This is a genomic window from Pedococcus bigeumensis (genome assembly GCF_039531795.1).
GTDB classification, from domain to species: Bacteria; Actinomycetota; Actinomycetes; order Actinomycetales; family Dermatophilaceae; genus Pedococcus; species Pedococcus bigeumensis.
The window spans coordinates 56,780-114,450 of record NZ_BAAAQS010000003.1 but is presented as its reverse complement, the minus strand read 5'-3'; the positions used below and the strand labels follow the sequence as shown (position 1 = coordinate 114,450).

50 protein-coding genes (2 of these 50 running past the window's edge) are annotated in these 57,671 nt (G+C 70.1%); 29 read left to right on the top strand and 21 right to left on the bottom strand.

Annotation, left to right across the window (positions count from 1 at the left end; translation table 11 throughout):
- Positions 1–343: the 3' end of a guanine deaminase gene (locus ABD262_RS11125; protein ID WP_344135667.1), read on the top strand. Its footprint begins 968 nt before the window's first position; the window shows 343 of its 1,311 coding nt (coding positions 969–1,311); its start codon lies off the left edge, out of view; its stop codon occupies positions 341–343.
- A gap of 136 nt (positions 344–479) precedes the next feature.
- On the opposite strand, the gene aceB is transcribed toward ABD262_RS11125, so the two are convergent.
- Complete coding sequence (gene aceB / locus ABD262_RS11120; RefSeq protein WP_344135664.1) at positions 480–2,123, bottom strand: malate synthase A; 1,644 nt, start codon at positions 2,121–2,123, stop codon at positions 480–482.
- A 114-nt stretch (positions 2,124–2,237) separates the two neighbouring features.
- Here aceB and ABD262_RS11115 point away from each other — a divergent pair, with 114 nt between their 5' ends.
- Both ABD262_RS11115 and ABD262_RS11110 read left to right on the top strand, forming a co-directional pair.
- Entirely contained in the window at positions 2,238–3,056 is an 819-nt protein-coding gene (locus tag ABD262_RS11115) for an IclR family transcriptional regulator (protein WP_344135661.1), read from the top strand.
- Between the two features lie 173 nt (positions 3,057–3,229).
- Positions 3,230–4,033 carry a glycerophosphodiester phosphodiesterase family protein gene (locus ABD262_RS11110; protein ID WP_344135658.1) on the top strand — a complete coding sequence of 268 codons (804 nt, stop codon included), beginning with the start codon at positions 3,230–3,232 and terminating at the stop codon, positions 4,031–4,033.
- A 66-nt stretch (positions 4,034–4,099) separates the two neighbouring features.
- Here ABD262_RS11110 and ABD262_RS11105 read toward each other — a convergent pair whose 3' ends face one another.
- The gene (locus tag ABD262_RS11105; RefSeq protein ID WP_344135655.1) at positions 4,100–4,546 is read right to left on the bottom strand and encodes a ferritin-like domain-containing protein; all 447 of its coding nucleotides are present in this window, start codon (positions 4,544–4,546) and stop codon (positions 4,100–4,102) included.
- Between the two features lie 212 nt (positions 4,547–4,758).
- On the opposite strand from ABD262_RS11105, the gene ABD262_RS11100 reads away from it, so the two are divergent.
- The gene (locus ABD262_RS11100; protein ID WP_344135652.1) at positions 4,759–5,130 is read left to right on the top strand and encodes a VOC family protein; all 372 of its coding nucleotides are present in this window, start codon (positions 4,759–4,761) and stop codon (positions 5,128–5,130) included.
- A gap of 59 nt (positions 5,131–5,189) precedes the next feature.
- A complete protein-coding gene (locus ABD262_RS11095; protein WP_344135649.1) occupies positions 5,190–5,825 on the top strand; it encodes a hypothetical protein in 636 nt (211 codons plus the stop codon).
- Here ABD262_RS11095 and acs read toward each other — a convergent pair.
- On the bottom strand, positions 5,791–7,773 hold the full coding sequence (gene acs / locus ABD262_RS11090) for an acetate--CoA ligase (RefSeq protein WP_425564851.1): 1,983 nt from the start codon (positions 7,771–7,773) through the stop codon (positions 5,791–5,793). The genes ABD262_RS11095 and acs overlap by 35 nt on opposite strands.
- 140 nt (positions 7,774–7,913) lie before the next feature.
- On the opposite strand from acs, the gene ABD262_RS11085 reads away from it, so the two are divergent.
- The gene (locus tag ABD262_RS11085) at positions 7,914–8,849 is read left to right on the top strand and encodes a hypothetical protein (RefSeq protein ID WP_344135643.1); all 936 of its coding nucleotides are present in this window, start codon (positions 7,914–7,916) and stop codon (positions 8,847–8,849) included.
- A gap of 100 nt (positions 8,850–8,949) precedes the next feature.
- Here the strand turns inward: ABD262_RS11085 and ABD262_RS11080 are convergent, their stop codons facing one another.
- The 7 genes from ABD262_RS11080 to ABD262_RS11050 all read right to left on the bottom strand — a co-directional run bounded on the left by ABD262_RS11080 (position 8,950) and on the right by ABD262_RS11050 (position 15,976).
- A complete protein-coding gene (locus ABD262_RS11080; protein WP_344135640.1) occupies positions 8,950–9,510 on the bottom strand; it encodes an AMIN-like domain-containing (lipo)protein in 561 nt (186 codons plus the stop codon).
- Positions 9,511–9,794: 284 nt separating this feature from the next.
- On the bottom strand, positions 9,795–11,429 hold the full coding sequence (locus tag ABD262_RS11075; RefSeq protein ID WP_344135637.1) for a solute symporter family protein: 1,635 nt from the start codon (positions 11,427–11,429) through the stop codon (positions 9,795–9,797).
- Complete coding sequence (locus tag ABD262_RS11070) at positions 11,426–11,758, bottom strand: DUF485 domain-containing protein (protein WP_344135635.1); 333 nt, start codon at positions 11,756–11,758, stop codon at positions 11,426–11,428. The genes ABD262_RS11075 and ABD262_RS11070 overlap by 4 nt, the downstream gene beginning before the upstream one ends.
- Positions 11,759–11,956: 198 nt before the next feature.
- The gene (locus tag ABD262_RS11065) at positions 11,957–13,480 is read right to left on the bottom strand and encodes a sodium/solute symporter (protein ID WP_344135632.1); all 1,524 of its coding nucleotides are present in this window, start codon (positions 13,478–13,480) and stop codon (positions 11,957–11,959) included.
- Positions 13,477–13,893 carry a hypothetical protein gene (locus ABD262_RS11060; protein ID WP_344135630.1) on the bottom strand — a complete coding sequence of 139 codons (417 nt, stop codon included), beginning with the start codon at positions 13,891–13,893 and terminating at the stop codon, positions 13,477–13,479. The genes ABD262_RS11065 and ABD262_RS11060 overlap by 4 nt, the downstream gene beginning before the upstream one ends.
- A gap of 51 nt (positions 13,894–13,944) precedes the next feature.
- Complete coding sequence (locus ABD262_RS11055) at positions 13,945–14,763, bottom strand: LytR/AlgR family response regulator transcription factor (protein WP_344135627.1); 819 nt, start codon at positions 14,761–14,763, stop codon at positions 13,945–13,947.
- A gap of 10 nt (positions 14,764–14,773) precedes the next feature.
- Complete coding sequence (locus ABD262_RS11050; protein WP_344135623.1) at positions 14,774–15,976, bottom strand: sensor histidine kinase; 1,203 nt, start codon at positions 15,974–15,976, stop codon at positions 14,774–14,776.
- A 24-nt stretch (positions 15,977–16,000) separates the two neighbouring features.
- Here ABD262_RS11050 and ABD262_RS11045 point away from each other — a divergent pair, with 24 nt between their 5' ends.
- The 3 genes from ABD262_RS11045 to ABD262_RS11035 all read left to right on the top strand — a co-directional run bounded on the left by ABD262_RS11045 (position 16,001) and on the right by ABD262_RS11035 (position 19,327).
- On the top strand, positions 16,001–16,843 hold the full coding sequence (locus tag ABD262_RS11045; protein ID WP_344135620.1) for a Fic family protein: 843 nt from the start codon (positions 16,001–16,003) through the stop codon (positions 16,841–16,843).
- Positions 16,844–17,657: 814 nt separating this feature from the next.
- Positions 17,658–18,380, top strand: coding sequence for a CpaE-like family protein (locus ABD262_RS11040; RefSeq protein ID WP_344135617.1), 723 nt, complete (start codon positions 17,658–17,660; stop codon positions 18,378–18,380).
- On the top strand, positions 18,377–19,327 hold the full coding sequence (locus tag ABD262_RS11035; protein WP_344135615.1) for an ATPase, T2SS/T4P/T4SS family: 951 nt from the start codon (positions 18,377–18,379) through the stop codon (positions 19,325–19,327). The genes ABD262_RS11040 and ABD262_RS11035 overlap by 4 nt, the downstream gene beginning before the upstream one ends.
- Before the next feature lie 180 nt (positions 19,328–19,507).
- Here the strand turns inward: ABD262_RS11035 and ABD262_RS11030 are convergent, their stop codons facing one another.
- Positions 19,508–19,678: a hypothetical protein gene (locus tag ABD262_RS11030; protein ID WP_344135612.1), complete on the bottom strand. Its 171-nt coding sequence runs from the start codon at positions 19,676–19,678 to the stop codon at positions 19,508–19,510.
- Between the two features lie 341 nt (positions 19,679–20,019).
- Between ABD262_RS11030 and ABD262_RS11025 the strand changes: the two genes are divergently transcribed.
- From ABD262_RS11025 to ABD262_RS10990, 8 genes are all read left to right on the top strand, one after another.
- Positions 20,020–21,144 (top strand): alkaline phosphatase family protein, encoded by a 1,125-nt coding sequence (locus tag ABD262_RS11025; RefSeq protein WP_344135609.1) that lies wholly within the window; start codon positions 20,020–20,022, stop codon positions 21,142–21,144.
- Positions 21,145–21,161: 17 nt separating this feature from the next.
- On the top strand, positions 21,162–22,304 hold the full coding sequence (locus ABD262_RS11020) for an alkaline phosphatase family protein (RefSeq protein WP_344135606.1): 1,143 nt from the start codon (positions 21,162–21,164) through the stop codon (positions 22,302–22,304).
- A gap of 506 nt (positions 22,305–22,810) precedes the next feature.
- A complete protein-coding gene (locus ABD262_RS11015; protein ID WP_344135604.1) occupies positions 22,811–25,699 on the top strand; it encodes an ATP-binding protein in 2,889 nt (962 codons plus the stop codon).
- Positions 25,700–25,866: 167 nt separating this feature from the next.
- A complete protein-coding gene (locus ABD262_RS11010) occupies positions 25,867–26,559 on the top strand; it encodes an alpha/beta fold hydrolase (protein ID WP_344135601.1) in 693 nt (230 codons plus the stop codon).
- Between the two features lie 12 nt (positions 26,560–26,571).
- Positions 26,572–27,417 carry an alpha/beta fold hydrolase gene (locus ABD262_RS11005; protein WP_344135598.1) on the top strand — a complete coding sequence of 282 codons (846 nt, stop codon included), beginning with the start codon at positions 26,572–26,574 and terminating at the stop codon, positions 27,415–27,417.
- 191 nt (positions 27,418–27,608) lie between these two features.
- Positions 27,609–28,205, top strand: a complete 597-nt coding sequence (locus ABD262_RS11000; RefSeq protein ID WP_344135595.1) for a molybdopterin-dependent oxidoreductase — start codon at positions 27,609–27,611, stop codon at positions 28,203–28,205.
- Positions 28,175–28,924, top strand: coding sequence for a ferredoxin reductase (locus ABD262_RS10995; RefSeq protein WP_344135592.1), 750 nt, complete (start codon positions 28,175–28,177; stop codon positions 28,922–28,924). The genes ABD262_RS11000 and ABD262_RS10995 overlap by 31 nt, the downstream gene beginning before the upstream one ends.
- Before the next feature lies 1 nt (position 28,925).
- Positions 28,926–29,198 carry a DUF6510 family protein gene (locus tag ABD262_RS10990; RefSeq protein WP_344135589.1) on the top strand — a complete coding sequence of 91 codons (273 nt, stop codon included), beginning with the start codon at positions 28,926–28,928 and terminating at the stop codon, positions 29,196–29,198.
- Between the two features lie 179 nt (positions 29,199–29,377).
- Here ABD262_RS10990 and ABD262_RS10985 read toward each other — a convergent pair whose 3' ends face one another.
- From ABD262_RS10985 to ABD262_RS10960, 6 genes are all read right to left on the bottom strand, one after another.
- Complete coding sequence (locus ABD262_RS10985) at positions 29,378–30,259, bottom strand: nucleotidyl transferase AbiEii/AbiGii toxin family protein (RefSeq protein ID WP_344135587.1); 882 nt, start codon at positions 30,257–30,259, stop codon at positions 29,378–29,380.
- A complete protein-coding gene (locus ABD262_RS10980) occupies positions 30,256–30,795 on the bottom strand; it encodes a type IV toxin-antitoxin system AbiEi family antitoxin domain-containing protein (RefSeq protein ID WP_344135584.1) in 540 nt (179 codons plus the stop codon). The genes ABD262_RS10985 and ABD262_RS10980 overlap by 4 nt, the downstream gene beginning before the upstream one ends.
- 134 nt (positions 30,796–30,929) lie before the next feature.
- Positions 30,930–31,967 (bottom strand): hypothetical protein, encoded by a 1,038-nt coding sequence (locus tag ABD262_RS10975; protein WP_344135581.1) that lies wholly within the window; start codon positions 31,965–31,967, stop codon positions 30,930–30,932.
- Entirely contained in the window at positions 31,964–32,803 is an 840-nt protein-coding gene (locus ABD262_RS10970) for an AAA family ATPase (RefSeq protein WP_344135578.1), read from the bottom strand. Before ABD262_RS10970 ends, ABD262_RS10975 begins: the two co-directional genes overlap by 4 nt.
- Positions 32,793–34,640: a hypothetical protein gene (locus tag ABD262_RS10965; RefSeq protein WP_344135575.1), complete on the bottom strand. Its 1,848-nt coding sequence runs from the start codon at positions 34,638–34,640 to the stop codon at positions 32,793–32,795. The genes ABD262_RS10970 and ABD262_RS10965 overlap by 11 nt, the downstream gene beginning before the upstream one ends.
- Complete coding sequence (locus tag ABD262_RS10960; protein WP_344135572.1) at positions 34,637–35,719, bottom strand: hypothetical protein; 1,083 nt, start codon at positions 35,717–35,719, stop codon at positions 34,637–34,639. Before ABD262_RS10960 ends, ABD262_RS10965 begins: the two co-directional genes overlap by 4 nt.
- A gap of 143 nt (positions 35,720–35,862) precedes the next feature.
- Here ABD262_RS10960 and ABD262_RS10955 point away from each other — a divergent pair, with 143 nt between their 5' ends.
- The 7 genes from ABD262_RS10955 (at position 35,863) to ABD262_RS10930 (ending at position 40,593) form a co-directional block, all read left to right on the top strand.
- Positions 35,863–36,258, top strand: coding sequence for a helix-turn-helix transcriptional regulator (locus ABD262_RS10955; RefSeq protein WP_344135569.1), 396 nt, complete (start codon positions 35,863–35,865; stop codon positions 36,256–36,258).
- Positions 36,259–36,394: 136 nt separating this feature from the next.
- Positions 36,395–37,054: a MucR family transcriptional regulator gene (locus ABD262_RS19630; protein WP_425564849.1), complete on the top strand. Its 660-nt coding sequence runs from the start codon at positions 36,395–36,397 to the stop codon at positions 37,052–37,054.
- A gap of 98 nt (positions 37,055–37,152) precedes the next feature.
- On the top strand, positions 37,153–37,977 hold the full coding sequence (locus ABD262_RS10950) for a TIGR04255 family protein (protein WP_344135567.1): 825 nt from the start codon (positions 37,153–37,155) through the stop codon (positions 37,975–37,977).
- Entirely contained in the window at positions 37,974–38,699 is a 726-nt protein-coding gene (locus tag ABD262_RS10945; protein WP_344135565.1) for a hypothetical protein, read from the top strand. Before ABD262_RS10950 ends, ABD262_RS10945 begins: the two co-directional genes overlap by 4 nt.
- Positions 38,653–39,453: a Fic family protein gene (locus ABD262_RS10940; RefSeq protein ID WP_344135562.1), complete on the top strand. Its 801-nt coding sequence runs from the start codon at positions 38,653–38,655 to the stop codon at positions 39,451–39,453. The genes ABD262_RS10945 and ABD262_RS10940 overlap by 47 nt, the downstream gene beginning before the upstream one ends.
- Before the next feature lie 266 nt (positions 39,454–39,719).
- On the top strand, positions 39,720–39,938 hold the full coding sequence (locus ABD262_RS10935; RefSeq protein WP_344135559.1) for a hypothetical protein: 219 nt from the start codon (positions 39,720–39,722) through the stop codon (positions 39,936–39,938).
- A 169-nt stretch (positions 39,939–40,107) separates the two neighbouring features.
- A complete protein-coding gene (locus ABD262_RS10930; protein ID WP_344135557.1) occupies positions 40,108–40,593 on the top strand; it encodes a hypothetical protein in 486 nt (161 codons plus the stop codon).
- 99 nt (positions 40,594–40,692) lie between these two features.
- Here the strand turns inward: ABD262_RS10930 and ABD262_RS10925 are convergent, their stop codons facing one another.
- The 4 genes from ABD262_RS10925 to ABD262_RS10910 all read right to left on the bottom strand — a co-directional run bounded on the left by ABD262_RS10925 (position 40,693) and on the right by ABD262_RS10910 (position 48,442).
- On the bottom strand, positions 40,693–43,881 hold the full coding sequence (locus ABD262_RS10925; RefSeq protein WP_344135554.1) for a DEAD/DEAH box helicase: 3,189 nt from the start codon (positions 43,879–43,881) through the stop codon (positions 40,693–40,695).
- A gap of 43 nt (positions 43,882–43,924) precedes the next feature.
- Positions 43,925–45,367, bottom strand: a complete 1,443-nt coding sequence (locus ABD262_RS10920; protein ID WP_344135551.1) for an ATP-binding protein — start codon at positions 45,365–45,367, stop codon at positions 43,925–43,927.
- Entirely contained in the window at positions 45,364–47,490 is a 2,127-nt protein-coding gene (locus tag ABD262_RS10915; protein ID WP_344135548.1) for a tellurite resistance TerB family protein, read from the bottom strand. The genes ABD262_RS10920 and ABD262_RS10915 overlap by 4 nt, the downstream gene beginning before the upstream one ends.
- A 427-nt stretch (positions 47,491–47,917) precedes the next feature.
- A complete protein-coding gene (locus ABD262_RS10910; protein ID WP_344135545.1) occupies positions 47,918–48,442 on the bottom strand; it encodes a hypothetical protein in 525 nt (174 codons plus the stop codon).
- 500 nt (positions 48,443–48,942) lie between these two features.
- On the opposite strand from ABD262_RS10910, the gene ABD262_RS10905 reads away from it, so the two are divergent.
- From ABD262_RS10905 to ABD262_RS10885, 5 genes are all read left to right on the top strand, one after another.
- Positions 48,943–50,535 (top strand): DUF3375 domain-containing protein, encoded by a 1,593-nt coding sequence (locus ABD262_RS10905; protein ID WP_344135542.1) that lies wholly within the window; start codon positions 48,943–48,945, stop codon positions 50,533–50,535.
- Entirely contained in the window at positions 50,532–51,290 is a 759-nt protein-coding gene (locus ABD262_RS10900; RefSeq protein WP_344135539.1) for a DUF4194 domain-containing protein, read from the top strand. The genes ABD262_RS10905 and ABD262_RS10900 overlap by 4 nt, the downstream gene beginning before the upstream one ends.
- A gap of 3 nt (positions 51,291–51,293) precedes the next feature.
- The gene (locus ABD262_RS10895; RefSeq protein WP_344135536.1) at positions 51,294–54,806 is read left to right on the top strand and encodes an ATP-binding protein; all 3,513 of its coding nucleotides are present in this window, start codon (positions 51,294–51,296) and stop codon (positions 54,804–54,806) included.
- Positions 54,803–55,960 (top strand): Wadjet anti-phage system protein JetD domain-containing protein, encoded by a 1,158-nt coding sequence (locus tag ABD262_RS10890; protein ID WP_344135533.1) that lies wholly within the window; start codon positions 54,803–54,805, stop codon positions 55,958–55,960. The genes ABD262_RS10895 and ABD262_RS10890 overlap by 4 nt, the downstream gene beginning before the upstream one ends.
- 405 nt (positions 55,961–56,365) lie before the next feature.
- Positions 56,366–57,671, top strand: the 5' portion of a protein-coding gene (locus ABD262_RS10885; RefSeq protein WP_344135530.1) for a CYTH and CHAD domain-containing protein. It continues 224 nt past the right edge of the window; the window shows 1,306 of its 1,530 coding nt (coding positions 1–1,306); its start codon is at positions 56,366–56,368; the stop codon falls past the right edge of the window.

The following is a 57,671-nucleotide window of genomic DNA, read 5'->3' as shown; positions in this document are numbered from 1 at the left end:
GCTCAAGGAGGGGCTGCAGGCCTACTTCATGCAGCGCCTACTCGGCGACGCGGGGCTGCCCCTGACCTCGGCGCACCTGCTCTGGCTGTGCACCTCGGCCGGTGCCCGGTCGCTCGGGCTCGGTCACGAGGTCGGCGACCTGTCGGTGGGCAAGCAGTTCGACGCGATCTGGCTGCTGCCGGAGGCCGGCGACCCGCTCGCCGTCGGGCTCGGCAACGCCAAGTCGGCCGACGACGCGCTGTCGAAGGTCTTCGCGCTGGGCACGACCTCCGACATCGGCGGGGTCTGGGTCGGCGGTGACCAGATCGCCGCCGGCCGCTGGCGGATGCCCCGCCGCACCTGACGCCCGCCCCAGCCCCATTTCCAGCAACCTTTGCTAGCAAAGGCTGCTGGTTGGCGGACACCGTGCAACCTGTCCACCAACGAGGAACCCTTGCTAGCAAAGGTTCCTCGTGGGGCTCGCCGGGGGGGGCGGAGGGTCAGGCGCGTTCGGCCTTCAGGACCTCGGCGTAGGCCGGGAGGGTCAGGAAGTCGGGGAAGTCGGGGTCGAGCGCGCACTCGACGAACAACCTCCGCGCGGTCTCCAACGCCCCCCGCGCGGTCTCGTCGTCGCCCACGGCCTCGGCCAGGGCGGCATACTCGCTCTCCACCACCTCGTCGACGAGCTCGCGGGTGACGGTCTCGCCGGACGCGAGGGTCGCGCCGGAGTTGAGCCACTGCCAGATCTGGCTGCGCGAGATCTCGGCCGTCGCGGCATCCTCCATGAGGTTGTGGATCGCGACCGCGCCGTTGCCGAGCAGCCACGCCTGGAGGTACTGGATGCCGACGGAGACGTTGCCGCGCAGGCCGTCCAGCGTGCGGTCGCCCGGGGTGGAGGCAGCGTCGAGCAGGTCGGCGGCGGCCACCGACACGTCGTCGCGCTGCTTGCCGAGCTGGTTGGGGGAGTCGCCGAGGACGCCGGTGAAGACCTCCTTGCACAGCTCGACCATGCCGGGGTGGGCCACCCACGACCCGTCGAACCCGGCCCCGACCTCGCGCTCCTTGTCGGCCCGCACCTTGGCGAAGGCCGCCTCGTTGACGGCGGGGTCCTTGCTCGGGATGAACGCCGCCATGCCACCGATCGCGAACGCCCCGCGCCGGTGGCAGGTCTTCACCAGCAGGTCGCTGTAGGCCTTCATCATCGGCGCGTTCATCGTCACGGCGTTGCGGTCTGGGAGGGTGAACGACGGCCCGGAGTCCCTGAAGTACTTGATGATCGAGAACAGGTAGTCCCACCGGCCGGCGTTGAGCCCGGCGGCGTGGTCGCGCAGCTCGTAGAGGATCTCGTCCATCTCGAAGGCCGCCGGGATGGTCTCGATGAGCACCGTCGCGCGGATCGAGCCGTGGGGGATGCCGAGCGACTCCTGGGCGAAGGTGAAGACGTCGTTCCAGAGTCGTGCCTCGAGGTGTGACTCCATCTTGGGCAGGTAGAAGTACGGACCGCTCCCTCGCTCGAGGAGCTCGGCGGCGTTGTGGAAGAAGTAGAGACCGAAGTCGACGAGCGCGCCGACCAGGGGACGCCCGTCGAGGGTGAGGTGCTCCTCGTCGAAGTGCCAGCCACGGGGCCGCGGCACGATGACGGGGATGCCGTCCGGGTCCTTGAGCTCGTAGTGCTTGCCCTGCGGGGTGGTGAGCTCGATGGTGCGGCGGACCGCGTCGTAGAGACTGACCTGCCCGCCGATCACGTTGTCCCAGTGGGGGGTGTTGGCGTCCTCCAGGTCGGCGAGCCACACCTTGGCGCCGGAGTTGAGCGCGTTGATCGCCATCTTGCGCTCGGTCGGACCGGTGATCTCGACCCGTCGATCGGCGAAGTCGGCCGGGGCTGGCGCCACCGTCCAGTCGCCTGCCCGCACCTCGCGGGTCTCGTCGAGGAAGTCGAGCCGGCCCGTCCGGGACACCTCGGCGCGACGGGACCGGCGGGCCTCCAGCAGCTCGTCACGCCGGGTGCCGAACCGCGCCTGCAGCTCCCCGAGGAAGGCCAGCGCGTCGGGGCTCAGGATCTCCGCGCTCCGCTCGACCTCGTGGGGGGCGTCGACGACGACGGCGGACACAGGGTGCACGGTGGGCGTGGTGGGCTCGGACATGCGCATCCTCGGGAGAAGTAGGTGGTGTCGCGTGCCGAGGTGGCGGCTCGCCGACTAGGATTGTTCCATGATACGAAATCTTCTTCTCATTCGGGAAGGACTGGGGAGAGATATATGAGCACCGAACCGACCACCGACGACGCGGTGGCGACCCCCGCCCGTGCGACAAAGCCGGCCGGCGGCGGAGTCCAGTCGCTGGAGCGCGCCTTCGCCATCCTCGAGACCATGGCCGACGCCGGTGGCGTGATCAGCCTCTCGCAGCTCGCCAACGACGCCCAGCTGCCCCTGCCGACGATCCACCGGCTGGTGCGGACGCTGGTCGACCTCGGCTACGTCCGCCAGGAGGCCTCCCGGCAGTACTCCCTCGGCCCGCGCCTCATCAGGCTCGGCGAGACGACCTCGCGAATGGTCAGCCGGTGGGCGCGCCCCCACATGGAGCGCCTGGCCCACGAGCTCGGCGAGTCGGTCAACCTCGCGATGCTCGACGGCGACCAGGTGGTCTACATCGGCCAGGTGATGGCCAGCCGCAACTCGATGCGCATGTTCACCGAGGTCGGGCGACGGGTGCTGCCCCACTCCACCGGTGTGGGCAAGGCGATCATGGCCGGCATGGATCCCGATGCCGTGCAGGCGATTCTCACGCGCACCGGGATGCCGGCCCGCACCGAGCACACCATCACCGACCCCGAGGCGTTCGCGGCCGAGCTGGACCGCACCCGCGCGCGCGGCTACGCGCTCGACGAGGGGGAGCAGGAGGTCGGCGTCCGGTGCGTCGCCGTCGCCATCCCGGGCTCGCCCCAACCGTTGGCTCTGTCGGTGTCTGGTCCGCTGCCCCGCATGACCGACTCGTTCATCGAGGGCGCGACCGGGCCGATGCACGCAGTGGCAGAAGCGATCTCGGCCGAGATGCGGGGCGCGACCGCCGAAGGCTGAGGCCCGGCCACGCCCCCTTGAGGCAGCCCGCCGGCCCCGGTCCGAGACCTCCCGGTGCGCTGGGGATGACGGCGTGCCGGCATCGGGCGAACGGTTGCCTTCTGTGGGGTGAACAGTGGTTCCCGAGCCCGTTTCGGGGGCCGCTGACCGCGCGGTTTCGGCACGCTGGGGTCATGGCCTACGGCTCCGAGCTCGGACCCATCGCCCTCGCCCACCGCGGAGGTGCTGCCCTCGCGCCCGAGAACACCATGGCCGCCTTCGGGATGGCCACCGCACTCGGCATCCGCTACCTCGAGACCGACGTCCGCATCACCGCCGACGGTGAGCTCGCCTGTTTCCACGACGCGACCCTCGGCCGGGTGACGGACGGGCGCGGCCCGGTCGCGCGGCATACCCTCGCGCAGCTGCGGCGGCTGCGCGTCCTGGAGCGCGAACCCATCCCGACGCTGACCGAGGCGCTCGAAGCCTTCCCGGACGCCAGGTTCACGGTCGACCTCAAGGAGCGCTCGGCCATCGGTGCGCTCACGAAGGTGTTGCAGCACAAGGATTTCCGCGAGCGGGTGTGCATTGCTGGTGCGTGGGACGGGTGCCTCGACGTCGTGCGCGCACAGGTGCCGGGCGTGCGGACCGCCCTGGGCTGGCGGGCCCTGGCTGCGGTGGTGACGTGTGCCCGCGCCGGTATGCCGCCCGCTCGTCGGTTCGCGACAGCCGAGTTCCTGCACGTGCCGGACCGGCTGGGGCGGGTCCAGGTGTTCGTCGAACGGCTGGTGACGGGGGCGCACGGGATCGGGGTCAAGGTCGTGGTCTGGACGGTGAACGACCGGCCCTCGATGGTGCGGCTGCTCGACGCCGGGGTGGACGGCATCATCACCGACCGCCCGGACCTGCTGCGCGAGGTGCTCCTGGCGCGGGGCGAGTGGACCGCGATGCCGGTCCCATCCGGCGCGTCCGTCGCCCGGGGGTCGCTGGCCTCCTGAGCGGCAACGCACGAGCGCCCGTCCCAGGTGCGGGACGAGCGCTCGCGGTGCGGAGAGAGGCGTGGCTCAGGTCAGGTGCTGCAGGGCCTTGACCTCGTCGCGCGCGGTCACGATCGCCGCGTGCTGCTGCTGGATCGTCGCGCGGAAGCCGTCGCTGAGGTCGTCCTCCGCGAGCGCCTTCTCGTACTCCGACACCGCGTGGTCCTCGCCGGTGACAGCGGCCCCGAGGACACCAGAGGCGTCGTCTCCGGTCAGCGTGTCCTTGAGCGAGATCCACCCGCGGTGCACCGCCGCGGCGACCGAGCCGCTCTCGTCGACGTCGTCGCCGTAGGCGAAGCCCATGGCCACGATGTCGCGGGCGAAGCCGGCGCGCTGCTCGGAGAGGCGCTCCAAGGTGGCGGCGGCGTCGGGGCTGTTGCTGTCGCGCAGCTTCTCGGCGGCGGAGGCGAAGCCGTTCTGCCCGTCCTTGAGGGTCTCCACGAGGTCCTTGGCGACCTTCTCGTCAGCAGACATGGGTTGGTGCTCCTTCTGTCGGTGGTGGGCGTGCACTGATCGCCTACCCGCGCCACGCCTTCCCAAACCCCACGCCTCTCAAACCCCACGCCTTCTCAAACCCCACGCGCTCCCAAGACCCACGCACTCCCAAGACCCATGGTCGCTTGTGTGCCGGGGCGCCGGGCCGATCAGGTAGCCGATCGTCCGGAACGGCCGCTAGCGTGCGGCGCATGGCCATCGCACGCTTCCCCAGCATCGTCCTCGACTGTCCCGATCCCGCGGCGCTCGCCACCTTCTACGGCGCGATGCTCGACTGGACCGTCGACACCGCCAACGCCGACGAGTCGGACGGCTGGATCGACGTGAAGTCCGACTACGGCCAGTGCCTCTCGTTCCAGGGGGTCGCGGACTACAAGGCGCCCGTCTGGCCCGGCCAGGACGTGCCCCAGCAGATGCACCTCGACGTCGTCGTCGACGACCTCGACGCCGCGGAGGCCGAGGTGACCGCGCTCGGCGCGACCAGGCACGAGCACCAGCCGGGGACGACGTTCCGGGTGATGCTCGACCCGGCCGGTCACCCGTTCTGCCTCTGCACGAGCTGACGCTCCCGGGGGACCTTCGACCCTGACCGGCGCGACGGCGTCCGTCACAGGCTGGCCCCATGTCGGGGCCTGGTGTCGAGCTGTACTGGCTGCCGCTGGGCTCGGGGCAGGGTGGCGGGTGCGTGCGCACCAGCGGGTCCCTCTACGAGACCGTGTCGGCGTGGCGCGACCGCAGGGCCCGGCTGGACCTGTTCCACACCGGCCTGGTCGTGCGAGTCGACGGGTCGGCCCACGCCATCGAGATGACGCCCGTGTGGGCCTCCACCGATCCCGGTCGCGGAGTGGTCGGTGAGGGCCCGGTCGGGGTGCCGGCGCTGGGCCGGTGGCGACTCTTCCGCTACGAGGTCCGGTGTTGGCGGGACGGAAGGATCCCCGACGCGGCAGCTGCGGTGGACAGCCCGCGGCTGGTGAGCGCCGACGAGCTCACGGCCAGGAAGGTCCTCGCGGTGGTGGCAGACTTCCCGAGGGTGACGTGGGGCCGCGACGAGCTGCGGGCGGGCGAGATGTGGAACTCCAACTCGCTGGTCTCGTGGCTGCTGGTCCGCAGCGGCCATGACGTGTCGGGCGCTGCGTTTCGGCCGCCGAGGGGAGGTCGGGCCCCCGGCTGGACCGCTGGGGTCGCGGTGGCGGCCCGACCGCCGGCCGGGCCGCCACCGGGGGTCAGTCCTCCTTGCCGGCGCCCATGCCCTCCTTGATGAGGTTCATGACCGAGGAGTCGGCCAGCGTCGTGACGTCACCGACCTCGCGGTTCTCGGCGACGTCACGCAGCAGGCGGCGCATGATCTTGCCGGAGCGGGTCTTGGGGAGCTCGGAGACGACCATGATCGAGCGCGGCTTGGCGATGGGGCCGATCTCCTTGGCCACGTGGTTGCGCAGCTCCTGCACCGTGTCGTCGCCGTGGTCCTCGTGGCCGCCACGCAGGATGACGAACGCCACCACTGCCTGTCCGGTGGTCTCGTCGGTCGCTCCGACGACGGCCGCCTCGGCCACCGACGGGTGCGACACGAGGGCCGACTCGATCTCGGCGGTGGACAGCCGGTGCCCCGACACGTTCATGACGTCGTCGACCCGGCCGAGCAGCCAGATGTTGCCCTTCGCGTCGTACTTCGCCCCGTCGCCGGCGAAGTAGTACTTCTCCCCGAACCGGCTCCAGTAGGTCTCGCGGTAGCGGTCCGGGTCTCCCCAGATGCCGCGCAGCATGCCCGGCCACGGCTTGGTCAGCACGAGGTAGCCGACGGCTTCGGCCTCGTGCAGGGGGTTGCCCTCGTCGTCGAGGATCTCGGCGCTGATGCCGGGGATCGGCTTCTGTGCCGACCCGGGCTCGAGGTCGGTGACGCCGGGCAGCGGGCTGATCATGATGCCGCCGGTCTCGGTCTGCCACCACGTGTCGACGATCGGGGCGTGACCGCCGCCGATGTTCTTGCGGTACCAGAGCCAGGCCTCGGGGTTGATCGGCTCGCCGACCGAGCCGAGCAGCCGCAGCGAGGACAGGTCGAACTTGGCGGGGATGTCGTCACCCCACTTCATGAACGTGCGGATCGCGGTCGGTGCCGTGTAGAGGATGGACACCTTGTACTTCTCGACGATCTCCCACCAGCGGCCCTGGTGCGGGGTGTCGGGGGTGCCCTCGTAGATCACCTGGGTGGCGCCGTTCGCGAGCGGCCCGTAGACGATGTAGGAGTGGCCGGTCACCCAGCCGATGTCGGCGGTGCACCAGTAGACGTCCGTCTCGGGGTGCACGTCGTGCACCACCGAGTTCGTGTATGCCGCCTGCGTCAGGTAGCCGCCCGTCGTGTGGAAGATGCCCTTCGGCTTCCCGGTCGTGCCCGAGGTGTAGAGGATGAAGAGCGGGTGCTCGCTGTCGTGGGCGACAGCCTCGTGCTGGTCGCTGGCGGAGTCGACGACGTCGTGCCACCAGACGTCGCGCCCGTCGTGCCACTCGACCGCGTCCTTGGTGCGCTGGACGACGAGGACCTTCTCCACGCTGCTGTCGCCCTCGACGGCCGCGTCCACCGCGGGCTTGAGCGGAGCGGACTTACCGCGCCGGAACTGTCCGTCGGCGGTGATGACGAGTCTGGCCTCGGCGTCGGCGATGCGGGTGCGCAGCGCGTCGGCCGAGAACCCACCGAAGACGACGGAGTGGGGGGCGCCGATGCGTGCACAGGCCAACATCGCGGCCACGGCCTCGGGGATCATCGGGAGGTAGATGGCGACCCGGTCGCCCTTGCGGACGCCCAGGGACTCCAGGGCGTTGGCGGCCTTCGCGACGTCACGCTGCAGATCGGCATACGTGATCGTGCGGGTGTCGCCTCCCTCGCCCTCGAAGTGGATGGCGACGCGGTCGCCGTGGCCGGCCTCGACGTGGCGGTCGACGCAGTTGTAGGCCACGTTGACCTCACCGCCGACGAACCACTTCGCGAACGGCGCCCCGCTCCAGTCGAGCGTCTGCTCGAAGTCCTTGGCCCAGCTCAGCCGTTGGCGCGCCTGGTCGGCCCAGAACCCTTCGAAGTCCGCGGCGGCTGCGTCGTAGAGGTCGGCCTTGCCGTTGGCCTGGGCGGCGGACTCGGGGGTGGGTGCGAGGTCCAGACCCTCGGTGTGGCTCGTCGTCGTGGGCTCGGACACGGTGGTTCCTCCTGGCGGCATCGGCAGGCGACTCTCGCAGGTGCGTTCGAGGTCGCGGTGACGACCCCAGCCAACCTTCATCCGGCCCGCGCATCAAGGGGAGCGGTAGCGATGATCGGTCGACGGACGCTGCGAGCGGCCAACGGCTAGCCTTGGGCGCCGTGAGCACCCCCGCCAGCCCTCCCACCAGCACCCCGACGAACAGCCCCCCGAGCACTCCCACGAGCGCCGCCTCCAGGGCCGGCTCCGGCACCCCGTCGCCCCCCCGGCTGGAGCAGGGACGGGCGCTGGCCCGGAAGGTCTGGCCGGAGGTGGCGCTGTTGCTCGCGGCCCTCCTCTGGTGGCCGGTCGGGTTCGCCGGGGTGACGTCGTGGCTGCACCTGCCGCTCAGCGTCTTCGACGGCGACGTGCTGTTCCTCGGTGCGACCGCTGCGGCAGCCTCGGTCTCCCTGCTCGTCCGCTCGCCCTGGCCCCGGTTCGCGATCGTGGTGGTGTTCAGCGGTCTCGGCTGGCTGCTCGATGCCCCTGCCGCTGACGAGTACCCGTACGAGCGGGCCGTGCTGGCGGGGCTGCTCGCGGCGGCGGCGTTCATCGGCATCGCGCTCGGCGCGCGTGGCTCCAAGGGTCCCGTGGCCGGGGCCACGGTCGTGGTCGTGGTCGCCGGTCTCTCACCGGCGTCCTGGCCGACGCAGGCGGCCGTCGCCGTGGCGCTCGCGCTGCCGTTCGCGGTGGCCACCTGGCAGCGCGTCGCCCCCACCATCCTCTCGGTGGTCCGGCTGGCCCTGACCTGGTTGCTGTTCGCCCTGCTCGCCCGTGCCCTGGAGTACGGCTGGGACGTGCTCCGCCCGGGGACGGGCGGCGGCCTCACGGTGGGGGAGCAGGCCCGTCGGGTCGCCGAGCCGGCGTGGGACTTCGCACGCACCCAGTGGTGGACCTACTCCCAGACGCAGCTGCGCGAGCTCGTGCCCTGGCTCTGGGTCACCGCGGTGGTGGCCGGCGTGCTGGTCGCCGGCCGGGTCGCGACGGCGCGCGTCGCGGCGGCGCGCAAGCGACGGGTGTCGGAGCTCGACGCCGCCCGGGCCGGCCGCCGCGGCTGAACGGTCGGGGCGCCCTGCGCGGGGCGGCCTCCCGGGCCGGCCGCCGCGGCTGAACGGTCGGGGCGCCCTGCGCGGGGCCCGACCGTTCACCCGGCGCCGCTCACCAGTGGTGGGCCACGTCGATGACGAGCCGGCTGGTGGTCCGGTCCTGGATCGTGAAGACCCGGAAGGGCAGTCGCGCCCGGACGCCCAGGCCCATGCTCGTGTAGCCCTCGAAGCTGCTGTCCCACCTGACCTGCCGGAAGGTGCGGTAGCCCGTGACGTCGACGACCTCCACGGGGTTCCGTGGTGTGTAGGTCGGCGCGCCCGTGGCGGGGTCGTAGGCGGGCGCGTCGACCGTGACGGCCAGCTTGGCGCCGCCACGCAGCGCTATCGGCCGACCCGACGCCTGGCTGGTGAACGTCTTGACGTACCTGACGGTGAAGCCGGGTGACCTCCCCTTGAGATCGATGACCAGGCGGTCGAAGCAGGCGTGGCGTCCCGAGCGGACGCCCGTCACGGTGCCTGTCGGGGACAGTGCCCTCGTCTTGGCGAGCGAACCCCAGGTGATGCCGCAGTAGGGAGCGGCCTGCGCGGACGTGGTGGCCGTGGTGGCCGGGACGGCTCCCACGAGTACCGCGACGAGGAGCGATCGGGTGATCGCGGTGCGGGTGATGTTCATGGCGTCCTCCTTCCGGACACCCCACTGACGTGCACCGCGACGCCCGGGTTGACGACGGCGCCCACGCTGACCGTGTCGTCCACAAAGGTCGGATCTCGCCGGAAGGTCTGCGGCACACCGAATTGTCCTTGGCGGCGGCCCGGGACGGCACGATGCCGCGCCCCCCTGCAGGGGACGCGGCACCGTGGGTCTGTTCGCCCCTGCCGGTGGATGGGCCCGGTGGCCGGAGAGGGTGGACCCGGTTGGGTGGGCCCGGTGGTCCGACTGGGTGGGCCCGGTGGCCGCTAGTGTGCGACCGCCTTCTCCGCCCCGTGACCAGTCAGCGAGCGCACCTCCATCTCGGCGTACTTGGCGGCGTTGAACTCCTTGCTCGTCACCGTGCCCAGCCAGCCGAGGACGAAGGCCAGCGGGATCGAGATGATGCCCGGGTTGTCCAGCGGGAACCAGTGGAAGTCGGTGCCCTGCAACATCGACAGCGACTTGCCGGTGACCGGGTCGACCGGCTTGCCGGACACGACCGGGCTGAACACGATCAACGTCAGGGCCGTGATGAGACCGCCGTAGATGGACCACAGCGCACCGCGGGTGTTGAACCGCTTCCAGAACAGCGAGTAGAGGATCGTCGGGAGGTTCGCCGACGCCGCGATGGCGAAGGCGAGGGCGACGAGGAACGCGATGTTCTGCCCGTTGGCGAGGATCCCACCGAGGATGGCGAAGATGCCGATGACGACCGCGGTGATGCGGGCGACCCGGACCTCGTCCTCCGCCGAAGCGGTGCCCTCCTTGATGACCGAGTTGTAGATGTCGTGCGACAGGCTGGCGCTCGCCGTGATGGTCAGGCCGGCCACGACCGCGAGGATCGTCGCGAACGCCACTGCCGAGATGACACCGAGCAACAGCTCACCGCCGAGCTCGTAGGCGAGCAGGGGCGCCGCGGAGTTGGCCTTGCCCGGCGCCGCTGCGATGACCTTCGGCCCGACGAGGGCGGCGGCGCCGTACCCGAGGACGAGGGTGAAGAGGTAGAAGATGCCGATCAGCCAGATGGCCCACTCGACCGACTTCCGGGCCTCCCTCGACGAGGGCACCGTGTAGAACCGCATCAGCACGTGCGGCAGGCCGGCGGTCCCGAGCACCAGGGCCAGTGACAGCGAGATGAAGTCGATCTTCGTGGTGCCGGTCTTGCCGTACTGCAGACCGGGGTCGAGCACCTTCTTGCCACCCGAGGCCTGGACGGCGTCACCGAGCAGCGAGCTGAGGTTGAGCCCGAACTTGCCGAGCACCCAGAGGAACATCACCCCGGCTCCGAGGATCAGCAGGACGGCCTTGATGATCTGCACCCAGGTGGTGCCCTTCATGCCACCGATGAGCACGTAGGCGATCATGATGACGCCGACGACGGCGATGACCACCGACTGGCCCGCCTTGTCGTCGATCCCCAGCAGCAGGGCCACGAGGCCACCGGCCCCGGACATCTGCGCGAGGAGGTAGAAGAAGCAGACCGCCAGGGTCGAGATGGCGGCGGCCATGCGGACCGGCCGTTGCTTCAGCCGGAACGACAGGACGTCGGCCATCGTGTACTTGCCTGCGTTGCGCAGCAGCTCGGCGACGAGGAGCAGGGCCACCAGCCACGCGACGAGGAACCCGATCGAGTAGAGGAAGCCGTCGTAGCCGTTGAGGGCGATGGCGCCGGCGATGCCGAGGAAGCTGGCGGCCGAGAGGTAGTCACCCGCGATGGCGATGCCGTTCTGGCGACCGGTGAAGGCCCGGCCACCGGCGTAGAAGTCGGCTGCGCTGCGGTTGTTCCTGGAGGCGCGGATGACGATCGCGAGGGTGATGAGGACGAAGACGCCGAAGATGCTGATGTTGAGCGCCGGGCTGCCGACCTCGGTCGCAGCGGGGGCGATCGTGGGCAGGCTCATCGGTGGTCCTCCCCGATCGTCGTGGCGAGTGCGGCTGCGCGGGGGTCGAACTCACGGTCGGCCCACCGGACGTAGATGATCGTGATGACGAAGGTCGACACGAACTGGCCGAGCCCGAGCAGCAGGCCGACGTTGATGTTCCCGAACACCTTGGTGCTCATGAAGTCCGAGGCGTAGACGGACAGCAGCACGTACAGGAAGTACCAGGCCAGGAAGAGCCCGGTCATCGGGAAGACGAAGCGGCGGAACCTGGACCTGAGATCCGCGAAGTCCGCGGAGTCTTGGAGTGCGACGTACGGGTCGTGCTCCGTGCGAGCGTCGTTGCTCACGGGACACCTCCAGTGGTGGCGCGGGCTTGTCCCGCGGTCGCCGCCACTGTGCTCCTGCAGCCCCCTGAGCAGCAGGTATGCCGCGTGGTCACGCGCCGTGCGGAAGGGTGCGGTCGCCGGGTGGACCGGCCCGTTGCGCCGAACGGTCGTCCTGGCGCGCCCAGCGGCTGCCCCGCACCGGCGGGCGAGGGGGTCCAGTCAGCCGCGGTCGAGGGCGAGGTCCTCGGGGGTGTGCAGCCGGACCATGGTGCGGGCGGTGTGCCTGGGGATCCGCCCCGGCGTCGCGAGCGACACGACCACCGCGGTGGCGAACGCGAGGGGGATCGTCCACGCGGCCGGCTGACCCAGCAGGGCCCCGGGCCACCCCGGGATCGGCCCGGAGAAGATGGTCAGGCCCACGGCAGCCGCCGCGAGGCTGCCGCCGACCACGAGGCCGGCGGCAGCCCCGACGGTGCTCAGCCCACGCCACCACGACCCCAGCACGAGGAGGGGGCAGAAGGTCGAGGCGGCGACGGCGAACGCCAGACTCACCATCGTCGCGAGCCCGACGGGCTCGATGACCCTCGACGCGGCATACGGCACGATGACGGACAGCACCGTCGCGAGCCGGAAGCCCTGCGCGACGGTGAAGTCGTCGCCGGTCATCCGGCCCAGCCTGCGACGGAGCAGGTCCTGGTCGATGACCCCCGCCACCGACATGGTCAGGCCGGAGGCCGTCGACAGGAAGGCGGCGAAGGCGCCACCGGCGAGCACGGCCGACAGCGTCTCTCCGAGCCGGTCGGGCACCATGGCGCCCGGCAGCCTGAGCACGAGCGTGTCGGCCGCGCCGCTGGCCAGGTCGGGCAGGTAGACGCGACCCAGCACGCCGTACAGCGGCGGGAAGAGGTAGAACGCGCCGAGGAGGGCGACGACGGTGACGGTCGTCCGCCGCGCGGCCTTGCCGTCGGGGTTGGTGTAGAAGCGGACCAGCACGTGGGGCAGGCCCATGGTCCCGAGGCCGAGGGCCAGCAGGAGGCTGTAGGTGGCGTAGACCGGATGCCCTTGTCCGGCAAGCCCGTTCAGTGGCTCGACCCACTTCGACTCCTGGGCGGCGGCCGGCCCGGGGGCGCCGTCGCCGACCCAGGCGCCGAGCAGGACGAAGGCTGGGACGGCGATGGCGGTGAGCTTGACCCAGTACTGCACGGCCTGCACCAGGGTGATCGAGCGCATCCCACCGGCAGCGACGTTCGCGACGACCACCACCGCGACGATGAGGCCACCCACCCAGGTCGGGGCCCCGGTGACGGTGCCGAGCGCCAGGCCAGCACCCTGGAGCTGGGGGAGGAGGTAGAGCCAGCCGATGCCGACCACGAGCACCGAGCAGAGCCGCCGGATGACGTTGCTCTCGAGCCTCGCCTCCGCGAAGTCGGGCAAGGTGTAGGCGCCGGAGCGCCGGAGCGGAGCGGCGACCAGGACGAGCAGGACGACGTAGCCGACGGTGTAGCCCACCGGGAACCACAGCATGTCGAGGCCGTTGGTGTAGACGAGTCCGGCGATGCCGAGAAAGCTTGCGGCCGAGAGGTACTCGCCGCCGATGGCGCTGGCGTTGCGGTAGGGGGTGACGGTGCGCCCGGCGACGTAGAAGTCGCTGGTCGTCCGTGACAGCCGGAGCCCGAAGGCCCCGATCGCGAGGGTCACCGTGCAGACCAGGACGATGGCGACGACACCGTAGGCCGGGTTCACCGTCGGCGCACCGCGTCGGAGAAGTCGGCCTCGATGCGCTCGGAGGCCCGGACGTACACGCGCGCCACGAGGATGGCGACCGGGTAGACGACGACGGCGAGCACGATCCACGGGAGGGGGAAGCGCCCGATCTCCATCGTCCGGGTGGCCGGCACGAGGAGGAAGAGCAGTGGCAGCCCGCCCAGGCCCACCGCTCCGAACGCGAGCACGCGCAGGGCGAGCCGCAGCTGGGCGGACATCAGCCCCGACATGTAGACCTCGCCAAGCGTGCTCTGCTCGTCGATGTCACGGGTGAGCGGGCGCAGGTCGCGTCGGGTGGCGGCGTCGCGTCGGGTGCTGGTGACCCGGACCCGCGCCGGCGCCGACGGCGTCGGTCCGTGCGGCTCCACGGGTCGGCCGGTGCCCGAGCTCACGGTGACAGCCTCACGGTGACAACCTCACGGTGACACCGCACGACGACGGGCTCACGACGAGGAACGCAGGGTCGCGCGCAGCAGGCGGTCGCGCAGCTCACGGGTGTGGCGCCGGCTCACCTGGAGCTCGGCGTCGTCGAGCACGACGCTGCACCGACCGTGCTCCATGCGCACCTCCTTGACGTGCGGCAGCGATACCAGTGTGCTCCGGTGGATCCGCACGAACCCCGCTGCAGCCCAACGCTCCTCGAGTGCACTCAGGGGGATTCGGACCAAGTGGCTGCCGCTGGACGTGTGCAGGCGGGCGTAGTCGCCCTGGGCCTGCGCGTAGCGCACCTGGCTGCGCGTGATGAACCTCGTGACGCCGGCCAGCTCGACGGGGATCGTCTCGTCCTCCGGCTCGCTCGTCCCCTGCGTCGCGGCGCCGCCGCCCGGTTCCACGGCAGCCACGACCCGGCGCACCGCCTCGGAGAGACGGTCCTTGCGCACCGGCTTCATCACGTAGTCGGTGGCATCCACGGCGAACGCGTCGACGGCGTGCTGGTCGTGCGCGGTCACGAACACGACCTGGGGCCGCTCCACGAACCGGGCGATCACCCGCGCCAGCTCCATGCCGTCGAGGCCGGGCATCGAGATGTCGGAGAAGACGACGTCGATGTCGCCGGCGTCGAGCGACCGCAACGCATCCGCTCCGCTCGAGGCGGTCACGACCTCCGCGATCCGGTCGTCCTGGCGCAGGAGCCAGCTGAGCTCCTCGAGCGCCGGTGCCTCGTCGTCCACGACGAGGGCACGCAGGGTCGCACCCGTGGAGCCGCCCGTGGCTTCCTGCGGGCGGCGTTGCTCCAGGTCGCCGGAGTGGGCGCCAGCCATGGTGGAGAGACTACGTCGTCGCGTGGACGCCGGGGGCGTACTTGGGGACCCGGAAGGTGACCTTGGTGCCCGCCCCGGGGGCGGTCTCGACGACGAGGCCGAAGTCGTCGCCGTAGACCTGTCGGAGCCGGGCGTCGACGTTGCCGAGACCGACGTTGTCGCCGTCGGCATGGCCGTCGAGGACGGTGCGGATCGCGACGGGGTCGGAGCCGACCCCGTCGTCCTCGACCGTGATGACAGCCTCGGCGCCCTCGTCGCTGGCGGTGATGCTCACGTGGCCACCGCCCTCCTTGGTCGCCAGGCCGTGTCGCACGGCGTTCTCGACCAGGGGCTGGATGGCCAGGTAGGGGACCGTGACCGGCAGGACCTCGGGCGCGATGAGCAGGGAGATCCGCAGCCGGTCGCCGAACCGCGCCTGCTCGAGCACGAGGTAGCGCTCGACGTTGCGGAGCTCCTCGGCCAGGGTCGTGAAGGCCCCGCCGCGGCGCAGCGCGTAGCGGGTGAAGTCGGCGAACTCCAGGAGCAGCTCGCGGGCCCGGTCGGGGTCGGTGCGCACGAACGAGGCGATGGCTGCCAGGGAGTTGTAGATGAAGTGGGGACTGATCTGCGCCCGCAGGGCGCGCAGCTCGGCCTCCATCGTGCGCGTGCGCTGGTGACCGAGGTCGGCGAGCTCGGCCTGCGTGGCCATCCAGCCGGCCACCTCCTCCGTCGCCCGGGCGAGCCCCGCCGATGCGTTGGGCCCGTATGCCGCGAGCGCCGCGACCACGCGGCCGTCGGTGACCACCGGGGCGATCACCGCCGACCGGACCGGGCAGTCCGGGTCCGGGCACTGGACCTGGCCGGCGCGCAGGACGATGGTCCGTCCCGTGCCCAGCACCTCCTGCGCATGACCTGCCGCACCCGCCGCGTGGTGGTCGGCCGCACCGTCCCACGCGAGCAGCCCAGCGGCGTCGCAGACTGCCACCGCTGACGAGCCGAGCAGCTCACGCAGGTGCCTGGCGGCACGGGTGGTGCCCTCCTGGGTCAGCCCGTCCTGCAGGTGGCGAGCCGCCAGCGACGCAGTGTGGAGGGTGGCGTGGGTGGCCTGGTCCACCTCGGACACGAAGCCGCGCGAGGCGCTGCGACTGTGACTGACCAGCCGGACCAGGGCGTAGAGCAACCCCATCGCTCCCGCGACCAGGATCGCGGTGGGGAGGTGGAAGCTGCCCGACACACGGCGAACTCTAGGCTGCACTGCGTGGTCGACGTCATCGCTTCACTGAGCGCCCTTGCCGAGCTGCCGGGCGTCCCCGAGCGAATCGCGGCCGCCCGCGACGCGTGCGAGCAGCTGCGCTGGCACGAAGCCCTGCGGCGCCGGATCCCCGAGGCGTCCGCCGAGTCGCGGGTGCGTGGGGCGCAGGCGAGCGCCGCCCTCGAGGGGGCGACGGTGCCGCTCGACCTGGTGCGCGACGTGATGCGGGGTGCTGCGCAGTGGCCGCTGGACCCCGACCCCGTCGAGCTCGTCGCGCGGGGAGCCGTGACCGCCACGGCCGAGAGCGAGCACGTCAGGGGTCTGGTCACGAAGGCGCCTTTGCAGGCCCTGGCCCGCCTGCACGTCGCCGCCGCTGCGGAGCTGCTGCCCGCCGAGCAGGTCGGGCGGCCCAGGCTGGCCGCCGAGACCAGTGCCGAGTTCCGCGACCTCGGTGCTGCCCCGCTCGCGGACGCCCTCAGGGAGCGGCTCGACCTCCTCGTCGCCGTGATGACAGCGGGCTCGCCGGTCCCCGCCCTCGTCGTGGCTGCCGTGGCGCATGCCGAGATCGCGACGGCCAGGCCCTTCGTCCGCGCCAACGGAGTCGTCGCTCGCGCGGTCGAGCGGGCGCTGGTGCAGGCCACCGGGCTCGACCCGACCGGCGTCGTGGTCACCGAGGCCGGGCAGGCCACCCAAGGGGGGCCGGCCTACCTCGGCGCGCTCGCGGCATACGGGACGGGCACCCCGGAGGGGCTCGGGCTGTGGATCGGGCACTGTGCCGACGCGGTGGTCGCGGGGGCAGCCCAAGGGGTCCAGATCTGCGACGCCGTGCGCGCCGGCCGCCTGACCTGACCCTCGACGGGCCGCAGCGGCTTCCCGCTCAGCCGGCCGTACAGGGTTTCGGGCCTCGCCCGGCCGTATGTGGTTTCGGGCCTCGCCCGGCCGTATGAGGTTTCCTGCTTCGCCCGGATGTCAAGGGTTTCATTTGCGTCCGCGCGGGGGTACACATGGAGGCAAGTCGACGTACGAGAGTCCGACGGCCGCCGTGACCCCATCGGGCACCCACGCGCGGGCAGTCCACTGGTGGACCGATCGTGACGGGCTTGTCCCGGTGCGACAACTACAGAATGCACGCCTGGTAACCCGAGCCGGATCACGGCCGATGGCACCCCGCACCGCGGGGTGCCATCCCCCTGTCACGGCGGTTTGTCCGCAATGGGCGCTGGTGTCCCTTGAGGAACTCGAATCTCGTGGGCGAAACGCCTCACGAACGAGTTGCGGTTGAAGGGTAAATGGTCCACGATGAAGGCGTCCGCTCCCCCTCGTGGGTAGAGCGGATCGGCGCACCGGCTCCTCCCCCCCGGAGCTTGGCGCGTCGACGGCCCCGGTTGTCCCCCCGACCGGGGCCGTCCCCTTTCTCCAGCCAGGTGCCCGGCGGGCCGTGCGAGCGCCGACCTGGCGCCGACGACGCTCAGGTCGGCAGGTCGTCCAGGAACGCGTAGTACCCCGGCGTCCCCACCAGCACGGCCACGACCAGCCCGTCGTACACGGTCGGTGGCGCCGACGTCGCAAGCTCGGTCCACAGTCGAGCGGGTCCGCTGGTTCAGTCCACAGCTCGGCTCCCATGGCCTCGCCTCCTGCTTCCGCGCGGCACAGGCTTGACGGCATGGACCATCGGGTGCTGGGAGTGATGGGGGCGTCGGGCGGCCTGGGGGTGTCGACCCTCGCGGTCGCCCTGGCGGTGCGGGCCGCCGGGCGGGTGGGTGCGACGGTCGCGGTCGACGGGGCGCCGGGCGGTGGCGCCCTCGACGTCACCGCGTGCGTCGAGCACGTCGCGGGGCTGCGCTGGGCCGACCTGGCTGGGGCCGAGGGCCGCATCGACGGTGCAGCGCTCCTGCGGGAGCTGCCGGCTGAGGGGCCGAGCCGGGTCCTGGCGGGACGAGGGCCCGCGCCTCCCGACGAGGTCGTGCGTGCGGTGTTGGCCGGGCTGGCCCTGGTCTGCGGGCTGACCGTCGTCGATCTGGGCTGCTCGTCCTGGTGGGGGCCGGAGTGCACCGACCTCCTGCTCGTGGTCGGGTCGACCGCACGCCAGCTGGCCGACGGCGCGGGCGTTGCGGAGCGGCTCCACGACCTCGCTGTCCCGACTGCCCTCGTCCTGCGCAGCCACCGGGGAGACGCGCTGACCCCGGAAGAGGTGGCCGCGCACCTCGACCTGCCGCTGGCCGGCACACTGCGCGACGACCCGCGGGTCCCCGTCGACGCCGACCACGGGCGGCCGCCGGGAAGTCGTGGCTCCGGCGTCCTGGCCGCGCTGGTCGACGCGCTGCTGTCCGCACCAACGCCATCAGCACCGACACCATCCGCACCGACGACCCCGGCGCGCCAGTGAGACGCGATGCGCTCATCGCCGACCGGATCCGGCGGGGCGAGGGGCCCGGCCCGGGGGCGGTGCGGGAGATCGCCGGTGCTGATGCCGCACGGCTCGGCGATGCCGGCGTGGAGTCCGCACGCGCCCTCCTTGCCTCGGAGGTGCTCGGGCTGGGCCCGCTCGAGGCGTGTGTCGACGACCCGCGGGTGACCGATGTCCTGGTGAACGGCGACGGGTCCGTGTGGGTGGACCGTGGCGAGGGCGCGCTGCTGCCGGGTGGGCCGGCCCTCGACCCGACCGAGGCGCGTCGGCTGGCGGTCCGGCTGGCCGCCCTGGCCGGCCGACGGCTCGACGAGAGCCAGGCCTGGGTGGACGGGCTCCTCCCGGGAGGGATCCGGCTCCACGCCATCCTCCCGCCGCTGGTCGACGGCGGCGCCCACGTGAGCCTCCGGGTGCCGCGGGCCGTCGGTTCCGGCCTGGCCGGGCTGCGTTCCCGGGGCATGTTCGAGCCACGGGTCGAGGAGCTGCTGCGCGCGCTCGTGCGGCGACGCCGCTCGTTCGTGGTCACCGGTGGCACCGGCTCCGGCAAGACGACGCTCCTCGCGGCGATGCTCTCCGAGGTGGTGGCCGGCGAGCGCATCGTCGTCGTGGAGGACGTGCGTGAGCTCGCCATCGCCCATCCCCACGTGGTCCGCCTGCAGGGCCGCGGCGCCAACGTCGAGGGCCAGGGTGCGGTCGGGCTGGTCGACCTCGTCCGGCAGGCGCTCCGGATGAGGCCCGATCGCCTCGTGGTCGGTGAGGTGCTGCGAGTTCTGAGCGCAGTGTCCGTGAGATCGCCCGGGGGGTCTGTGCAGGACACTGGCACTGCGCATCCCCATAGGGAGGTCGTTGCGGTGCGCTGGCCACTCTGGTTCTGGCCAGGACACTGCTCCGGGCGGACATTCTGGTCGGGACACTGGTGGGCCTAGGCGGCCCTGGGTCGGCAGGCGTAGTGGGCGGTGCGAACGCTCGGTGGGGCCAGTCATTTGTCCCGATGAGCGGTGGGAGCTCGCGAAGCGGCTGTGGGTCTTCTCGTTTGCCAGGGCCGCCGAACTGTGACCGCTCCTGTGGTTGGCTCCGTGGCGTAGGGGTCCACTCCGGCGCTGCGCTCAGGTCACCTCTGTGCCGACCAGTACGGCGACGCCGACCCATGCGAGTCCGGCCCAGATGAGCATGCCGCGTCCGAGCTCGTCGTTGTGACGGCTGGTTCGTAACCCAGCGACGAACCCGGTCACGCCGACCACGACCGCGAACCACCCCAACAGGGCCCACCACCTCATGGCGTCAAGGATGCTCCGCGGGCGAGCTTGCGGTCCAGATGCCAAGGCATGAACCGGTCGCTGACGCCACGGTCGGGTCACCAGCGCCGTGCTTGTCCAGCACCCGCGTGGCTGGGTAGGAGCGCGGGTGTGGCCTGGGTGAACGTGTGGTGAACACGACCGGAGGGCCGTGACGCCATGCGCCCTGCGTGCGTTGGCAGGACATGACCCTCACACGCAGACATCTTCTCGCTGGCGCCGGCGCTGTTGTGGGCGGAGCCGCCCTTGGCCTTCCGGAGAGCTCGCCCGCAGCCGCAGCCAGCACGACCCTGCCGAACCCGACCGCGAGCGGCATTGAGCACGTGGTCGTCGTCATGATGGAGAACCGGTCCTTCGACCACTACCTGGGCTGGCTGCCCGGCGCGCGTGGCAAGCAGGCCGGGCTCACGTACATCGACCGGTATGGCGTGCCCCACGGCACCCATCACCTGAAGGACTACCAGGGGTGCGCGCACCCGGACCCGGACCACTCGTTCGAGGGTGGTCGCGTGGAGTACAACGACGGCCGCTGCGACGGCTGGCTCAAGGCGGGCGACAACGACACCTTCGCCATCGGGTACTACACCGACGCCGACCTGGCCTTCTACGGCAAGGCAGCGCGTGACTGGACGGTGTGCGACAACTGTTTCTCCGCCATCCTGGCCGAGACGTATCCGAACCGGTTCTACCAGCACGCGGCGCAGACCGACCGCATCCACAACTCGACCGACATCGCGACGATGCCGACGATCTGGGACCGGCTGGCGGCCGCCGGCGTGAAGGGCACGTACTACTTCTACGACACCCCGTTCACCGCGCTGTGGGGCAGCAAGTACCTCGACATCTCCAAGCCCTACCCCCAGTTCCTCGCCGACGCGAAGGCCGGCACGCTTCCCGCGGTGAGCTTCGTCGACCCGAAGTTCCTTGACGAGGGCACCGGTTCCAGCGCCGACGACCACCCCCACGCGGACATCCGGGCCGGGCAGTACTTCCTGGACCAGGTGTACGACGCCGTCACCTCCGGCCCCGGCTGGGACAAGACCGTGCTGGTCGTCAACTACGACGAGTGGGGCGGCTTCTACGACCATGTCGCCCCGACGACCGCGCCCGATGTGCACCCGGAGTGGGGTATGCGCGGGTTCCGTGTCCCGTGCCTGGTCGTCTCGCCGCTGGCCCGGCGCGGGTACGTGGCGAAGAACGTGTACGACCACACGTCCGTGCTGAAGATGATCGAGTGGCGCTGGAACCTGCCCGCGCTGACGCCGCGCGACGCGGCCGCGCGCAACCTTGCCGAGGTCCTCGACTTCACCACTGCCCCGAACACGAAGGTGCCCCGGTATGCGGTCCCACCATTCGTTGGCGCCCCGTGCCCGCCGGCCGGCTTTGCCGACTACGAGGACTGGAACGCCCTGAAGAACCTCGCCAACGCCCACGGATGGAGCCTGTGATGACCCTCCCTCACACCATGACCAGCCCTGCCCGCCAGCTTCGCCGTGTTGCCCGGCCAACGGGCCTCCTCGCGGCCGCGACCATCGCCGTTCTCAGCCTGGTCGCTGCGACGACTGGCGCATTGAGCGCGTCTGCGGCGACTCCGAAGGCTTCGGGGTACCTGCCGGCGGCGAAGCACGTCTTCGTCATCAACCTCGAGAACAAGGGCTACGACGAAACGTGGGGCCCAGCGTCTGCGGCGCCGTACCTGTCCCAGACGTTGCGTGCGAAGGGGAACCTGCTCACGCAGTACTTCGGGACTGCACACAACAGCTTGCCGAACTACATCGGGCAGGTCAGCGGGCAGGGACCGAACGCCCAGACCCAAGGCGACTGCCAGGTGTTCAGCGACTTCACCGGCACCGGCACGGTGGCCCCGGGGCAGTACGTCGGCAACGGGTGCGTCTACCCCAAGACGGTGCCCACGCTGCAGGGCCAGCTCGACGCCGCCGGCCTGACCTGGCGCGGGTACATGGAGGACATGGGCACCCCCTGTCGGCACCCCGCGGTGGGCGCGGTCGACGACACGCAGAAGGCAAAGGTCGGTGACCAGTACGCGACTCGGCACAACCCGTTCATGTACTTCCACTCGGTCATCGACGACCCCGCGTACTGCGCCTCCCACGTCGTGGACAGCAAGCAGCTGGCCACCGACCTGGCGACGGTGTCGACCACGCGGAACCTGACGTACATCACGCCGAACCTGTGCCACGACGGGCACGACACTCCGTGCGTCGACGGACAGCCCGGGGGTCTCGCGTCGGCCGACCAGTGGCTGAAGGCGACCGTGCCGACCATCATGAACTCGCCCGCGTTCAAGAAGGACGGCGTCCTGCTCATCACGTTCGACGAGTCCGATGGGCCCGGCAGCGATGCCACCGCATGCTGCGGCGAGGGGCCCGGACCCAACTCACCGCTGCCCGGCATCACCGGCATGGGCGGCGGAAGGGTCGGCGCGCTCGTCCTGTCGCCGTTCGTCCGTCCAGGGACTCTGAGCAGCACCCCGTACAACCACTACTCGCTGCTCGCGAGCATCGAGGACCTGTTCGGCCAGGCGCAGCTCGGCTACGCAGCCCAGCCTGGGCTCAACCGGTTCGGTCTGGACGTGTACAACCGCTGACCGCGGCGCACGGTCCCGAGCCAGACTGGCTGGGACTGCGTACCCACGTAACGGCCGGGTGCCGCACGGCCCGCCCCCTGCAACCCGTGCGGCATCCGGTCCCCTCACCAACGCCGAAGTCGGCACTCGTACTTTGGCGACCTCGAAGGCAGCCTCCACCCCTGGAGCCGCCGGCCGGTATCGGCCACCGGGGGGATTCGCCTACGTCGTTAGCACTAGTGCGTGCTGGGGCCTCGGGAGTTTGCCAGCTGTTCGAGCAACGCCTCACCGGCCCAGCGAGCTCTGATCGTTGGCGCCCCATCGACACACCCCGCTCCCAAGTCCGCCCGTTCGATGCGACTTGTCCCGTGGCGGTGACGTCCGCAGGAATGCACCGCTTCCGCAGACCTGCCTCCGCCCCCGAATGTGCCTGTCGCCTACCCGTCTCACCGGGCCTACACTGTGCGTTTCGGCCGCGCGAGGTGAGGTGAAGTGCGGACCATCTCGGGTGGGGTTCGGGAGCGTGGATGAGGCATCGGGAGCTGGAACCGGAAGGCGAGGCGCCCACACTGCGGACGCCTGACCCGCAACCGTCTCTGCATGGCCGAACCACGGAGGTCTCGCTCTTGGGCGACTTCCTTGCGCGGGTGGGGGCAGGGGATGGCGGGGCTCTGTTGCTCTCTGGGGAAGCGGGAGTTGGCAAGTCGGCGCTGCTCGAAGCTGCGGCGGGACGGGCGCAGGGCTTGGGCATGCGCGTGGTTCGGGCAGCTGGTGCGGAGTTCGAGGTGGAGGTCAGTTTCGCCACGCTCAACCAGTTGTTGGGCCCATTCATCGGTCTCATGCCGCAGCTTGACCCGGCCGACTGGGAGGCACTTGGTGCCGCCATCCAGATCGGGGGAAGCCACACGGGCGACCCGACTCAGGTGTCAACCGCCACGCTGGCCTTGCTCCGGAAGGCCGCCGAGCATCAAGCGTTGCTGTTGGTTGTGGACGACTTGCCGTGGATGGACAAGGCCAGCGCGCGAGTCCTTGCGTTTGTTGCTCGCCGCTTGGCGGGGCATTCGGTCGGGTTCGTGGGCGCTGCCCGGACTGGGGAGGCGGGTCTGTTCGATGATGTCGACCTGCCTCGGCTGACTGTCGCGCCGTTGCCGAGCGCGCCGGCGCAGGCGTTGCTGGACCAGAACTTCCCCGAGCTGACCGAACCGCTGCGGCGCCGCATCCTCGACGACGCCCGTGGATACCCGTTGGCCCTGCTTGAGCTGCCGACGGCCTTGGTCAACCTGGGTCATGTCGAGGCGGCAAAGGCGCCCGTCGTCCTGCCCGTCACGGACCGCATCAAGGCCCTGTTCGCGGCGCGAGTCAGGTCACTGCCGGCCGAGACGAACGACCTGCTGCTGCTCGCTGCCCTCGACGGCACCGGCGACCTGCGCGTCCTCACCGACGCGACCAGCGACCAGTCAGCCCCCGGCGAGGCGGCCAGCGACCCGCTGGACGCCCTGGGCCCGGCCGAAGTCGTCAACCTCATCTACGTCGACCCGATCACCGGGCGTCTGGAGTTCCGGCACCCACTGACGCGGGCCGCCGTGGTGGCCATGGCCACCGACGCTGAACGACGTCGAGCACACAAGGTCCTGGCATCACGCCTGGCAGATGACCCGGACCGGCGCGCCTGGCAGATGTCAGCAGCCGCCCTCGGACCTGACGAGTCAGTCGCGGCGGAACTGGAGCACGTGGCACACCGAGCCGCCGTTCGCGGCGACCCGGTCGGCGCTGTCGCGGCCTACGTCCGAGCCGCCGACCTCACCCCGGAGCGTTCAAGGAAGTTGCGGCGGCTCGCCCTCGCCGCGTATTTCGGCGCAAACGTCACCGGTGACCTTGGCATGGCCGCACCGCTGTTGGATGAGGCCGCGCTGGAGGCTGACCCGGATGCCGCCTTGACGATCACCCTTGCCGCAGCCGCGCAGCTGCTCAACCAGAACGGTGACCTGGACACCACGTACCGGCTGCTGGTGAACGCGGTCGAGATGCGCCGCGGGCCCTTGCATGCCGAAAACGAGGTCCTGGTCGAGACGCTGCACACGCTGCTGCTGATCTGCTACTTCGGCGGTCGCCCGGAGCTGTGGGCACCGCTGGACCGGGCCATCGCACGACTTGAGCCGGGGCCTCCGCCGGACCTTCGGCTCCTGCGGGCTGCGCTGGGAGATCCGGCCCGTCTCGCCGTCGACGTGCTGGATCACCTCGACACGGCCATCGCCCTACTGCACGGGAAGCAGGACGCAGCCCACATCCGAAGGGTCGGCATCGCCGCCGTGTTCACCGACCGGGTCACCGGCTGCCTGCCGGCGTTGCGCCGCGTCGTCGAAGACGGCCGGTCCGGTGGGGCGGTCACGGCCTCCATCGACGCCCTGTTCCTGCTTGCCACGCACTACTACTTCACCGGCGCCTGGGACGAGACCGAACGAGACGCCGGTGAGGGCCTGGCCCTGTGCGACGACCTCGGCTTCCAGATGCTTGCCTGGCCGGGACACTACCTGCGTGGCCTAGTCGCTGCCGCTCGCGGCGACGAGGACGCCGTCCGCGTGATGACGGCCCGGATGGCCGCCTGGGGGTTCCCGCGCCGCGTCGGCTGCATCCAGCACTACATCGCACACCTGAACTGCCAGGCAGCATTGGCGCGGGGAGAGTTCGACGCCGCGTTCCGGCACGCCAGCCTGGTCAGCCCGCCGGGGACCCTCGCCTCGCACACACCCCTGGCGATGTGGCTAGTGCTGGACCTGACCGAGGCTGCCGCCCGCTCGGGCCGGACCAGGGAAGCCTCCGCCCACGTTGATGCCGCTACTCAGGCCGGCATCGGCCGCATCTCGACGCGTCTGGACCTGATCGTCCGTGGCGCGACGGCCATCGCCAGCGCTGCGGCCAGGCCCACGCAGGACACCGACGACGCCTTCGAGACGGCGCTGGCGGCCCCGGGCACCGAGCGGTACCCCTTCGAGGTGGCTCGCATCCATCTCGCGTATGGAGAACACCTGCGTCGCACGCGTCGAGCTTCCGCCGCCGGGGTGCACCTGGAGCTCGCGGTGGACCTGTTCGACCGGCTCGGTGCAGCGCCGTGGGCCGAGCGGGCCGCCCGCGAGGGTCGCGCTGTCGGGAAGGCCACCCCCCGACTCAGAACGGGCGTATCGGGAGCCGACACCGCTGGCGCTCTCACCCCGCAGCAAAGGCAGGTGGCCGAACTTGCGGCTGCCGGACTGACGAACAAGCAGATCGGCGAACGCCTCTTCCTGTCACCGCGAACTGTCGCGACCCACCTGTACGAGCTGTTTCCGAAGCTCGGCATCACTTCCCGGGCTGCGCTGCGCGACGCGCTGGCAGCCAACGACGATGCGACGCCACCTGCCCCGGACGTGCAGCCCTAAGCCGCGTGGAAGCCCGGCCCGTGACCGACTGACTGACCCGAAGTCCTTACGGCCCGCGCCAAAGGACGGTACCCGACCCAGTCAGTTGACTCACGCGGGCGCCGGGTCGGAACTCCTAGCGTCGAGCGACCCTCCACTTCGGGGGGCATCGACCCAAGGAGAGCACCGTGAACACCCCGACCATCCTGCTCATCCACGGCGGTTTCGTCGACGGCTCTGGCTGGCAGGCCGTCCACGACCACCTGCGCCGTGACGGCTACAACGTCGCCGTCGTACAGAACCCCACCGCCACCCTCGAAGGCGACGTTGCTGCCGTCAACCACGTGCTCGAGGAGATCGACGGCCCCGTCGTTCTCGTCGGCCACTCCTACGGCGGAGTGGTGGTCACCGAGGCCGGCACGCACCCGCAGGTGTCCGCGCTGGTGTACATCACCGCGTTCGCTCCCGACGCCGGCGAGTCCGTCCAGACCCTCATCGCCGACCCGCCGCCCGGCGCCCCGGTGCCGCCCATCCTGCCGCCGCGCAACGGGTTCCTCGCACTGGACAAGGCCAAGTTCCACGACTCGTTCGCCGGTGACCTCAAGCCCGAGCAGGCCGAGTTCATGGCCAACTCCCAGGTGCCGTGGGGGGTCGAGGCTCTCTCCGGCACCGTCACCACTCCGGCGTGGCGGTCCAAGCCCAGCTGGTACCTGGTCGCTACCGACGACCGCATGATTCCGCCGCCGGCCCAGCGCGCCATGGCCGAGCGCGCCGGAGCCACCGTCAGCGAGGTCGCCGGCAGCCACTCGGTCTACGTGTCCCAACCGCAGGTCGTCGCCGACCTCATCCACACCGCCGCCCAGTCGCTGAGTCAGGGCTGAAGGGAGCTCATCATGGGTAACAACGTTTCGCGCCGCCAGATCCTGGCAACCGGCGCCGCCGTGGCCGGGTCCGCCGCCCTGACCGGGACCCTGTTCGGTGCCGAGTCCGCCGCCGCATCCACCCGCTCGGGCAGGGCACCAACGGTCAAGCCGACCATCGTGCTGGTCCACGGCGGCTACGCCGACTCCTCCTGCTGGAACGACGTCCTCGCCGAGCTGCAGGACGCCGGCTACCCGACCATCTGCGGGTCGAACCCGCTGCGAGGCATCCCCACCGACGCCCCGTACATCGGCAGCCTGCTGGACTCCATCACCGGCCCGGTCGTGCTCGTCGCCCACTCGATGGGCGGCACCGTCATCACCAACGCCGCCGCCGGCAAGGCAAACGTCAAGGCGCTGGTGTACATCGCCGCGTTCGTGCCCGATGTGGGCGAGACCCAAGGTGAGCTCATCACCAAGTTCCCCGGCAGCGAGGTGGGCCCGGTCAGCGTGCCGGTCCCGTACACCAAGGCCGACGGCACCACTGGCATCGACCTGTACCTGGGCAAGAACGGCCAGGCAGCGTTCGCCGCCGACATCTCCACCTCGGCGTTCCGGGTCCTGCAGGCCACGCAGCGACCGTTCGACGCCGACTCGTTCATCTTCCCGACTACGGCCGCCGCGTGGAAGACCATCCCCAGCTGGGCGCTGGTCACCGGCCGTGACAAGGCAATCCCGCCGGCGACGCAGAGGTTCATGTACACGCGGGCGAACGCCCGCAAGGTGGTTGAGCTGCCGAGCTCGTCGCACGTGGCGATGCTCAGTCACCCTGATGCGGTCGCTTCTCTCATCCAGAACGCCGCCAGGGCAGTCTCCTGACTGTGCCTTCTTGGCCGGGGGCCTGACCCATCGCTGGGCCAGGCCCCCGCTGCAGGCTCACTGTCCTTCGAGCCGGCGCGCAGCCGTTCGCGCGAAAGCGGAGTCGTCCCAGTAGTGGCTCGGCCCGAAGAACTGGCCCAGACTGGGTGAGGCGACGACGAGGTGTGGCAAACCTTCGAGAGGAGCACGTCATGGCCGTACTGACCCGCGGCTTCCACGGTCGGCGTGGGAAGGATGCGGACCTGCCCCCCGGGCAGTACCTGACCCGGGACTTCCCGGTCCTGTCCGCCGGGCCGACCCCGACGGTGCCGCTCGAAAGCTGGAGCTTCGCCATCACTGCGGAGACGGGACAGCAGTCGACGTGGACCTGGAGCCAGCTCCTGGCGCTGCCGACCGAGACCCCGTCCGTCGACCTCCATTGCGTCACCCGGTGGTCAAAGCTGGGTACTCACTGGCGCGGGGTGTCCCTTGACGTGCTGTTCGAGAACGTCGAGACGGCTGCCGACTTCACGATGGTCCGCAGCTACGGCGGGTACACGACCAACGTCCCGCTGGACGACCTGCTCCATGGACGGGCCTGGATCGTGTACGAGTACGAAGGTGAACCGCTGGAGCCGGCGCACGGTGGTCCTGCGCGGCTCCTGGTCCCGCACCTGTACCTGTGGAAGTCCGCCAAGTGGGTCCGCGGGATCCAGCTGATGGTCCAGGATGACGCCGGATTCTGGGAAGGACTCGGCTACCACATGAAAGGTGACCCGTGGCGCGAACAGCGCTACGACGGCATCTAGCGCCTGCGTGGCTTCCCTCGGCGCTGGTTCAGGCACGCGCCGAGACGGACTCTGCCCGCACCCTGCGCTTCGAGGTGCCCGACTGGCCGGGGCACCTAGCGGGCCAGCACGTCGACGTGCGGCTGACGGCCGAAGACGGCTACACCGCGCAGCGCAGCTACTCGCTGTCCGCGCCGGCAAACGGGACCGCGGTCGAGATCACGGTGCAGCGGGTGCCGGACGGTGAGGTTTCGACCTACCTCGTCGATGACATGCAGGTCGGCGACACGATCGAGATCCTGGGTCCGCTGGGCGGCTGGTTCACATGGCGCGCCACGCAGCCTCCGCCGACCCTGCTCATTGGAGGAGGTTCGGGGATCGCCCCGCTGATGGCGATGTTCAGGGCAGGCGCGCGGCTCGGTGCCGGGTCTTCGTTCCGCTTGCTGTACTCGGTCCGTACACCCGCCGATGTGTACTTCGCTGACGAGCTGCTCGACGCCAGCGACCCAGACGCCATTCAGGTGCTCTACACCCGTGCAGCACCGACCGCGTCCGCCCGACCCGCCGGACGGATCACCGCAGCCGACCTTCGTGACCACGGCTGGCCGGCGCAGGCACGCCCGACGTGTTACGTGTGCGGACCGACGCCGTTCGTCGAGGCGGTCACCGCGCTGCTGGTGTCCGCAGGCCACAGCCCCGACTTGATTCGAGCCGAACGCTTCGGGCCCACAGGAGGATGACATGACCGAAATGCACTTGGACGGGAATGCAATGGCCGGCTCTCTGGGGACGGTCTTTTCCGCCGACATCACCTCCGCATCCGCCCAGTGCGACGGGTGCGGGCTCACCGAGCAGCTCGCAAGGGCGGTGGTGTTCGGAGCGCCGATGGGACTCATCGCCCGCTGCACAGGGTGTGGCCAGGTGCTGTTGCGCTACGTGAGCACGCCGACGAGCACCTCTGTCGACTTGCGCGGCATCGCCGTCATCAGGTTCCCCGCGCCGCCACCGGCATGATGTGGTCCTCCTCGCCGCCGATGAACAGCAGCGGCGCGCGGTCGGCCGCGTAGTCGACCCAAGTGTCCTGGCGGGCCGGGCTTGAAGTTGGCGAAGAGGCCGAACTCCCCGACCCAGAAGCCTGGGCGGCGCGATCGCGTAGCGGTCCCAGACTGCAGGTAGCGCGTCGCCACCCGTCACTACTGCGTGGTGGTGTCGGGGGTGGCCGTGAGCGCCGTGAGGCGCTGGACGTAGTCGTTGGTCCACTGGACGGCGGCCTCGACGTCCTGCAGCACCGCCAGTCCCTGTGCCGCCGTAGCGTAGATGCCGTCCCACTCGTGGCCGACGACGACGGTCGCGGGCCACGCGTGTTGTTGGCGGAAGGCGAACAGCCTGGCGGTGGTCGCGGCGACCAGCGTGTCGTCCGCAAGGGGTTCGAGAAGCTGCAGGTCGACGAGGTCGTGGGCTCGTTGCCCGCCGGGGACGGAACAGGCGTGCAGCTTCTGGGAGATCTGGTGGTGCACGGGCAAGACGGCCACAGGGGCTGGGGTGTCCAGTCCGAGGGTGGTGAAGACGGCGACGACCTGGTCGGACAGCTCAAGCTCGGCGGGTTCTGTCCCGGTGGCGTTGAGCTCGTCGTAGCCGATTTCGAGCTCGACGGTCTTGAAGTGCTTGCCTCGGTACAGGAGCTTGACGGCGACTGGCTGCATCTCGTAGCCGTCGGGCAGCCCTTCGGGTTTGCGTGGGTCGCCCATGGTGGCCGACCCGGTGAATCCGCCCCACCCGGTCTTGAGTCGTTCGTTGAGGTCGGCGACGAACTGGGTTCGGTCGCCCTTGAATGCCGCGTCTAGGTCGGGCGTTTCGCGCGTCATGGCGTCGCCGAGTCGCAGCTTGATGCCGGTGCCGCCTTTGACCGCTGAGGCGGGGAGCATCTGGCAGACGATGACGTTCCCGACCAGTGCTTGGAGGCGCCTGACGGTTTGCCCTTGGGCGCGCGCCAGGGCGCCGACTCGGCGTTGGAGCTCGTTGAGGCTGCCCGGCGGGGCCGGCGTCTTGGGCGCTGGTCCTGCTGGGGTGGTCATGCGGTAGCCAGGTCGTGGACCAGTTGCGCTTCGCGGGCCGGCGGGACCAGGCCACGTGCGGTGGCGCGGTGCGCTGCGTCGACGAGTCGGTCGGCCATGATGCGGCCGCGTACGGCGAGCAGTGCCGCTTCGACGCTCATGGCGGGGATGCCGTCGATGTCGTCGCGCTGGTCGGCGGTGACGTTCTTGTGGATGACGTTGACCGTGGCGGGGAGCTTGGCTCGGATGCGTCGGTTGGTGGCGACGGAGATCGTGCGCAGGTTCACCTGGGCCAGGTCATGGGCAGCGAGGACGGCTTCGTCGGCGAGGACGGCGCCGTCGCCTGCGAGGGCGACTGCTTCGGCGAACTCGTCCATGGGCGTGACGGGCGCCTCGAGCATGCGGTACACGCCGTGTCCGCGGTGTTCGAGGGCGCCACGGTTGGCGAGCTTGCGCACTTCGACGGCGGGGACGCCGGCCGCCTTGGCGTCGCTGAGCGTGATGACGCCGTGAGTGTCGTAGGCGAGCTCACGCAGCTGCTGCCGGTAGGTGGCCATGTTTCCTCCTTCAGGTGGCACAACCGTACCATTTTCGGTACGGATCTGACAGTGCCCGGAAAGGCGTTGGGCGCAACCGTACCATTTTCGGTACGGGTTTGCCCTTCTCCCGAGTGCTGAGCTGGCCCGGCGCGTCAGCGACGAGTGCGGGACGGCCGCACTCCGGGCTCGAGGTGGAAGATGCCGTCGATGGGCTCGGCGGGTAGGGCGCCGGCCAGTTGCCGGCTGGTGCGCAGGCGGGCCAGCGCGGGGCGCCTCATGGGGCCCACCGGTCGGGCGGTGCCGCGCACGTGAATCGTCGTGGCGTCTGGGGCGACGTCGCGTAGCGCGACGCGGTGGCTGCCGGGGTGCGTCTGGGTGAGGGCGTCGATGCCGGGGGTGTACAGGTCGCGTCCTGCCGCCGCTAGGGCCCATCGGTCTGCGACGGTGATGTCCGGGTGGTCGGTCAGCTCGATGAGTCGTTGCCGTGCGGTGGCAGGTGCGACGGTGCCGCCGGTCAGCGCCCGGCGCATGCCGGCAAGTAGGCACGTGATGCGCGGGGTGCTGGTGGTGTCATTCGCGGTGGCTTCGTGGTCGAGGCACGCGACGGGGGCTGGGCCCGGTGGCAGCGGTGCGTACCACCAGGTCTGACTGCGGGTTTCGCATTGCGGGGTGGCTTGGGGGCGGGCGGCCCAGGTCGTGAGGAGCTGGTCGGGGGCAAGGGTCGTGCTGGTTGCGGTGACCCATTCGAGGATGTCGGCGGCGTGCTGATGGCGGGTGCGTCCGGTGCCGCGGGCGGGGGGTTGGTCGCCGGTGTCGAGGACGAGCCACAGCTGGGTGCGGGCGATGAGCGCGCACTGGTGGAGCTCGTCGAGGGCATACGTCGGCAGCAGGGCGACGTCGTCGATGAGCAGGTGTCGGACGGGGCCGTGGATGAGGTGGGTGAGGGGGCGCAGCAGGTGGGATTCGCCGACGCTGCGTGGGGTGGCCAGGCCGACGACGCCGATGGCGTCGAGGAGGTCCTGGCTGAGGCTGGGGATGGGTCGCCGTTCGGCGTTGGGCGCGGGGTGGAGCCAGGCGGTGTCGTCGTGCCGGGCGGCGTGGGTGCGCAGGTTTCGGACCAGTTCGCGCATCTGGGTGGGTGGGGTGAGGGTGGCGATGGGTCCTGGTGTGGGCTGGTGCCAGGTCGTCATCGGCGGGCCTTGGCCGGGGTGCGGGTGCGCGGGGTCGGGTCGAGGTTGGGCGTGATGCCGTCGATGGCGAGGATGGCTTCGCTGGCGTCGGCGATGGTGATGGGTCCGGTGATGCCCCAGTCGTTGGTCAGGGTGAGCAGGAGCTTGGACCACTTGCGCCAGGACCCGTGTGCGTACTCGCGGTCGATGGCGGCAAGGAGGGTGGGGTCGGTGGCGGCCGCGTGCGGGTGGTGGGCGGTGAGGAGGTTGAGCATGGTGTCGGTGGTGTGGTGGCGCAGGCTGATGCGCCGGTCGATGCGGGTGTCGACGGACGGTTCAGCTTTGAGGTGGTCGAACAGGTTGGACCCGGCCAGGACGATGGCGAACGTGGGGAAGGGATGGGCCCAAAGCCAGCGCAGGGTGAGCAGCGCTGCTTGCCCGAGGTACTGCGCCTCGTCGATCACCAGGAGGGTGGGGACGGCGGTCAGGTAGTCCCGGGTGTGGTTCTGCATGGCGCGGGCGGTGCCGGTGGGGCGGGTGCCGGTGACGGCGGTGGCGATTTCCTCCCACTGGGTTCGTTCGGTGGCGCGGCGGGGCAGGTTCACGATGGCGGTGTTGACGTCGGCGACGGCGGCGACGGCGGCCAGGACCGTGGTCTTGCCTGCACCGTATGGCCCGGAGACGGCGATGGCGGCGCCGCGTTCGAGGGCGGACGGCATGCCTTGGGCGAGGTCACGCATCTGTGGGGTGACGACGAGCTGACCACCTGTGGCGATGTGTCGCTTGGTGAAAGCGCCGGGCAGGTGCAGGTGGGCGTGCTGAACTTCCCACGCGTGCGGGTGTCCGTCAGGTAGCACCGTCGCCACCAGGGTCAGTTCCTCGGCGGCGCGCGTACCGGTTGGCGCGCGCGCTTGCTGCGGCGTCGTCCTCGTCCTGCGCCACCCCTGCTTCGGGTCGGGTGCGGCTGTCCGCGCGCGTGTCAGCCGCGCCCACCGCCCGAGGCTGAGCCAGCTCCTCGACGTCGTCGTTGTTGTCGATGTCGGGGTCGACGCCGTTGGCGCGGTCGACGGCGTCGGCGAGGCGTTCACCGAGTTCGTGCTGCGCGGCCTCGGCGTCGGCTACCTGGTCCGCGGCGGCGACGGCGTCGGCGACGGCGGCGCGGGCGCGGGGGCGAGCCACGCGGTCCTTGACGAACGCTTCGCGCCGGACGCGGGCGGCGTGCACGGCGTCGATGTCGGCCAGGTCTGCCTCGTCGCGCGGACGCAGCAGACCGAGGAAGCGGCCTCGGGTGTCGTACGCGTACAGGACGGTTTCGTTGACGAGCTGACGCAGCTCGATGGTCTCGCCCGGGTTGGCGGCTGAGGCAAGCTGCGGACTGAGCCAGTACTGGTTGGCGTAGTGGACGCCGCGGGTGGGGTCGTACTTGCGCGTCGTGACCGGGTAGGCGACGGCGCCTTCGTCCTCGGCGCTGAGGTCGTGCCCGAGGTAGACGCTGCCAGCGTCGACGTGGTCGGCGTACACCTGGATGCGGGAGCGTCCTCGTCGCGGGCCGGAGGTGTACGGCGTTGCGAGCTGGGCGACGAACCAGTCCTCGACGAGTTCGAGGACCGTGTCGTACGGCAGGACGCCGTGGGACAGGCGGGCGCCGGTGCGGTCGGTCCAGCCGCGGCGGGAACCGGCGCCGTCGGCCAGGTGCCGCAGCAGCGACTGGTGCATGACCTCGTGGTCGCCGTTGGCTTGCGGCTGGTGGGACGGGACAGGTGTAAGACCGATGCCGAGGCGGCGGGCGGCTGCGACGCCGGTTTCGCCGAGGAACGCACCGCCCTGGTCGGAGGTGAGGTGCCGGGCGACGCCGCCGACGTGCAGGGGGCGGGTCGGGTCGTTCGGGTGGGTGAGGGTGTACCCGATGGCGGCGGCGGCCAGGACGACGCCGGTGTCCTGGCCGGTCGCGGCGCGGGGCAGGACGACGTAGCTCAGCGGGGTCCCGGAGCAGCGTTCGCGAACGATGAGGATTTTCGGTTCGACCTGGTGTCCGTGGTGCTCGGCGACGAGCTTGAGGTCGAGCTCGTCGATGGACCAGGACTCGTTGATGGCGTCGCGTCCGGTCAGCGGGAACGTTGCTTCGATGCGCCGCCCAGCTTTCGCGCCACGGCGGGCGCCGTCGCGGATGGGCGCGGTCACGTTCCCGTAGGCCGCGTAGAGCGTGGACGTGCCGTACTTGGACAGGCGGTGGGCGGGGTCGGAGCGGACCGCGTCGATGGCGGCCTTGATGGTGCCGTGCCTGGCGAAGTACGCGATTTCGGCTTCGGTGAGCTGGAGCTTGGCGGGTTCGGCGTGCCGGTACAGCCATGCGGGCAGGTGGGCGGGTGTGGCCGTGGCGTCGTCGCTGGTGGAGGGCAGGCGGTTGACCGCGAAGGCGACCTGGCGGTCGAGCTCGCGGGACCACCACCGGTTGACGGTGCGCAGGCAGACGCCGGCGGCTGCGGCGGCGTGCTCCTTGTCTGCGGCGGTCAGCTCTCCGGTCAGGGTGAGGATGTCGCGCAGGTCGGCGACGGTCTTGGCGCGCGTCAGCTCGTCGGCGCGGTTGCCGTGGTTGCCCAGGCGGCGTCCGTCGGTGCGGCGCGGGGCGTGCTTCTGCTCACGGACGACGGTCAGGTCGACCACGTTCGCGGCGTTCTGCGTGTGCCGGCTCATGCCTGCACCTGCGTTCCGGTCGCGGTCGCGGTGGGTCGCGGGGCGCGGGTGGGCGTGGGGTGAAGGGGGGTGGAGGCGCAGATGGCGCAGCGGCCGACCGGGTGGTGCGACCCCAGTACCGGGCTGGGATGGCCGGGGCGGAAGGTGGGGATGAAGTGCACGCCGGCGTTGGGGGCTCGGTGGGTCAGGACGCGGACGCCCAGGACGGCGCGGGCGAGCAGGTCGGGGTCGTCGGCGAGGGCGGCGGCCGGGGTGAGGAACGCGGCGACGTCGGTGAGGTCGGCGGCGACCTTGCGGTGAGCCCACTGGTCGCGGGCGATGGCTCCGTCGCGGTTCGCGGTGTGGAACCGGTCGAGGAGGAGTCCGGCGGCGGGACCGTCGGGGTGCATCCAGGTGATGCGCGGGCGGGTGATGAAGCTGGTGTCGAGACCATCGGGCACGGTGGCGGCCGCGGCTTTGGCTGGGTCGCGGTGGGCGAGGTGCTGGTCGCGGGTGTCGCAGTACCACTTGCGCAGGTGGTGCGTCGTTGCGAAGTCGAGGTGCGCGGGCTGGCACCAGGTGGTCAGGTATCGGGCGGCGGCTTCGGCGAACATGGGGCCGCGGCGGTCCAGTCCGGACCCGGCCCAGCGCTCGGTCACCCGTGCCAGGTGGAAGCCGATGGTGTTGGCCTGTTCGGCCAGGGTGTCGGGCAGCCCGGTGGCGAGCAGCTCGTGGGTGAGCTCTTCGCCGGCGAGGAGGGCGGCGAGGTCGCTGCGGGTGGGGTTGGCGGCCAGGTCGGGCCCTGCGGGCGTGGTGGGCCGGCTGCTGGTGCTGTTGCGGCGGAGGGTGACGTCGCCGCCCAGCTGGCGTGGCCGGCGGCCGTCGAGGACGGGTGCGTGTTCGCGGTCGAGGGCGTGGGCTCGGCGGTCGCGCAGCGGCTGCGGGTCGTAGCTCGCGGACAGGTGCAGGCTCATCAGCTGGCTCGCAGCCAGGCCGGGGTTGGTGCGCAGCCGTGCGACGAACTCGGCTCCGTCAAGCGGGCGCTCAGCGACGGCGACGTGGTGGTGGACGGTGGTTTGGGTGCTCGTGTTGGTTGGCATGCAGCGACCCGTGCCGCGCGAATCCGGATCAGCAGCCCCATCTCATGGTGCCTCGCTACCGGTAACGGGAACCTCGTTACTGGTAGCGAGCACGTCGTGTTGATGCGGCTGGGATTCGCGCCGCGGCTGGGAAGGTCGCCGACGTGGACGACGAGAGGAAGGGACCGAAGCGGCAGAGTCCGCTGGACGGTCTCACGCCTGCCGACTTCGTCCGCGGGAACCGGTGGCCAACCGGCATGCCCGTCGAACCCAAGGCGTTGGCTCAGACGGGGCTGACCGCGCAGCAGCGTCGCGCTCACGTCCGAGCGGTCCGCTTCCTGCGCGATCTGGCCCTGGACTACGAGCGCCACGTCGGGGTCGAGAAGCTCACGCACGAGGCCATCGCAAACCGGTTGGGCATAGGCCAGAACGCCATCCGCGACCTGCGCGAAGGCAGGCGCTGGCCCAGCTTCCGCACTCTGTCTGTTCTGCGGGCGAACATCCCCACGAACGACGAGATGGACGTGGAGTACGGCACCGGCCAGCACCCGGGTTCCTGAGGTCTGGAGTTGGGCGCGCACGAGCCGACGGCGACCTTCCCTGCGTGCAGTGGTCTTCACGCGGCACCTCGGTTCTTGCGTCCTTCCCGTGGATCCGACACATTAGTTCGAACACCTGTTCGAACGCAAGGGGTTGGTGACGGTGGCAGTTCGAGGTCCGGTGGTGACGTCCCAGGCGCGGGAGCCGCACTTGCCGTGCGGCCGCCTGGCCGATGGGTCGTGGCTGTTCGCGCCGCTCGGGGTGCTCGTCGCCGTTGGTGATGGTGCGGCGGTGGTGTGTCACGGATGCGGTCAGGCTCTGGCGGCGTTGAGCGCGGCGCACCTTGGCGGGCATGGGTTGACGCCGACCACGTACCGGGAGCGGTTCGGGCTGAACCGCAAGGCGTCGCTGCTGTCGCCGGCCTTGGCGCAGCGCCGCCGCGAGGAGGGGGCTGCGCGGTGGGTCGGCAACGACCGGGTCCGGGTCGGGTTGGCCGTGGGGCAGGAGATGGCGCGTTCGGGGGCGCTGTACGAACTGGGTGCGGGCGCTCAGCCCCAAGGAGCTCGGCGGGTGCAGGGCAGGTTGGCGGCGTCGCGGTCGGGGGCGTCGCCGGCGTTGGCTGCGGACCGGGAGCGTCGTTCTGCGGCTGCGCGGGAGCGGTGGTGTGAGCGTGCGCGCGGCTTGGGCTTCGACTCGTTGGAGGCGTACCTAGCGCACCGGGTCGGGCAGGGCGTGTCGCTGTCACGACTGCGACGTGACCTCGGCTGTGGAGGTGCGGCGGCCTCGCGTCTGCTGGCGGAGTGGCTGGCTCGGTAGTCCCAGCGACGCGGCATGCCGGGTTGCACCATTTCCCAGCCCCCTCACAGTGAGTGTGGCTACAGTAGCCGTATAGTGAAGCAGCGAGAGAGACCCCGATGCTGAATCTGACCCGCCCGGACCACACACCCCTGCCCTCACCCGCCCTGCCGCTCGTTGTGGCGCAGGCGCGGCATGCCGGCGTGCGTGGCGAAGTGACCGCTGATGTTGTTGCTGCCGTTCAGGACAGGCTGCGCCAGGTGACTGGTGTTGATCTGGAGCGGGTGGCGCAGCTGATGAGCACCGACATCATCATCGGGCCTGGGGTGAGCCCGCCTCCGCAGACGTCGACGCCGGGCGTGCAGCTGGCGACCGCTGATGGCACATGGCAAGCGACGGTGACGCGTGAATGGGTGTCGCTGGAAACGCAGCGCTTCACGAGCTACGACGGCGCGTTTCGCCCTCTCTTCGAGCAGCTCCTCCTGGTGGTGACGGAACTGCTGTCACCGGTGACGACGGTCCGGTGCGGGCTGCGCTTCGTGAACGTTCTGACCCCGCCCGCCGACGCGCGTGGCGGTGCGCCGGACGCGTGGGGCAGGTGGGTGCGGAGCTCCCTGGTGGCGTTGGCCGCCGACGAGTGGCTCGCCGCCGGAATCGAGACGTTCGCCGGCCAGATGCTCCTTTCGGTCGCCCCCGGCGTCCACAGTGGCGTGCGGTCAGGGCCCGTGCAGAACGACGGCACTCCAGCGTTCCTGCTCGACATCGACACCTACGCCGAACCTCAAAGCGTGTGGCGCGCCAGCGAAGTCCTCGCCCAGTTCGACCGCCTCAACGAAAGCGGCGTGGCGCTGTTCCAGGAGCTCATCACCCCTGAGATGCTCAACCACCTGCGAGGCGAAGAATCTGAAGTGAGCAGCCAGAGCGAGGGGGGAAGCCGTTCATGACCGCAACGCCAACCATCATCAAGCCGACCGTGACGACGCGCACACCGGCGCCGACCGGGTCCGGCTTCTTGCTCGAGGACCCCTTCGCCTGGGCGAACGACGCAACGTACGTGACCATCCCCTTGGTTCCGTTGCCGTCGGAGGCTTTGCGCGCGCTTCTGCGTCGTTCTGCCGAGCTGGTCGCGCGCGTCAAGTACGAGCTGGACCGCGACGACGAAGCACGCCGCGCGGTGACTGCGCCGGCAGTGGGCCCTCAGCCGAAGCACCCCGGCACGCAGGCGCTGGAGCAGCTTCAGTCGTGGCTGGCGCTGCCCCTGGACGACATCGTGGCCGTGGTGGGGCTGTCGCCGTCGACGCGTCAGTTCTGGCGGAACAACCCCAGCGCCCCGGTGCGCCCGGCGAAGGCCGGGCGACTGCTGCGGTTCCGCACCGCTGTCGGGCTGCTCGTCGGCGACATCGGGCTCGATCGAGCCCGTCACCTGCTGCACAGCGAAGGCTGGCTCACGCCGTTGGACGAGGCGCAGCTCGTTGCTCTCGAGGCGCGGGTGCGCGAACAGCTCTCCCCCGGTCCGCTGACCGCGCCGCCAGCACTTGCCGCGCTCACCCCCGAACAGCTGCTGGCAGCCGTCAAGCCGCATACCGGAGAGGCTGCTCAACGCCGTCTCGAAACCCCTCGTGACGCCGCTTCCGCGGCGCCGGCGCAGGAAGATGACGCCGGGTAGACGGGGAGGGCGCGGCGGCCAGCCCGGCGCGCGCGGCAGAAACCCGGCTCACGGCCGCGGCGGGAACTCCCGCCGCGGCCAAGTTCCGTTCCCCTGGGACGGGCAGGCGCATGACGCCCGCATCACCGCCAACTACCAGCAGATTCAGACCGACGCGCACACCGCCGCCCTGAACGGCGTGCGTCCCTCGTCAACGCTCGTCCTGAAGTGGCACACCCAGTCCGTCGAAGGCGTTCCCCTCGCCGAACCCTGGGTGAAGGGGCACTACCGCGGCCAGGCGCCTCCCACCTCCCGGCTGTATGGCTACGTCAACGAGGTCGGCGGCGTGCCAGGCGCCCCCGCCCACGACGTGATCCGGCGCGTCCGGGAGACGTTCGAAGACCTGAACCGTCGCCTCGACGCCATCGACGCGCGCATCGCGGGCGGCGAGAGTGTCCTCGACGTGTACGCCGACGTGCTGGCCACGTGCGCGTGGCTCCACGGAGAGTGGGTCCGCATCCACCCCTTTGCTGACCACAACGGCAGCACGGCCCGGCTGATGACGGTCATGGTGGGTCTGCGGTACGGCGTGCCCTTGAACCTGCCAGGCAAGCCGCGGTCTGCCCTTCCTTCGGCCGGCCTGCTGCTCGACTACAACATCGCCTCGGGGAACCAGATGCACGGCGACGACCAGCTGATGGTGCTGTTCCTGGACCGGTCGGTTCGCGCCGGCCTGGCACCTCCACCTGGCCCGCAGCCCGGGCCCGGCCCCTAGGCCCTTCGTCGAGCCGGCACCCGTGGAACCGCTCGGTCGTCAGCGAGCGAACGACTGGGCCGGGGCGCTGGTACACGTCGCGCGGCCCTGCTATACGTTGCTAGAAATCGCGAATCTTGCTATACGCGCCGCGGCGAGTCCTGTGGCGTGCAGAGCCCTACACCCGGTCGGGTTGACCAATGCCTCCTGCTCGTCGCCGCGCCGGCTATCGGCCGGGCCAGCTGTCCCCACAGCTGCGCGGCGCCATCGCCGATGAGGCGCAGCGGGTGGCCGACCTCGAGGAGCCGCTGGTCGTTATCGCTGCCGTCGGTGATGTGTTCGCTTCCCTCGATGACGCCCTTGCGGAGCTTGCCCTGCCTCGGCTGCGAGCGGTGGCGCAGCTGAGGCGGCAGGGGTGGAGCTACGACCGCATCGCTGACGCAACCGCGCTCTCCAAAGGTCGCGTAGCGCAGCTTGCTCGAGAGGCTCGCACCCGCCACCTGTGAGGAAGCGTGGGCGCCTGTCCGGCGCCCTCGTGCGTGCAGCTCTTCACGCCCCTCCAGGCTGCACAAACAGCCCAGCGAGTGCGCTTGAGGCCGCCCCTAGCGTGAGTGTCACCGACTCCGACTAGCGTCCCCTCAAAGGACAGAACGACGGTGTTGCTGGGAGGCTCAGGTGCGCGTTGAAGAGCAGTCCAGTCTCAACCTCCTGGTCGCCGGCGAACGGCTCCACCTCATCGTCGGAGCAGCGCACCGGGACGGGACGCTCAGCTGCCACCTGCTGAGCGAGACCCCTAGGGCGGCCGGTTACTTCATCCGCCTTGACCTCACCGGCCACATACGTGACCTCCGAGCGCTGGACTCTGGCACGGCTCCACCCTCGGGTGTTCGGGGGGCCCTCGATGATGTCGGCCCGGCCGTGTGGCGGGCCGGTCTCGCCGATGGCCTGCGGCGCCGGCTCGAGGTCCTCGCACGTCTCGACATGGGTGGCGGGCCGGGCGTTGATGACCTTGCCCGCTTGGTCGCGAGAACTCGAGCCAAAGTCGCCGCGCTGGAGTCCGACGACACCGTCCTCCAGCCCGTTCTCGCCCGCCTGGCATCGACGTGGACAGGCACGGTCGAGGAACTAGGCGCGGCAGCCGAGCAGGAGCTCAACCGTTGAGAGTGCGTTCGGCCGAGTAGCCCGCGGGCGTCAGACCCTGACCGCGCCTCGCGCGCGTCTGGCACGGCTCGGGGCAGGCTGGGGCTGTGCTGGGGCGGCTCAACCCAGCGCGACGCGCAGACGACCCACGTCGGCGTCTGTCAGGTGCGACGTGAGCTGTCGAAGGAACAGCTCGTGAAGCTGGTCGGTGCGCGCCCTGTCCAGGCCCCACAGGTCAGCGGTCACCCGCAGGTCCGCCCGTTCGTCAACGCTGAGCTGAAGGTCGGCCAGGGCACGCGCGAGCAGGTCCAGGTACGCGCCGGCGCCCTCGTCGGCGGGGCCCGTCAGAGCCCCGCGGACAGCCAGCACGGGTAGAGCCGTCGTGGCTGCCGTCTGCAGTTGGGCCTCACGCGGCTTGAGCGTCGGGGCGATGACCGCGGGAGCGGACGTTACCGGAAGCGGGTCCTGCGTCAGGGTCTCGAAGGGGTCCACGCCGAGTTTGGCCGCTGCCCGAAGGTAATGGGCCAGCAGTGCTGCGGTCGCCGTCGCGTCCCCCAGCGCGGTGTGGGCGCCGACCAGGTCGATGCCAGCTTCTTCGCAGCAGTCGTGCAAGCGGCGGGCGTCGGCGAAGTGCCCGGCCAGGGTCATCGTGCACAGGGTCGGCCACAACGGTGGCTGGTGACCGGCGCGTAGGAACTCCGCGGACAGGAAGCCCAGGTCGAACAACGCGTTGTGGGCTACGACCACCGTGCCTGCCATCCGCGCGGCGATGAACGGCAGCACGTCCTCGAACCGCGGCGCCCCCGCCAGCTGCTCGGGGGTGATGCCGTGGACGTGGGACGGTCCGGGGTCACGGTCCGGGTTGATGAGCGTGTGCCAGGTGTCGGTGACGACTCCGTGAGGGTCCGTCGTCACGATGGCAAGCTCGACGACGCGGTCGGCCTTGTGCGCGGCGAACCCGGTCGTCTCGAGGTCCACGACGCTGAACTGGGTCCGACCGAGCACAGGCAGGTCGTCCGAAGCGTCGGCCTCGGCGCGGTCTGTAATCGTCCACGGCGCGTGACGTCCCGCGCCCAATGGGGTCTGGTCGGTGCCTGGTGGGAGTTCTGCAGCGATGGTCGCCAGGGCTTCCCAGGCGCCGTCGACGTCGAGCTGGCTGGCTGCGTACCCGCGGGCTGATAGGGCGGGCCCCAGGTACTCGTCGTACCTCTCCACGGCCCTGTTGCTCACTGTCGCCGCCAGCTCCTGCGCCGCGGGTGGCCGGCTTGCGGCCATCGCGGTGATGAGCCGGTGCAGCGTCGGCGCGTCCGTGCCCGTGACCGACAGCGACACCCCTTCCTGGCCGACGCGCAGACCTTGCGCGGCGAAGCTGACCGCGAGGGTGTTCATGATCTTGTCCCCGCGCCAGGCGAACACGCGACTGTCGTTCCCGTCATGCTGGACGGAGTGGACGTGCAGGCCCATCTGGTGGAAAGCCAGACGGCCCTGGTCGAGCAACTCCATCGCGGCTGCGTCGAGGTATCGGGGTATGGCCGTGCTGCGGTACACGGCGAGCATCCGGCGGCGGACGGTGTCGTCGATGTGGCCGCTACCACCGGCGAAGGTGGGGGCGCGCCCACCGGCAGCGGCCGTGAGCTGGATGACGTGCTGTTGGGTGTCGACGGACACGACCTGCCACCGGCGGCCGCCGAAGATGATGAACGTCCCGGGCATGAGCGGGTGGTCGACGGGGAGGCTGCCGAGGGTCCGTCCGTCGGCGACGAGGCGGTACTCCTCACTGGTGGCGAAGGCGCTGTAGAACGAGTAGTGGTTCACGAGCCGTTCGCCGATGCGGCCGTGAAGCAGCAGGCCGGAGCTGTCCTGCTCGATGAGCTCAGCGGTGCCAAGGTCGCGCAGCAGCTCCACGAACGTTCCCTGGTCGACCCGGCTGAAGGGGCCACGCGCGCACAGCGCGTCGTACAGGGCCGCGGCGTGCGCGCCGCCGCGTTGGGCGATGACGGACAGCACCTGCTGGGTGAGTGTCGACAGGTGCAGCGCGCTGGTCGACGGTGGCTCGTACCATCGGTCCAGGAGCAGATCGACCATGGCCACCGTCTGCACGACGTGGGTACGGATGAGGTCTGGGGCGCTGGTCGTGGGGGTGGCTTCCGGCTCGGTGACGTACATCCGCAGCACCGCCGGCTTGCCGCGCCGCCCGGCTCGTCCGACGCGTTGACGCAGCGCGGACACGCTGAACGGTGCCCCGACCTGGGCTATGGAGTCCGCGGACCCGATGTCGATGCCCATTTCGAGGGTGGACGTACACACCGCCGTGGTGGGGGTGGTCGGGTCCTTCAGCCGGGCCTCGACGTTCTCACGCAGGTCCTTGGACAGGTTGCCGTGGTGGGCGTGGAACTCGTTCGGGACGCGCAGCTCGTCGCTGGCTCGGGTGAGCAGGTCGGTGTACGTCTCGACAGCAGTCCGGCTGTTCGCGAAGACGAGGTTGTCCCGGCTGCGGAGCACTTCGAACAGGTGCGCGGCGATGTCCTGCTGGCAGGTGGGTGGCGCCTCGCCGCTGCCGCGTGGGTCAACGTCGACGTAGCCGCGCACTTGCAGCAGTAGCTCACCGCGCTCGGCGCCGTCGTCGGTGACGACGGCTACCCGTTCCCCGCCGCCGGGCCGCAGGAAGTTCGCTGCCCCGGCCAGGTCGCCGAGGGTGGCGGACAACGCCACCCTCGGAATGGGTCGACGGATGACCAGCTCGGTGCGGTGCAACAGCGATTGGAGCTGCGCACCGCGTTCGGTGCCGATGAAGGCGTGCAGCTCGTCGATAACGACGAAGCGGCAGGCGCCGAGGATGCGGGCGGCGTCGCTGCCATGGTTGACGAACAAGGATTCCAGGGACTCCGGCGTGATGAGCAGGACGCCGTCAGGGGTCTTGCGCAGCCGTTGCTTGTTCGACGCGGCCACGTCGCCGTGCCACCGGTGCACGGGAACCCCCGCTCCGTCACACAGCGACTCGAGGCGGTTGGCCTGGTCGTTGATGAGAGCTTTCAACGGGCTGACGTACAGGGCCTTGACCCCAGGCCCGGCCAGGTCGCTCGCGGCGTCACTGGCTTGGTGGGCCAGGGCGGAGACGATAGGCAGCCACGCTGCTTCCGTCTTGCCGCTGGCTGTGGCGGCCGCGACGATGACGTCTTGGTTGGCGCTGCCTATGGCGGCGGCGGCGCGCTCCTGGATGGGTCGCAGGGCCGGCCAGCCCTGGTCCCAGACCCACTTCTGCACGGCAGGGTGGAACGCCCCGAACGCGCTCGACTCCGGTCCGGTCACGGCCCCGCCCGTGCGTGGCCGGTCCGGTTGGCCGGTGCGTGGGTCAGAGTCGGAAGCTGGAGAGCTCGTCACCGCTGCCGTGCTCCGTCGAGGCCGGCTGCGCGCCACCGGTGTTGATGGTGACGGTCGTCCCGCTAGGCACGTCACCCGGGCTGGAGGCTGCGACAGGGGTCGATGGCGTTGTGTCCGTGTCCTCCCCGTCAAGGGCCTCGAGGTCGGGGTCGGCGTCGGCGTCGATGGTGCTGGTGGCGACCAGGTCATCCCAGCTCAGGTGCGGGTTCTGCTCGAGGATGGCCAGCAGGTCCAGGAACCCCTTGATGGTGTTGCGCGGAGTGCGGAAGTACGCGTCGCCCACCCGGGACGCGCAGTGCTCCATGTAGGACCGCAGCCCAAGGTCTGGGACGAGGTAGGCGGCCTGGTCACCGCTGGCCTGGACGTGCCGCAGCTTGGCCAGCAGCAGGTAGAAGTCCTCCGGGCTCAGGTTCGCCAACCGCAGCACCGGTCCGGAGTAGTCGACTGCTCCGGCGCGAGCGAACGTGTTCTCCGCCAGCCTCGACTGCAGCGCGGCGTACGAGTACAGCCCGCGTCGGGTGTCCATGAGGAAGTCCGGGGTGCCACCGAACACGAACCCGAGCCCCTGCGCGGTCCCTTGGAGGCTGTCGTTGAGGATGCGCAGAATCTGCTCGTAGTTCGCGTTTCTGGCTTGGGTGTTCGCGAGCTTGTACAGGTTGACCATCTCGTCCAGGCACACGAGGAGGCCGTCGAACCCGGCCAGGCGAACGAACCGGGACAGCAGCTTGAGCTGGTCGTAGAAGTTCGCGTCGTCGATGATGGTCCGCACCCCGAGCGCGGCGCGGGCGTCGGTGCGGGTGGCGAACTCGCCTCGCAACCACCGGACCGCGTCGAGCTTGAGGGTTTCGTCGCCCGTGTCGTGACCCTGCCAGTACTTGCCGACGACCTCAGCGAAGTCGTACCCGCCGGTCAGCTCGGTCAACGACGCCAACCGGGCCGCGATGGCCACCTCTGGGGTCTGCCCGGTCGCCTTGGCCTCCGCGAGAGCCTGGGTGACGAACCGTTCGACGACGTTGGCCATCGCGCCGCCGTCCGGCTTGGCCCTGGTCGCCATGTTCCGCATGAGCTCGGCGTACAGGCTCCGGGCCTGGCCACCGGTCGCGTGCAACCGGCGGTCCGGGGACAGGTCGGCGTGCACAGTGACGAGCTTGCGCTGCAACGCGATGGAGCGGACCAGGTGCAGGAAGAACGTCTTCCCGGACCCGTACTCACCGATGACGAACCGGCTCCCAGAACCGCCGTCGGCGATGCGGTCGATGTCGGCGAGCAGGGCGGTGACCTCGGGGGCTCGACCGACCTGGATGTGGTGCTGCCCGGTGCGGGGCACGACCCCGGCGCGCAACGACTGGAGGACGGCGTCACGCTCCCGTGGGCGGATGCGTTCGGTGTCGATGCCGGTCGTGGGGGTGGTCACGTGAGCAGTCCTTCCAAGCCTTCGGGGTTGATGTCGAGCTCGTCGTCGCCCTCGATGACCGGTTCGCCGGTGGCGTCGATGGCTGCCTCGTTGAGCATGTCGATGGCACCGTCAGGCATCACGCCGAACGATGCAGCGAGGTCGTCGAACTCGGGCCGGGTCCACGTGCTGCGACTGCTGAGCTGGCGTAGGAGGGCAGTGGTGGCAGCGTCGAGTCCGGCGATGACGTCACCGTCCGGCGCCGTGTCCTGCCTTTCGGATGCTCGCGCGGTGGCGCTGGGACTCGGGGCGTCGGCCGATGACGATGCCGGCGCGGGTGCGGCCGGGTCGTCCTCTTCGGTGAACAGGGTGCGCAGCAGCGCAGTCACCTCAGCCGTCTGCTCGAGCTTGGCTGCGATGACGTCCTCATCCAGGACCAGCCCAGCACTCGAGGTCTCAGGCGGGCGGTGCCGGCCGGGGGCTGGCACGCTGAACCCGGCATCCTCCGGCGCGGCGTCGCGGACCCGCACCGGCCCGGTCGCAGGTCGCACCGGTTCGGTCATGGACACGTGCAGGCGGCTCGTGACGGACGACGGGTCCAGACCAAGCAATGTGTAGATCTTGCCCAGCGAGGTGACCTCCTGCGGGGAGATGACCCCGTCAGCAGCCGCGACCGTGACCAGCAGCTGCCCGATGCCTTCGCGCTGCGCGCCGGTCAGCGCGTCAAGCCGCTTCTTCAGCCCGGTCGTCTTCAGGTCACTGTTCAGCAACCAGGTCAGGTGAGCAGCCAGGCGAGTGCGTTCCCCCAGCGTCAGGTGCAAGGCGGCGTTCAGGTGCTCGACCAGATGGTTCTGCTCTTCGGGGCTCACCACGCCGTCAGCCGCGGAGACCACGGCGGCCAAGTGCAGCAGCGTCGTCGCAGCCGAGTACGTGGGGGTCGCCGCGGCCGGGCTGGCAGGGCCCGTCCGGAACAGGACGACCGGTCCCGGCGTGATGGGCGGCCCACCCAGACGGACGTCGGGTTCGACCCCCACGTCGAACTGGGACAGCAGCCCCGCCAAGGCGGTCGTCTCCGTCTTGGCCATCTTCTCCGGGTTGGCCACCGGCCACCGGCTCAGCAGGTCGATACCGTCGATGAGCGCCTGCTCCTTCCCGCCCAACGCTTCCAGCACCCACGCGCGGAACTCGTCCACGGCACTGCTCGTGGCCGCCAAACCAGCGGGAAGCAGCGCCGCACCCGCCAGCGCTTGGCGCGGGGTCGGCTCAGGGTTGCGCCCCACCCATCGGCTGTACGGGTCAAGCTCGTCGGTGACCCGCTCGAACAGCTCACGCAAGGCTCGACCAGCCGCTGGGTTGTCGACCACGTCCCGGATGCCTGCGAGCTCGAGCTCGGCACCGCCGATGCCGGCGCTGGCCGTGTGGTAGCTGACCTTCACCGGACGCCCGGTCCCGCGAATCTTCAGCCCGTCGGCGTGCTTCTCGCTGTACCTGAGGCTGAACAGGGCCGCGAACTCCTGCGGGCATCGAGTGGCCGGGGTCCGCGGGTACACCTCCGGGTGGTACCAGGCCCAAGCCAGGGCCCAGTTCGCCGGCACCGGCTTGTTGTCCGCGGCCAGGTCACCCAGTGCGAGCTTCAACGCCATGGGAATGGGCCACGTCTGCCGGTCCAGCGGCGGAGGTGGCGCGGCCACCGGGTCGCCCGTAGCTGCTCCCACCAGGTCCAACACCGAGAGGAACTGTGACGCGTACACGCGGAAGGAGCCGTTGTGCCCGTAGATGGACAGCAGCCGCTGCACCTCAATGCGGATGGAGTCGACCTCGGCCGTGAGGGACTTGTCTGCGGCCACGTCGAGCAGTGCCCGACGCTCAAGCCCGTAGAAGAAGATGAAGACGTACCCGATGGACGCACGCGGGTCGGTTCGGCCACCGGACAACCACTCCAGGTACGCGGCCCGAGCGCCCGGTGTCAGCTTCGAGTACGACGGCCAGTAGCCCAGCGAACTGCCGTTCCTGTCCGGGCGGCGAGAGTCAACCTTCAGGGACGGGTCGACCAGCGACGGGTCCGGGTTCGCTTTCGGGGAGGTCAGGCCACGGCCGACGTAGACCATGCCGGGCAGGTCGAACCCAGCCACGGTGACACGCACGTTGTCCGGGTACCAGGACGCGTGCCGCGAGACCGAGTGAGGGCTCGTGTGGACGCCGGGCTGCTGCGCGGCCTGCGGTGGCGCAGGTGCGGGTGCCGCCGGGATGGGCGCTGCCGCTCGAGGTGCGGCCACGGGCGGTGTCGGCGTTCGGGGGGCCGACGGCGGGGACGCGGCCGGAGCGGGTCGGGCGGCCGTCGGGGCCTGCGGCCGCGACGGTGCGGCAGCCTGCTCCTTCTTGCGGTTGGGCCCCAAGAACCAGTCCAGAAATCCCACCTGAAGCCCCCCGCCGTTGCCGCGTCAGGCCCTTCCACCTGACTGCGAGAGCACGCTACCCGAGGGTTCGGACAAACACTGGCGAATGCGGACGCTCAGGTCGGCCAGACCGGATGAGGCATCCACCGTCAAGGCTGCTCGCCCACCCTGACGGTCAGTCGGGGCAGTGCGGTGGGGAACCTTTGCCTGTGTGGGGCGACGGGGTCACCTCGTCGTGTTGCAGCCAGCCTTCCTCGTCGCTCAACTTGAACCATCGTCCGTCTGCTTGGTCTACATAGCAGTCCACCGATACCGACTCTCCGGAGATGTAGGACCGTCCGCCGGCGGCCTGCGCATTCGGCACTGTCTTGACTACCGTGACGGGCCCCGAGTTGGCGGCGACGATGAACGGATATCGATCTGGCCCACTCTGGACTTGGTGCCCAATCAGCCCCGCAGAAAAGACCCCGCCGACAAAGGCGACCCCAACGAGGACGACCACGGTCCAGCGGCCAAACGCCGACTTCGGCGAAACCGGTCGCTTGTTCAGGTAGATGTCAGCGACGAGCAAAAGGGAAGCGACGCACAGCCCAAAGAGCACGGCCAATGGCCCCGGCACTGACAGAGCCTGGATGAGTCCAGTCACCAGCCCAGCGCTACAGAAGAGAGCAATGACGACGTCGCGCACGTTTTTCGTCACAGCCGAACTCTAGGTGCTTGTCGCGATGGCCGACCTCCAGGCGCTAAGCCCGCGGTGTGGGCTGCGGTTCGTCCCCCACCTCATGGCGGCTCACGGCAGCACGGGCCACGCCGATGACGGGCGTGACGCGGTCAGGCGCAGACCCGCCCTTCGCGCGGGTGACACGGAACGCTGGGTGACGAGTGGCCGGCTGAGTCATGGCATCGGATGGTGCGACGTCGACCATCGCCGGCAATGGTCGGGCGCAACCGTCTCGCACCGAAGCGCCGTTCGGCATGCCTGACACCGTCAGCGAAATGCGGCCGCCCTCAGGACCGGCGCGCTCGACCGGAAGTGAAGAGCTCTGCACCTCTGCCGGCGCCGAGGTTGGGCGGGCGGAAGTGACCACGAATGTCGGCGGTGCCGCTTAGCCTCATGCTTGGCGCCGGCCTCCGGCGTCAAAGGGGAGCGGTTGTCGCCCCGGGTCGAAGGTCAATGCGTCAGCCCGTCTGGCGTGCACCGTGCTGCTGGCGCGGGCACGTCGCGCACCGGCGCGGCCCCCGACCCGCGCGGCGTGGTGGGTCGAAAGGGGTGGGGTGTTGAGCGACATCGTGGGAGAGCTAGCTCGTGTGAAGGGCGCTTTCGAGCAGCCGACGTTGACGCTGCTGCACCAGCGTCAGGCGCCGGTCATCATCGCCATCTTCCGCAGCGCCTTCGGTCCGGATGCCCGGACCATCCCGGCCGCACGATTGCACGACCAGGTGGAGACGTACCTCGGTGAACTGAGGCTGGACGGTGTCGCCGACGTGCCTGGCGGCTCGGGACGGGACCTGTGTTTGCGGTGGATGCGCGGCCAGTGGCTGGTCCGCAGCACCGAAGACGACGGCACCGAGGTGTACACACTCACGTCCCACGCTCAGGTTGCCTTGCAGCAGGTGCGCAGCATGACGCGTGACCGGGCGAGCCTGTCCGAGCATCGCATCTCCACGATTGTGTCGGCGGTCCGCCGGTTCAACGCGCAGGTGAACCCTGACCGGGCAGCTCGGGTGAGCATCCTAAACGCCCAGTTGTCGGAGCTCGCGGCCGAACGGGACCGGCTGCTCGCCGGAGGCGACATGCCGACCGTGTCGGACGACTACATGATCGAGGGGTACAACGAGGTCCTTCAGCTGGTCTCTGCCCTGCCGAGCGACTTCGCTCGCGTCGAGGAGGCGTTCTCGACACTGCGTGGCCAAGTTCTTGCCTCGTTCCGAGCTGAAAGCCGTCCCGCTGGTGAGGTCATCGACGACTACCTGAAACGGGCTGACTCGCTCATGACGGCCACCGCCGAAGGTCGCGCGTTCGAAGGTGCGTTCGCCCTCCTGCGCGACGATGAACTGCTCCTGCAGCTGCGCGAAGACCTGGGCGCCCTGTTGGAGCACCCAGTCGCAGGCGACCTGCTCATCGACGGCGACCGTCGAGAGCTGCGGAACACGGTCAACCTCATCCGCGCCGGCATCGTGGACGTGCTGGCGCAACGCAACCGGGTCACCGCGACGCTGCGCGACTACATCGTCACGCACGACATCAACCGTGACCGTGAGCTCGACAGCGTCCTGCGCGCCATCGACGCCGAGCTCGCCACGTGGATGCAGACTGCAGGCCCGAACGCGAAGGTGCCCAAAGCGCTCCTGCCTTCCCGGGTGGAGGTCACGCACCTGCGCGAGCGGTACTTCGACCCGTCCACCGAGACCGCCCCGCCACCTCTCGCGTCCCGCGACGAAGACCGCCCGGACAACCTGTCCTTGGACGACCTGCTCAAAGCCGGCGGCCCGTCCTTCACGTCGCTGCGTGAGGCGCTCAACGCCGCGCTCACCGGACCAGACCCCATGGCTTCCCTCGGGTCCCTGTTCGACTCGCTCGACCCGCAGCTGCGCCGACCGGTCGAGATATTCGGACTACTCCACCTGGCCACCAACGCCCAAGGCATGACCTCCCACGAAGACAGGGAGCTGTACTCCACCGTCCGTCCCGACGGGTCCACCCGGGACCTGTCCGTGCCACGCGTGGCACCCACCAACCACCAGCCCGACCGCGGCATACCCGCGGACCATGCACCGCAGGAGCAGGCATGACAGACACCGCGTACTTCGACTCTCAGGAGGACACCTCCGACGTGGGCCTGCCCCCGGACAGCCTCGACCGGGAGGACCCCGAGCGTGAACTGACGTCGACCCTCGCCCTGTTCGAGGGTGACGAGGGCGGACTCGAGCTGGACCAACGCAAGACGCTCGTCGTGCTGTTGAAGAAGCGGTTCATCAGCAACCAGTCCGACCCCAAGGAGTGGAAGGCCCTGATGGCGAACCCTCGCGTCATCAGGTCCCGGCTCAACGACCTGTTCATGGACCTGCACCTGGACACCGAACGCGAGGTCGCCTACAAGCGTCAGGTGTCACCTGAAGGTGGCGGTCGCCCGTTCCCCACCCTGCTGTACGACACCGCGTGGGGACGAGAGGACACCATCCTGCTGGTGTACCTGCGCACCCAGGCCCGGCACGAGCAGGCCAGTGGCGCCGAACGCGTCTTCGTCGAGCGGGACGACATGCTCGAGTTCATCGCCCAGCACCGCCCAGAGCGCGCCACCGACCAGACCAGCGACGCCAAACGAGCCAGTGCCGCCGTCGAAGCGCTGACCAAGGCCGGGCTGCTCATGACCACGAACATCCCCGACCGTTTCGAGGTGAGTGCAGCCATCGAGGTGATGCTGCCCATGGAGAAGCTGCACGAACTGCTCGCCTGGCTGAAGGAGCAGAACAACCCCACCGACCCCACCCTGCTCGCAGCCCCGGGGGCCGCAGAGACCACCGACCCCGACGGCAACGAGGACTGAGACGTGACCATCACCGAGGAAGCCGGATTCGGGCTCGAGCACAACGGATTCGACATCGACCAGAACGGCGGCGGCTCAGGGCCTGAGCGGCCCCTGGCGTCGAGCCGGGTGGACCTGCGCGCCGTGGACGTGCCACTGCTGTACGTCGCAGGCGCCACCGAAGGCACCGTGCAGTGGAAAGCGGAACGGTTCCAGCTGGTCAACTGGGGCGGGTTCGAGGGCCGGGAACGGTTCGACTTCCACCCCGGGTCCACCCTCATCTCCGGCGCGTCCGGTACCGGCAAGAGCACCCTGCTCGACGCGTACATCGCCCTGATGATGCCTGCTGACGTCCCGTTCAACGGTGCGTCCAACGACGCCGTCGGGGGCCGCGCCCGCAGCGCCGACCAGCGCAACCTGCTGTCGTACCTGCGCGGCCAGACCGACACCACCACGGACGAGAGCACCGGCCGCGAACGGGCGAAGGTGCTGCGCGGTGACCGCGTCGCCACCTGGGGCGCTATCGGCATGACGTTCGTCAACGACCACGGGCGGAGGTTCACCGCCCTTCGCGCGTACTACGTGCCCGCTCGAGCGTCACGTGTCGGCGAGTACACGATGCGGATGGCGACCATCGAAGGGGAACTCGACCTGGCTGACTTGGCCGGCGCCGTCGAGTCCGTGTTCGCACCCAAGGTCCTCAAGTCGATGTTCCCCGGGCTGAAGACGCACGACACGTACGCGGCGTTCGCCAGCACCCTGCACACCCGGTTGGGTATCGGCGCCAACGGCGACGGTGAGAAGGCGCTGCGCCTACTGGTCCGCATCCAGTCCGGTCACCAGATCCGCACGGTCGACGAGCTGTACAAGGAGATGGTCCTGGAGCGGCCCGCCACGTTCGCTGCCGCAGACCGCGCCATCGAGCACTTCGATGCGCTCGAGACCGCGTACGTGGCCATGCAGACCGAGCAGAAGAAGGCCGACCTGCTGCGCCCCATCACGGCCCGGCACGCCGCACTGCTGGCCGCTGAGGCGGAGATGGACACCATCGACACGTTCGGCCTCACCGCCACCGGCGACACCCCCATCGCCCTGTGGGCGTTGCGCACCGAGGGGCAACTGCTTGACGTTGCCGTAGACACCAACCGGGACCAGCGGGCGGCAACCTTTGACCTGCTCCGTGCCGCGACGCAGAAGGAGTCCGGTCTTGCAGGGCAACTGGATGACGCCAAGGAAGAGCACCGGGCCAACGGTGGCGCCGACCTTGAGCGCCTCACCCAGCTCATCGAGCAGGAGAGGACTCGTCGCGACCACAAGGTGTTGACCCGCAGCCAGGTCGCACAAGCCACCGTCGCCCTTGGCGCGCCATTGGCCACGCAGAACGACTTCGACCGGCTGCACGCAGACGCGACGGGGTTCCTGGCCGCGTTCTCCGCCACCGCTGCCGAGCTCCGCGGACGCCGCGACGACCTGCTTCGGTCCCAGGTGCCGCTGTCGAGCCGCAAACGGGAACTCGTCGACGAACGAACGTCACTGGCCGGACGGTCCGGTCGAGTGCCGAAGTTCCTCGACGACCTGCGCCGCGACGCTGCGGCAGCTGCCGGAATGACCTGCGACGAGCTGCCGTTCGTTGCCGAGCTCATCGACGTCGCCGCGGACCAGACGCGCTGGCGACCTGCGCTGGAGACCGTCCTGGGAGGGTCCGCCCGCACCCTGCTCGTTCCGCTCGAGCAACTCGAGCACTTCTCCAGGGCCATCGACCCGCTGCACCTTCGAGGTCAGCTCACCTTCCAGGGCGCCCCACACGCAGCGCACCGCGACCGGAGCGCGGACCCGTCCCGGGTGGCCGGCAAGCTGCTGTTCAAGGAATCCCCGTTCAGTGAATGGGTGCACGCGCACATCAGCGACCCCGCCCGCAACGCCCTGTGCGTCGAAACCCCGGCGGACCTGGCCGGGCCGGGGTACCGCGTCACCCTGGCCGGGCAGACCCGCCGCGGCACCCGCGGCACCCACGGCAAGGCGGACCGGGCGAACATCATCGGGTTCAGCAGCGACGAAGCCATCGCCGACATCGACACCCAACTCGCAAGCCTCGACACCCAGCTCGACACGCTTGGCGACCAGGTGCGAGCCGTCGAACGCACCCAGGACGACCTCGAACGCAAACGAGCCGGCTACGAGGCGGCCCTGCGGTACACGTGGGACGACATCGACGTCGACGGCGCCCAAGCACGCATCGACGAACACGCGCAGGCCCGGGACCGCATCCTGAGCGCAGACGACCGCCTCCAGGCGCTCCAAGCTCACATCGACCACCTCGCTGGGCAGCTCGAGCTGGCCCGAGAGACCCGGTTCGGGCTCGAACGCGACAAGAAGGACCTTGCCGCCGAGCACGAGACCCTGTTCAGCCGGCAGGACGACGTCAACGACGAACTCGAGCGCCTCGACCGCGAGGGGCGCATCGCCCTCACCGACGAGCACGCTGCCCGGCTCGACGACGAGTTCACCCAAGCCAGCGCCCCCAACGACCCGGCCGACCTCGGCGAGTTCGTCGCCAACCTCGCCCGACTACGAACTCGTCTCAGTGCCAGCCTCGAGACTGCCCGCGCCGAGGCCGACCGAGCCCGAGACGACCTCATCCGCACGTTCAGCCTGTACCTGGACCAGTGGCCGGACCCGAACCTGTCCACCACCATCGAGGCATACGGGGACTACGCAGCCGTCCTCGAAACCATCCTGGCCACCGGTCTGCACGAGCGGCAAGCGGAGTGGCGAGCCCGACTGACGAAGTGGAGCGGCGAAGACCTCGTCCCCCTCGCAGGTGCGATGGAGTCCGCCATCGACGACATCCGAGACCGGATGGACCCCATCAACGCCATCCTGAGCAACCTCCCGTTCGGTGCCAACCGCGACCGGCTCCGCATCAAGCTGCGACGCCTGACACCAGACCACGTCGTGACCTTCAAGCGCGAGCTCCGCACCCTGTCGTCCGGCGCAACCAAGGAACTCAGTGAGCACGAGCTCGAGGGGCGGTTCAAGAGCCTGCGGACGTTCATGGCACAACTGCGTCACCGCAACGACCCCCGCGCCCTGCCAGACCTGTCCGACCGGGACCGACTGCTGGACGTTCGCCGCCACGTCGAGATCACCGCGGAGCGTCACAGCCTCGACGGTGCGCTGCTGTCCACGCACGCCGCCCTGGGAGGCAAGAGCGGCGGGGAGAGCCAGGAGTTGGTCGCATTCATCGTCGGGGCCGCGCTGCGCTTCCGCCTGGGTGACGACGAGAACGCACGCCCCACGTTCGCCCCCGTCTTCCTCGACGAAGGCTTCGTCAAGTCCGACGCCGAGTTCGCCGGCCGAGCTGTCGAAGCCTGGAAGGGATTAGGATTCCAGCTCATCGTGGGTGCACCCCTGGACAAGGTCACCGCGCTCGAACCTCACATGGACGAGTTCCTCGCCATCACCAAGAACACGACCACGCACTACTCGTTCGTGCACCGCGTCAAGGACGGCCCGCGTGCCGAGGCACTCCGATGAAGACTCCGGAACAGGTAGTCGAGGACATCGGCCGGCGCCTGGCTCGCACCTGGGCTTCCACCATCGTCAGCACCGACGACCCGGCATGGCCGCACGCCTTCCCCATCGGGCAACCCACCGCATCCGAACTCGCCTCCGGCTACGCCAGCACATTCGACGACGTCACCCGGTGGCGCACATGGTCCGCCAGCCACAACGTGCCACTGACCTCACGCACACGGCGCATCCACGGCACTGACCAACAACTACCCACGCACGCCCACGTCCCCGACATCGACATCGCCGCACAGCTCAGCGCCGGCGGGTGGCCAGAGCGCATCCGCCGCGGGCGGCACCGAGCCGCAGTCCTGCAGCAGCGATACCCGCACGCGGCCCAGTCCCCGCGCATCCTGACCGCGGTCGAGCCGTTGTCCGACCTCGACTTCGACCTGTTGTGCCGTGCCGCGGACTGGTTCGCCACCAACCAAGCCCACGGCCTCACACCACGCCAGGTCCCCATCGAGGGCCTGCACGCGAAGTGGCTCAACAGCAGGCAGGCGCTGGTCGCTGCCCTGGCAGCCGTTGATGACCTCGGCCTGCTGCCGCGCCACCCACCGCGGCTCCACTTCACGTACCTAGACCCCGACCACCGGGCCGCCGGCAGACGGCTGCACGACTGCGCCACCGTCGGCGACCAGGTGAGCTTGGCGTACCAGCCGCGGGTAGTGGTCATCTCCGAGAACAAGGACACTGCCATCCATTTCCCGGCCGTCGCCGACGGCATCGCCGTCGAGGGCATGGGTCGTGGAGGGGCAACGGCAGCCGCCTTCGAGTGGATTCGCAACGCACCGCGCGTCTTCTACTGGGGTGACATGGACGCCGATGGCCTTGAAATCCTCGACGGGTTCCGCGCCGCGGGCATACTCGCCGAGTCGCTGTTCATGGACCCGGGCACGTACGACACCTGGGAGCGCTTCGGCACCAACCTTGACCCCGGAGGGCGTCCCCTTGAGGCGCGCGCGCCCCGACCCGTCCCGCACCTCACGTCCGCCGAGTCCGAGCTGTACCACCAGCTGACCTCACCCGCTTGGCCTCGCCATCGCCGTATCGAGCAGGAACGCATCCCGCTGGCCACTGCGGCGCAGGAAGTCCTTGCACGCGTACAACGTGACTAGGTGAGTCAGAGGCGACGCCGCGGGATGACCGGCTCCCCACGAGACCACCGACGGGACTCGGGCTGAACAGCCGACGTTGCTCGGCACCCACGACCTCGACGGTGCGCGGGCCCACCTGAGAGCCGCTCTGGTGTCCTGCTGACCGCTTCTTGCCGCAGACGCCAGCGTGGCGATTCCCACCGGGCAGTTGGCGCGGGCGGCGCGGGCGCGCAGCCTGTTCGGTGCCACCCATCCCGCGTCGACCCGCTCACCCCAAACGGGGCGTCTGCACACGATACGTCCGCAAGGCACCGTTCGAGCGATGGCGGCAGGCCGAAATCGGGAAGGTCTGCGACACGGGACGTTCACGCTGAACCCGCCGCCTTCGACCTTCCGTCCGCGAACGTGCGAGGGCGACAATGCGGGATGGGCACCCGCAAACACCTCGAGACTGAACGCAAGTACCAAGTCGACGTCACGACCGTCACCCCATTCAGCGGTGAGGCCCTGGACCCGCGCGTCGACGAGGTCGCGCAAGCCCAGCTCGAAGCGGTCTACTTCGACACCGCCGAACTGGACCTCCATCGCCGCGGAATCACCCTGCGGCGCCGCACCGGCGGCGACGACGAAGGCTGGCACGTCAAGATTCCCCGCGGCCCAGACCAGAAGACGGAGATCCAGCAGCCACTCGGACGCGCCGTGAAGGCCGTGCCCAGAAAGGTTCTCGACCAGGTCCGTGCCATCGTCCGCGACCGGCCCTTGGTCCCCGTCGCGACCATCATCACCGACCGCACCACCTACACCCTCCTCGACCACGAGGAACCCGTAGCGCTGCTGTGCGACGACCGGGTCACGGCGAGAGCGATGGGCGACGACGAGGATGACCACGCCTGGCGCGAATGGGAGCTGGAGGCCCTCGACGGTGCGCGCCCCCGTTCGGTCTTTGCGTTGTTCGAGCCGGCCCTGCTGGACGCCGGCGCGCACCGAGCCCACTACGGTTCGAAGCTCGGTCATGTCCTCGCCCGCCTGGACCAGGAACCTGCGCCGGTGAGGCAGAAGCGTCCCCGCAAGGGCGACGCAGGTGAGCTGCTGAGACAGCGGCTCGAGCAGCAGATCACCGCCCTGCACGCGCACGATGCGGCAGTGCGAGACGGCTCAGCGGACGGCATCCACCGGATGCGGATAGCAGCCCGACGCCTGCGGTCAGCACTGACCACCACCAAACCCCTACTCACCACACCGCAAGACGAGTTGCGGGAGGAACTGCGGTGGCTCGGACAAACCCTGAGCCCCGCCCGCGACGCCCTGGTCATCCGCGAACGGCTCGAGACAGCCCTGGAAGCTGAACCCCGCGAGGTTGTCCTCGGCCCGGTACGCAGCCGGCTACGCCTCGAACTGACCCAACAGCACAAGCAGGCCCTTGCCGCCGCCAAGGAGGCGCTGGACTCACCGCGCTACTTCGCCCTCCTGGACGCACTCGACACCCTCGCCGCAGACCTACCCCTCGCGCCGTCCGCGAAGACCAAGGCGCGCAAGGTCATGGGCGACCTAGTCCGACGCGACACCAAGAAGCTGCATCAAGCCGTGAAGGCCGCAAAGCGAAGCGACCCTGCAGCGCGCGACCAAGCGCTCCACGAGGCCCGCAAGAAGGCCAAGCGGCTTCGCTATGCCGCCGAGCTGGCCGCACCGGCAGGCGGCCGCCGCGCGCCGAAGCTCGCAAGTCGCGCCAAGG

What these genes read in the sequence shown, in the direction of transcription:
- aceB (WP_344135664.1), bottom strand. Translation starts at nt 2,123, where the DNA reads ATGTCCGAGCCCACCACGCCCACCGTGCACCCTGTGTCCGCCGTCGTC.
- ABD262_RS11115 (WP_344135661.1), top strand. Translation starts at nt 2,238, where the DNA reads ATGAGCACCGAACCGACCACCGACGACGCGGTGGCGACCCCCGCCCGT.
- ABD262_RS11110 (WP_344135658.1), top strand. Translation starts at nt 3,230, where the DNA reads ATGGCCTACGGCTCCGAGCTCGGACCCATCGCCCTCGCCCACCGCGGA.
- ABD262_RS11105 (WP_344135655.1), bottom strand. Translation starts at nt 4,546, where the DNA reads ATGTCTGCTGACGAGAAGGTCGCCAAGGACCTCGTGGAGACCCTCAAG.
- ABD262_RS11100 (WP_344135652.1), top strand. Translation starts at nt 4,759, where the DNA reads ATGGCCATCGCACGCTTCCCCAGCATCGTCCTCGACTGTCCCGATCCC.
- ABD262_RS11095 (WP_344135649.1), top strand. Translation starts at nt 5,190, where the DNA reads ATGTCGGGGCCTGGTGTCGAGCTGTACTGGCTGCCGCTGGGCTCGGGG.
- acs (WP_425564851.1), bottom strand. Translation starts at nt 7,773, where the DNA reads ATGCCGCCAGGAGGAACCACCGTGTCCGAGCCCACGACGACGAGCCAC.
- ABD262_RS11080 (WP_344135640.1), bottom strand. Translation starts at nt 9,510, where the DNA reads ATGAACATCACCCGCACCGCGATCACCCGATCGCTCCTCGTCGCGGTA.
- ABD262_RS11075 (WP_344135637.1), bottom strand. Translation starts at nt 11,429, where the DNA reads ATGAGCCTGCCCACGATCGCCCCCGCTGCGACCGAGGTCGGCAGCCCG.
- ABD262_RS11055 (WP_344135627.1), bottom strand. Translation starts at nt 14,763, where the DNA reads ATGGCTGGCGCCCACTCCGGCGACCTGGAGCAACGCCGCCCGCAGGAA.
- ABD262_RS11040 (WP_344135617.1), top strand. Translation starts at nt 17,658, where the DNA reads ATGGACCATCGGGTGCTGGGAGTGATGGGGGCGTCGGGCGGCCTGGGG.
- ABD262_RS11030 (WP_344135612.1), bottom strand. Translation starts at nt 19,678, where the DNA reads ATGAGGTGGTGGGCCCTGTTGGGGTGGTTCGCGGTCGTGGTCGGCGTG.
- ABD262_RS11020 (WP_344135606.1), top strand. Translation starts at nt 21,162, where the DNA reads ATGACCAGCCCTGCCCGCCAGCTTCGCCGTGTTGCCCGGCCAACGGGC.
- ABD262_RS11015 (WP_344135604.1), top strand. Translation starts at nt 22,811, where the DNA reads ATGAGGCATCGGGAGCTGGAACCGGAAGGCGAGGCGCCCACACTGCGG.
- ABD262_RS11005 (WP_344135598.1), top strand. Translation starts at nt 26,572, where the DNA reads ATGGGTAACAACGTTTCGCGCCGCCAGATCCTGGCAACCGGCGCCGCC.
- ABD262_RS11000 (WP_344135595.1), top strand. Translation starts at nt 27,609, where the DNA reads ATGGCCGTACTGACCCGCGGCTTCCACGGTCGGCGTGGGAAGGATGCG.
- ABD262_RS10990 (WP_344135589.1), top strand. Translation starts at nt 28,926, where the DNA reads ATGACCGAAATGCACTTGGACGGGAATGCAATGGCCGGCTCTCTGGGG.
- ABD262_RS10985 (WP_344135587.1), bottom strand. Translation starts at nt 30,259, where the DNA reads ATGACCACCCCAGCAGGACCAGCGCCCAAGACGCCGGCCCCGCCGGGC.
- ABD262_RS10980 (WP_344135584.1), bottom strand. Translation starts at nt 30,795, where the DNA reads ATGGCCACCTACCGGCAGCAGCTGCGTGAGCTCGCCTACGACACTCAC.
- ABD262_RS10975 (WP_344135581.1), bottom strand. Translation starts at nt 31,967, where the DNA reads ATGACGACCTGGCACCAGCCCACACCAGGACCCATCGCCACCCTCACC.
- ABD262_RS10965 (WP_344135575.1), bottom strand. Translation starts at nt 34,640, where the DNA reads ATGAGCCGGCACACGCAGAACGCCGCGAACGTGGTCGACCTGACCGTC.
- ABD262_RS10960 (WP_344135572.1), bottom strand. Translation starts at nt 35,719, where the DNA reads ATGCCAACCAACACGAGCACCCAAACCACCGTCCACCACCACGTCGCC.
- ABD262_RS10950 (WP_344135567.1), top strand. Translation starts at nt 37,153, where the DNA reads ATGCTGAATCTGACCCGCCCGGACCACACACCCCTGCCCTCACCCGCC.
- ABD262_RS10945 (WP_344135565.1), top strand. Translation starts at nt 37,974, where the DNA reads ATGACCGCAACGCCAACCATCATCAAGCCGACCGTGACGACGCGCACA.
- ABD262_RS10900 (WP_344135539.1), top strand. Translation starts at nt 50,532, where the DNA reads ATGACAGACACCGCGTACTTCGACTCTCAGGAGGACACCTCCGACGTG.
- ABD262_RS10890 (WP_344135533.1), top strand. Translation starts at nt 54,803, where the DNA reads ATGAAGACTCCGGAACAGGTAGTCGAGGACATCGGCCGGCGCCTGGCT.